45 protein-coding genes and 3 tRNA genes (2 of these 48 only partly in view) are annotated in these 57671 nt (G+C 40.2%); 37 read left to right on the top strand and 11 right to left on the bottom strand.

Annotation, left to right across the window (positions count from 1 at the left end):
- From DBR40_RS08010 to DBR40_RS07995, 4 genes are all read left to right on the top strand, one after another.
- Positions 1–429: the end of an OmpA family protein gene (locus DBR40_RS08010; RefSeq protein ID WP_124559221.1), read on the top strand. It extends 1533 nt beyond the left edge of the window; the window shows 429 of its 1962 coding nt (coding positions 1534–1962); its start codon lies off the left edge, out of view; its stop codon occupies positions 427–429.
- A 372-nt stretch (positions 430–801) separates the two neighbouring features.
- Positions 802–2112, top strand: a complete 1311-nt coding sequence (gene dinB, locus DBR40_RS08005; RefSeq protein ID WP_124559220.1) for a DNA polymerase IV — start codon at positions 802–804, stop codon at positions 2110–2112.
- 2 nt (positions 2113–2114) lie between these two features.
- Positions 2115–5132 (top strand): DNA polymerase III subunit alpha, encoded by a 3018-nt coding sequence (gene dnaE, locus DBR40_RS08000; protein WP_124559219.1) that lies wholly within the window; start codon positions 2115–2117, stop codon positions 5130–5132.
- 145 nt (positions 5133–5277) lie between these two features.
- Complete coding sequence (locus DBR40_RS07995; protein ID WP_124559218.1) at positions 5278–5781, top strand: YdeI/OmpD-associated family protein; 504 nt, start codon at positions 5278–5280, stop codon at positions 5779–5781.
- Positions 5782–5859: 78 nt separating this feature from the next.
- On the opposite strand, the gene DBR40_RS07990 is transcribed toward DBR40_RS07995, so the two are convergent.
- From DBR40_RS07990 to DBR40_RS07955, 8 genes are all read right to left on the bottom strand, one after another.
- A complete protein-coding gene (locus DBR40_RS07990) occupies positions 5860–6588 on the bottom strand; it encodes a polyprenol monophosphomannose synthase (RefSeq protein WP_124559217.1) in 729 nt (242 codons plus the stop codon).
- Positions 6589–6837: 249 nt separating this feature from the next.
- A complete protein-coding gene (locus tag DBR40_RS07985; protein WP_124559216.1) occupies positions 6838–8319 on the bottom strand; it encodes a peptide MFS transporter in 1482 nt (493 codons plus the stop codon).
- Positions 8320–8385: 66 nt separating this feature from the next.
- Positions 8386–9975 carry a peptide MFS transporter gene (locus tag DBR40_RS07980; protein WP_124559215.1) on the bottom strand — a complete coding sequence of 530 codons (1590 nt, stop codon included), beginning with the start codon at positions 9973–9975 and terminating at the stop codon, positions 8386–8388.
- A gap of 147 nt (positions 9976–10122) precedes the next feature.
- The gene (locus DBR40_RS07975; RefSeq protein ID WP_166211106.1) at positions 10123–11022 is read right to left on the bottom strand and encodes a hypothetical protein; all 900 of its coding nucleotides are present in this window, start codon (positions 11020–11022) and stop codon (positions 10123–10125) included.
- Between the two features lie 34 nt (positions 11023–11056).
- On the bottom strand, positions 11057–12235 hold the full coding sequence (locus tag DBR40_RS07970) for an acetyl-CoA C-acyltransferase (protein WP_124559214.1): 1179 nt from the start codon (positions 12233–12235) through the stop codon (positions 11057–11059).
- Positions 12236–12735: 500 nt separating this feature from the next.
- Positions 12736–12903, bottom strand: a complete 168-nt coding sequence (locus DBR40_RS07965; protein WP_086545783.1) for an Arc family DNA binding domain-containing protein — start codon at positions 12901–12903, stop codon at positions 12736–12738.
- A 2-nt stretch (positions 12904–12905) separates the two neighbouring features.
- Complete coding sequence (locus DBR40_RS07960; protein ID WP_124559213.1) at positions 12906–13427, bottom strand: hypothetical protein; 522 nt, start codon at positions 13425–13427, stop codon at positions 12906–12908.
- Between the two features lie 5 nt (positions 13428–13432).
- On the bottom strand, positions 13433–14290 hold the full coding sequence (locus DBR40_RS07955; RefSeq protein ID WP_124559212.1) for an SPFH domain-containing protein: 858 nt from the start codon (positions 14288–14290) through the stop codon (positions 13433–13435).
- Positions 14291–14481: 191 nt separating this feature from the next.
- On the opposite strand from DBR40_RS07955, the gene DBR40_RS07950 reads away from it, so the two are divergent.
- Both DBR40_RS07950 and DBR40_RS07945 read left to right on the top strand, forming a co-directional pair.
- Positions 14482–16488 (top strand): HD family phosphohydrolase, encoded by a 2007-nt coding sequence (locus tag DBR40_RS07950; RefSeq protein WP_124559451.1) that lies wholly within the window; start codon positions 14482–14484, stop codon positions 16486–16488.
- 81 nt (positions 16489–16569) lie between these two features.
- A tRNA-Ser gene (locus DBR40_RS07945) sits at positions 16570–16656 on the top strand.
- A gap of 384 nt (positions 16657–17040) precedes the next feature.
- On the opposite strand, the gene DBR40_RS07940 is transcribed toward DBR40_RS07945, so the two are convergent.
- A complete protein-coding gene (locus DBR40_RS07940; protein ID WP_124559211.1) occupies positions 17041–17937 on the bottom strand; it encodes a helix-turn-helix domain-containing protein in 897 nt (298 codons plus the stop codon).
- A 184-nt stretch (positions 17938–18121) separates the two neighbouring features.
- Here DBR40_RS07940 and DBR40_RS07935 point away from each other — a divergent pair, with 184 nt between their 5' ends.
- The 22 genes from DBR40_RS07935 (at position 18122) to DBR40_RS07830 (ending at position 40813) form a co-directional block, all read left to right on the top strand.
- Positions 18122–18973, top strand: coding sequence for an aldo/keto reductase (locus DBR40_RS07935; protein WP_124559210.1), 852 nt, complete (start codon positions 18122–18124; stop codon positions 18971–18973).
- 10 nt (positions 18974–18983) lie between these two features.
- Positions 18984–19967, top strand: coding sequence for an aldo/keto reductase (locus DBR40_RS07930; RefSeq protein WP_124559209.1), 984 nt, complete (start codon positions 18984–18986; stop codon positions 19965–19967).
- 44 nt (positions 19968–20011) lie between these two features.
- On the top strand, positions 20012–20485 hold the full coding sequence (locus tag DBR40_RS07925) for a nuclear transport factor 2 family protein (protein ID WP_124559208.1): 474 nt from the start codon (positions 20012–20014) through the stop codon (positions 20483–20485).
- Positions 20486–20551: 66 nt separating this feature from the next.
- A complete protein-coding gene (locus tag DBR40_RS07920; RefSeq protein ID WP_233603831.1) occupies positions 20552–21643 on the top strand; it encodes an alpha/beta hydrolase in 1092 nt (363 codons plus the stop codon).
- A 79-nt stretch (positions 21644–21722) separates the two neighbouring features.
- Positions 21723–22349 (top strand): flavodoxin, encoded by a 627-nt coding sequence (locus DBR40_RS07915; RefSeq protein WP_124559207.1) that lies wholly within the window; start codon positions 21723–21725, stop codon positions 22347–22349.
- Positions 22350–22364: 15 nt separating this feature from the next.
- Complete coding sequence (locus DBR40_RS07910; RefSeq protein ID WP_233603830.1) at positions 22365–23093, top strand: carboxymuconolactone decarboxylase family protein; 729 nt, start codon at positions 22365–22367, stop codon at positions 23091–23093.
- A gap of 16 nt (positions 23094–23109) precedes the next feature.
- Positions 23110–24171, top strand: a complete 1062-nt coding sequence (locus DBR40_RS07905; protein WP_124559206.1) for an alpha/beta hydrolase — start codon at positions 23110–23112, stop codon at positions 24169–24171.
- A gap of 2 nt (positions 24172–24173) precedes the next feature.
- Positions 24174–24665 (top strand): cupin domain-containing protein, encoded by a 492-nt coding sequence (locus DBR40_RS07900; RefSeq protein WP_124559205.1) that lies wholly within the window; start codon positions 24174–24176, stop codon positions 24663–24665.
- 511 nt (positions 24666–25176) lie between these two features.
- Positions 25177–25250 (top strand) — tRNA-Pro (locus tag DBR40_RS07895).
- A 53-nt stretch (positions 25251–25303) separates the two neighbouring features.
- Positions 25304–25377: transfer RNA gene (locus DBR40_RS07890), tRNA-Pro, on the top strand.
- A gap of 399 nt (positions 25378–25776) precedes the next feature.
- A complete protein-coding gene (locus tag DBR40_RS07885; RefSeq protein WP_124559204.1) occupies positions 25777–27105 on the top strand; it encodes a serine hydrolase domain-containing protein in 1329 nt (442 codons plus the stop codon).
- A 669-nt stretch (positions 27106–27774) separates the two neighbouring features.
- Positions 27775–28602, top strand: coding sequence for a hypothetical protein (locus DBR40_RS07880; protein WP_124559203.1), 828 nt, complete (start codon positions 27775–27777; stop codon positions 28600–28602).
- Positions 28603–28605: 3 nt separating this feature from the next.
- Positions 28606–29847 (top strand): hypothetical protein, encoded by a 1242-nt coding sequence (locus DBR40_RS07875; protein ID WP_124559202.1) that lies wholly within the window; start codon positions 28606–28608, stop codon positions 29845–29847.
- Positions 29848–29849: 2 nt separating this feature from the next.
- Positions 29850–30767 carry a glycosyltransferase family 2 protein gene (locus DBR40_RS07870; protein ID WP_124559201.1) on the top strand — a complete coding sequence of 306 codons (918 nt, stop codon included), beginning with the start codon at positions 29850–29852 and terminating at the stop codon, positions 30765–30767.
- A 9-nt stretch (positions 30768–30776) separates the two neighbouring features.
- On the top strand, positions 30777–31946 hold the full coding sequence (locus tag DBR40_RS07865; protein WP_124559200.1) for an AMP-binding protein: 1170 nt from the start codon (positions 30777–30779) through the stop codon (positions 31944–31946).
- A gap of 264 nt (positions 31947–32210) precedes the next feature.
- Positions 32211–32654, top strand: coding sequence for a pyridoxamine 5'-phosphate oxidase family protein (locus DBR40_RS07860; protein WP_124559199.1), 444 nt, complete (start codon positions 32211–32213; stop codon positions 32652–32654).
- A gap of 378 nt (positions 32655–33032) precedes the next feature.
- Entirely contained in the window at positions 33033–33710 is a 678-nt protein-coding gene (locus DBR40_RS07855; RefSeq protein ID WP_124559198.1) for a TolC family protein, read from the top strand.
- 6 nt (positions 33711–33716) lie between these two features.
- Entirely contained in the window at positions 33717–35870 is a 2154-nt protein-coding gene (locus DBR40_RS07850; RefSeq protein WP_124559197.1) for a GumC family protein, read from the top strand.
- Between the two features lie 9 nt (positions 35871–35879).
- Entirely contained in the window at positions 35880–37337 is a 1458-nt protein-coding gene (locus tag DBR40_RS07845) for an O-antigen ligase family protein (RefSeq protein ID WP_124559196.1), read from the top strand.
- Positions 37321–38520 (top strand): glycosyltransferase, encoded by a 1200-nt coding sequence (locus DBR40_RS07840; protein WP_124559195.1) that lies wholly within the window; start codon positions 37321–37323, stop codon positions 38518–38520. The genes DBR40_RS07845 and DBR40_RS07840 overlap by 17 nt, the downstream gene beginning before the upstream one ends.
- Before the next feature lie 91 nt (positions 38521–38611).
- Positions 38612–39835 (top strand): glycosyltransferase, encoded by a 1224-nt coding sequence (locus DBR40_RS07835; RefSeq protein ID WP_124559194.1) that lies wholly within the window; start codon positions 38612–38614, stop codon positions 39833–39835.
- A 51-nt stretch (positions 39836–39886) separates the two neighbouring features.
- Positions 39887–40813, top strand: a complete 927-nt coding sequence (locus DBR40_RS07830; RefSeq protein ID WP_124559193.1) for a glycosyltransferase family 2 protein — start codon at positions 39887–39889, stop codon at positions 40811–40813.
- On the opposite strand, the gene DBR40_RS07825 is transcribed toward DBR40_RS07830, so the two are convergent.
- Entirely contained in the window at positions 40805–41554 is a 750-nt protein-coding gene (locus tag DBR40_RS07825; RefSeq protein ID WP_124559192.1) for a glycosyltransferase family 2 protein, read from the bottom strand. The two genes, DBR40_RS07830 and DBR40_RS07825, sit on opposite strands and share 9 nt — an antisense overlap.
- A 110-nt stretch (positions 41555–41664) precedes the next feature.
- Here DBR40_RS07825 and DBR40_RS07820 point away from each other — a divergent pair, with 110 nt between their 5' ends.
- Entirely contained in the window at positions 41665–43191 is a 1527-nt protein-coding gene (locus DBR40_RS07820) for a lipopolysaccharide biosynthesis protein (protein ID WP_124559191.1), read from the top strand.
- Positions 43188–43922 (top strand): glycosyltransferase family 32 protein, encoded by a 735-nt coding sequence (locus DBR40_RS07815; RefSeq protein ID WP_124559190.1) that lies wholly within the window; start codon positions 43188–43190, stop codon positions 43920–43922. Before DBR40_RS07820 ends, DBR40_RS07815 begins: the two co-directional genes overlap by 4 nt.
- Before the next feature lie 51 nt (positions 43923–43973).
- Here DBR40_RS07815 and DBR40_RS07810 read toward each other — a convergent pair whose 3' ends face one another.
- Positions 43974–46238, bottom strand: a complete 2265-nt coding sequence (locus DBR40_RS07810) for an ATP-binding protein (protein WP_124559189.1) — start codon at positions 46236–46238, stop codon at positions 43974–43976.
- A gap of 446 nt (positions 46239–46684) precedes the next feature.
- Here DBR40_RS07810 and DBR40_RS07805 point away from each other — a divergent pair, with 446 nt between their 5' ends.
- The 7 genes from DBR40_RS07805 to DBR40_RS07775 form a co-directional block, all read left to right on the top strand.
- Positions 46685–47089 (top strand): response regulator transcription factor, encoded by a 405-nt coding sequence (locus DBR40_RS07805; RefSeq protein ID WP_175634355.1) that lies wholly within the window; start codon positions 46685–46687, stop codon positions 47087–47089.
- Positions 47089–47316, top strand: a complete 228-nt coding sequence (locus tag DBR40_RS07800) for a hypothetical protein (RefSeq protein ID WP_124559187.1) — start codon at positions 47089–47091, stop codon at positions 47314–47316. Before DBR40_RS07805 ends, DBR40_RS07800 begins: the two co-directional genes overlap by 1 nt.
- 24 nt (positions 47317–47340) lie before the next feature.
- Complete coding sequence (locus tag DBR40_RS07795; RefSeq protein WP_124559186.1) at positions 47341–48291, top strand: sugar transferase; 951 nt, start codon at positions 47341–47343, stop codon at positions 48289–48291.
- A 249-nt stretch (positions 48292–48540) separates the two neighbouring features.
- Positions 48541–52875, top strand: a complete 4335-nt coding sequence (locus DBR40_RS07790) for a PAS domain S-box protein (protein ID WP_124559185.1) — start codon at positions 48541–48543, stop codon at positions 52873–52875.
- Positions 52876–52959: 84 nt separating this feature from the next.
- The gene (locus DBR40_RS07785) at positions 52960–53286 is read left to right on the top strand and encodes a hypothetical protein (protein WP_124559184.1); all 327 of its coding nucleotides are present in this window, start codon (positions 52960–52962) and stop codon (positions 53284–53286) included.
- 38 nt (positions 53287–53324) lie between these two features.
- Positions 53325–55283, top strand: coding sequence for a hypothetical protein (locus DBR40_RS07780; RefSeq protein WP_124559183.1), 1959 nt, complete (start codon positions 53325–53327; stop codon positions 55281–55283).
- A 675-nt stretch (positions 55284–55958) separates the two neighbouring features.
- On the top strand, positions 55959–57671 hold the 5' portion of the coding sequence (locus tag DBR40_RS07775; RefSeq protein ID WP_199748300.1) for an alpha-galactosidase. The gene runs 492 nt beyond the window's last position; the window shows 1713 of its 2205 coding nt (coding positions 1–1713); the start codon lies at positions 55959–55961; its stop codon lies off the right edge, out of view.

The following is a 57671-nucleotide window of genomic DNA, read 5'->3' as shown; positions in this document are numbered from 1 at the left end:
CTGGCCACTATTGGCTTAACCACTTCAGCTGTGCTAAAAGAAGATTTGTATTTAGAAGCTGTGGTGATTAACAAAGCCATCCGCATTGAAAATATTTACTACGACTTCGATAAATGGAACATCCGTGCCGATGCCGCTGTAGAGTTGGATAAACTGGTGAAAATCATGACTGATAACCCAACCATCTGGATTGAGTTAGGTTCGCATACCGATAGCAGGGGTAAAGACAATTATAACCTCGATTTATCGCAAAAACGTGCCGAATCTGCTGTGCAGTACATCATATCAAGAGGTATTAATAAAAACCGCATTACGGCTAAAGGTTACGGCGAAACACAACTGCTAAACAAATGTGCCAACGGGGTAAATTGTACAGAAGAGGAACATCAGCTTAACCGAAGAACAGAATTTAAAATTGTAAAACAATAAGCATAGCTAAGGTTAACAATATATTTTATTTTTTAATGCCTCCGGTGTAAACCGGGGGCATTTTTTATGGCATTCCCGGACAGTCGCGATGTTACGTTGCCGCCTTGCTGATCCGATAACTATCGGATTTATTTCAGCCTCGCCATGGTCTGTGTCTTCACAGACTACTCTTCTCAGATTCAAACCTGCAAGGTTTGGTCAGGTCTACATGCCCTGAAATGTCTTGTATGAAAAAAAATGACTATATGTTGCAATAATTACTAAAAAATAAAACTAAAATTGTTAGTATTTTGTTTAAAACAATTCAATTTGTATTTTTATTAAAACTAAAAATATTAGTATTTTTGATCTATTCATCCCAGTATTATAGCAATGGAAAAAGAAAGGCAGATTATTCATATGGATCAAGATGCATTTTTTGTGTCGGTAGAAATTAGAAAAAACCCAAAACTATTGGGTAAACCCGTTATTATTGGCGGTGGTAGCGATAGGGGCGTGGTAGCTTCATGCAGTTACGAGGCCCGGCAATATGGTATCCATTCGGCAATGCCTGGCCGAACGGCAAAATTGCTTTGTCCGCAAGCTATTTTTTTAAGGGGAGATATGGAAGAATACTCACAAGCCTCGCATGAGATTACCCAAATCATCGCAGATAAAGTGCCCCTTTTTGAAAAGGCCAGTATCGACGAACATTATATCGATATGACGGGTATGGACCGCTTTTTTGGCTGCATGAAATTTGCTTCCGAACTCAGGCAAACCATTATAAGAGAAATGAAATTACCCATTTCCTTTGGTTTATCCGTTAACAAAACGGTGGCTAAAATTGCTACCAATGAGTCAAAACCAGATGGCGAACGGCAGGTTACTTTTCCAGAGTTAAGGCCTTTTCTCGATCCGCTGGCTATTCATAAAATTCCGGGCATTGGCCATGCTACCTATAAAAAGTTAAGCGAAATGGGGGTGCGGCAAATCCTTACCCTTACACAAATTCCGCAGCAGCTTATGTTTAAAATTTTGGGGCAACACGGGCTAAGTTTATGGCAAAAAGCAAATGGTATCGATCTGGCTCCTGTAGTGCCTTACCGCGAAAGGAAATCCATTGGTACACAGGCTACTTTCGAAAGCGATACCATGGATATCGCTAAACTGAAAGCCATTATTACCGGCATGGTAACAGGGTTAACCTTTCAACTGCGCAATCAGAAAAAACTTACTGCCTGTATTACCGTAACGGTGCGCTATACCAATTTCGAAACGGTTACCCAGCAGGAACGGATTCCCTATACCTCGCTCGATTCTTTTCTGATTAGTAAAGCCCATAGTCTTTTCGAAAAAGTTTATGCCAAAAGAATGCTTTTGCGTTTGATTGGCGTTAAACTTTCACATCTGGTAAGTGGTTACGAACAGATGGGCTTATATAACATCGCCGAAGAAGAATACAGTCTGTACCAGGCCATGGATAAGGTGCGTAACAGTTACGGGGCCGAGGCGGTAGTAAAAGCCTGTATTGTTACCCAGCCACCCCGCGATGAAAAAGGGAAAATAATAAAATACAACCCCCGTAAAAAGAAAGTACTGATCGAAAATACTGCTGATGAAGAACAGGAAGTAAAGAAACGTTCAAAAATCAGAAGTTTTATGAGCGAAAAAGGAACTACCGGTACCAACTTGTACGATTAGCCATGTTTTTGAATGTACATTCTTCATATAGCCTTAAATATGGTACACTGAGTATTGAACAGCTGATTGCCACTGCGCGCAGTCTGGGCATCCATCAAATGGTTCTTACGGATATCAACAATTCAACCGGGGCAATTGAGTTTATCCGCCAGTGCTATAAACAGGGCATTGCCAAAGAGTCCGACGAAATACATAAAGGCAATATTCCATACCAGATTAAGCCCGGAGCTGGTATTGAGTTTAGAACTGATAACAGGTTGTTGTACGTGGGTATAGCGAAAAATAAAGAAGGCATGCGCGAGTTGAATGAGTTTTTGAGCTACCACAACATCAACAATATTGCCCTCCCCGAAACCCCGCCCGAAATGAGGAATGTATATCTCATTTATCCTTTTCAGAAATCATTTAATCAGGCACTAAAAGAAAATGAATTTGTAGGGATACAAGGCAGGCAACTTAATTTTTTATACAAGCACCCGCTGCTAAGGCAGAAAGAAAAACTGGTGGTATGGCATCCGGTTACCGTAACCAATAAAATTACATACCGTTTGCACGAATATTTTAGGGCCATTGAACTGAACACACTGTTAAGTAAAGTCCTCGATGAGCAGAAATGCGATCCCGGCGAATTTTTAATGCCCGAAGCCGACCTCACCAGGCAGTTTGAACAGTATCCTTTTATTGTTCAAAATACCCATCAGTTACTAAACAGTTGCGATTTGAGTATTTACTTTGAAGATAACCCCACACCTTCTTCTAAAAATAAATTCTATTATACCAATGAAGGCTTTGAGGGCGATAAAAAGCTGTTACGCCAATTAGCAGAAAATGGGCTTAAAGATCGCTATGGCGAAAACAATGCAGAAGCCACTGCACGTTTGGAAAAAGAGCTACGGATTATTGAACTCAAAAATTTTTGTGCCTATTTCCTCATCACCTACGATATTGTTGATTATGCCATGAACACATGTGGCTTTTATCATGTAGGCCGGGGCTCTGGGGCCAATAGCATTGTAGCGTATTGCTTACGCATTACCGATGTAGATCCCATCGATCTCGATTTATACTTTGAACGTTTTCTGCACGAAAAAAGAACCAGTCCGCCTGATTTTGATATCGATTTTTCGTGGGATGAAAGAGAAACGATACAACGTTATATTTTTAAGCGATATCCCGAATGGCATGTAGCTTTTTTGGGTACTATGAGTACTTTCAAAGACCGTGCAATTATCCGCGAAATTGGTAAGGTAATGGGCTTGCCCAAAGAAGAGATCGATAGTTTTACCGACCCGACCAAAGAAAGGGAAAACCTGCTGAACGCCACCTATCAAAAATTGCTGGCTGTGCACCAATACATGAAAAATATGCCCAACCAGCGCTCTATACATGCCGGGGGGATTCTGATTTCAGAAGAACCCATTACCTATTATACTGCATTGGATATGCCGCCCAAGGGTTTTCCTACAGTACAATGGGATATGTACGAAGCCGAAGCAATCGGGTACGAGAAATTCGATATTCTAAGTCAGCGGGGCATTGGCCATATTCGCGAAGCTGTACAGTTAATTCAAAAGAATAAGGGAAAGCAGATCGATATACACGATTTCCCGACTTTTAAAAATGACGCCAAATTGAACGGAATCTTAAAAGAAGGGCAACCCGTAGGCTGTTTTTATATCGAATCGCCAGCTATGCGGCAGTTGCTCAAAAAATTAAAGTGTGATAATTACCTCACCTTAGTAGCTGCCAGTTCTATTATACGTCCGGGGGTAGCCAGTTCGGGCATGATGAAAGCCTATATAGAACGTTATCACGCACCCGATAAAGTAGTTTACCTTTGCGAGGTAATGAAGCAGCAACTGGCCGAAACTTATGGCGTAATGGTTTACCAGGAAGATGTAATTAAAGTATGCCATTACTTTGCTGGCCTCGATCTGGCCGATGCAGATGTGCTGCGCAAGGCCATGAGCGGCAAATACCGGTCGAAATTGGCTTTTGATGAATTGGTAAGCAAATTTTTTGCCTCGGCGCGTAAAGAAGGTCACTCAGAAGAATTGATTACAGAAGTGTGGCGACAGATTTCATCTTTTGCAGGTTACAGCTTTTCGAAGGCGCATTCGGCTTCCTTTGCCGTAGAAAGCTATCAGAGCCTGTACCTTAAAACGTATTACCCCATGGAATTTATGGTTGCCGTGCTTAATAATTATGGTGGTTTCTACAGCCGCTGGGTGTACGTTAACGAGCTGCAAAAAACAGGTGCGCACGTGCATTTACCTTGTGTAAACCACAGCGATGAAGTGGTGAATATACAGGGCGAAGATGCTTATATAGGCTTTATCGGTGTGCAGGGGCTGGAAGAGAAAAATATCAAGATTATTCCTGCCGAGCGTAGGACCAATGGACCTTATCTCGATCTGGAAGATTTTGTAAAGCGGAGCAATATTTCGTTAGAGCAGGCCATTATTCTAATCCGTTTGGGCTGCCTGCGCTTTACCGGCAAAGACCGTAAAACCCTGCTTTGGGATGTACACAATTACCTCGGCTTTAAACAAAAAAAAGTAAATGCGGCCGAGCTTTTTAAGCTGAGTTATAAAACCTATCAGTTGCCTGAGCTGATAGATTCGGAGCTCGAGAATGCTTATACAGAATTAGAATTACTTGGTTATCCGTTGAATTATAAAATGTTCGATTTTCTGAAAACAAGCTACCGTGGCGATGTAATGGCTGCCGATTTGCACAAATATTTAGGTAAAACCATCAGGATGGTGGGCAATTATGTATGCGAGAAAACGGTACATACCATTAAAAACACCAAAATGTGGTTCGGTACATTTTTAGATGCCGACGGCGAATTTTTCGATACTACCCATTTTCCTAATAATACTCCTATGTATCCTTTTAAAGGGAAAGGCTGTTACCTGATTTTGGGTAAGGTTGTCGAAGATTTTGGCTTTCAAAGCATCGAGGTGTTAAAGTTTGCCAAACTGGATATTCAGATGAATCCGGTAGCGATTGATTAAAAAATATTCATTATTCGATAACATTGTTAAAAATATGAGCCGAATAATATTTTGTACGCTTGCGCGCGTTTCTAACGCGTGCATAAATAGCCCAACGATTCCATCGTTTAAGCTTTTTCATCAACATAATTTTTATATTTAATCCATGATTCACTTCAAAGCAGAAATAGAGCGTTTCGAAAGCATGGGCGAAAAAACTGGCTGGAGTTATGTATTTATTCCGGAGGTTTTAGCCAATGAGATTAAAGCCGGTTGTAAAAAGAGCTTTAGGGTAAAAGGCAAAATAGATCAGCTCGAAGTTTCCGGCCTGGCTACCATACCGATGGGAGAGGGCGATTTTATCATTGCCTTAAATGGTCCATTGCGCAAAAAACTCAGAAAAGAAGCCGGAGCAGCTATCGAATTATTCTTAACAGAAGATAAAGACTTTAAAATTGAAATGCCCGAAGATCTCGAGATCTGTTTGTCAGAAGAGGAGCATCTGATCCAAAATTTTTTAAAACAACCTAAATCGCACCAAAACTATTACATCAACTGGATTAATCAGGCTAAAACAGAACCAACCCGTACTAAAAGGCTTGCGATGACGGTTAAAGCGATGGATAAAGGGCAGGATTTTGGAGCAATGATGAGGGAGAGTAAGTTGTGAGTTCGGATTTTTTAGTTTGGAAATAGTAAAGAATAAAAGAATTACGCTGATTCCCAATTCCAATCTCCCAACTTAGGGCTACCGATTATAATTCCTGAACCAGCTGTTCACCTTCATCTGGATTACACCTAAAAAGGCTTCCCTAAAAATACGTGTACTCATTTTAGAAGTGCCTTCAGTACGATCGGTAAAGATAATAGGCACCTCAACCACTTTGAATCCGAATTTAATGGCGGTAAATTTCATTTCAATCTGAAAGGCATAGCCCACAAACTTAATTTTATTTAGTGGAATGGTTTCCAACACTATTTTGCGGTAACATTTAAAACCAGCAGTAGCATCCTGAATGTTAATGCGGGTAATAAAACGAACATACATTGAAGCAAAGTACGACATTAAAACCCTGCCCATCGGCCAGTTTACCACGTTTACCCCCTTAACATACCGCGATCCTATAGCTACATCTGCACCATTTACGCAAGCTTCGCGCAGGCGCGCCAAGTCATCAGGGTTGTGCGAAAAATCAGCATCCATTTCAAAAATGTAATCGTAATTTTTTTGCAGTGCCCAGTTAAAACCATAAATGTATGCAGTGCCTAAACCTTGTTTGCCCGAACGTTCTTCGATAAACAAATGCCCCTGGTATTCATCCTGCAACGATTTTACAATATCAGCAGTTCCGTCTGGAGAGCCATCATCAATAATTAAAACATGAAAAGGTTGGGTTAAAGAAAATACCTTGCGGATAATCTTTTCGATGTTTTCCTTCTCGTTGTACGTTGGTATGATGACTAAACTATCTGGCACGTTCGTTGTGTTTTTTATGAATAAAAGCTTTGTATTTTATGCCCTGCGCTTATTTGCACACTGCCCTTTGCTTTCAAAAGGCGAAAGTAAAGATTTAATATGAATTCATCACGATTTTTCCTTGAATTGTGGATGCTTTACATCAACGACATTAAACAATTATTTTTTTACCATATAAGACATTTAAGGACACTTAAGATTTAAAACTTATATGAAACTCAAATGCCTTATATGGTTAATATTAAGCAATTATCTAACTTCCTGCATTAGCCTTTTAACCAACTGAGAAAAAAGGATTAAAGCTAAACCAGCTATTAAAGAGTACAATGCCAAAGCTTTATAGCCTTCAGTATATGCCATTAACTTGGTGGTTAACGAAGCATTATCGATACTCGACATTTCTGCGCCCAGTTTCCCTGCAGCCAACTGCCCAAAAGCACTCGATAAAAACCAAAGTCCCATCATCATACCAAACATCTTTTTAGGCGAAAGTTTGGTAATAATCGACATACCAATAGGACCTAAGCAAAGTTCGCCCAGCGTTAACAGTAAATATGCCAGTGTAAATACATTTAGCGAGCTAATGCCTTGTGCGTTTGCAAAGAAACGGGTAGCATAAAATATATAAAAACTCAGCGCCAGTAAAAGAAAACCAATACCAAATTTAACCACAGTATTGGGCTCTATTTTGCGTTTGTAAAGGCCTAACCACAAAATACCCACAATCGGACTAAACACAATAACAAAGAAAGAGTTTACACTGTTGTTTACCACATTGGGGTCGATATTAAAAAAGAGAATTTTATGATCGAGGTTATCTTTTGCAAACAACGAAAGCGAACCACCACTTTGCTCGGAAATGGCCATGAAAATGAAATAACAAAAGATAAATACAAAAGCTGCAAGCAATTTATACTGTGTCTTTTTATCTTTTATTTTAAAGGTTTCGTACAAAAAGTAAATCATAGCCACCACACCAATCGTGTACATGAAATAATCGGTAAAAGCTGTGTTTTTTACCATGATGTAAATTAGCGGGATACACAGGATAGAGCCGATGTAAACCGAAATTTCGAATGTTTTCTGTTTTGTTTTTTTAAGGTGCAATAATGGCGAGTTGCCAATAGGACCTAAATGTTTTTTAGTGAAAATAAAGGTGCCTAAGCCAAACATCATTACCACGGCCGCCGATAAAAAGCACAAATGCCAGCTGTAATATTTACCCAAATAAATACACATGGCACCACCTAATAAGCCGCCTACATTAATTCCTGCATAAAAAAGTCCGTATCCGGCATCCCTTCTGTTATCTTTTTCGTGGTAGAGTTCACCCACCATTGAAGATACATTGGGTTTGAAAAAACCTGTACCGATAATGGATAAGGTTATGCCAATATAAAACAGATCGTGGGGCGAAAAAGCCAGGACCAGGTTACCGATAATCATTAACGATCCACCCCAAAAAAGTGATTTCCTAAAGCCCAAAATCTTATCGGCAAAAATACCCCCAATAAAGGTAAACGCATATACAAAAGCTTGAATGGCACCATATTGCAGGTTCGATTTCTGATCGCTCAAACCTAGCTGATCCACCATGAAAAAGGCCAGTACGCCACGCATGCCGTAAAAACAGAAACGTTCCCACATTTCTACCAGCGATAGATGCCAGAGCTGTTTAGGATATTTTCCCTCAAAATTCTGGATATCTTCTATTGAAACTGTTTGTTCCATTGAAATTTGTTTAAAAATTAAAAGCCCGATCGGAACCGGGCTTTATATGAAATTTATTCTATTCTGTTAATGAACACCGTGCATCCACTTGCGTAATAAAGGGCTTAATGCAAACATAATTAACCCTGCAACAATAGGAATGATCGTAAATATTAAGAAGAAAATTGAAATAGAGTATTCTGAGCTTATCTTATCGATTAAACCTCCGGTAGTACCTGCTAACCAGTTACCGATAGCAGTACAGGTAAACCATACACCGAACATTAAACCCACCAGTTTAGCAGGAGCTAACTTACTAACGTACGATAAACCAACAGGCGAAACGCATAACTCTCCAACAGTATGAAAGAAATAAGCGAATATTAACCAGAACATACTTACCTGCGCTGATGTGGCTCCTTTTGCAATGTCCATACCACCATATGCCAATCCAGCAAAGCCTATACCGACGAAAATTAAGCCCAGACCAAATTTTACAGGGCCACTTGGATTAAATTTAGTTTCCCATACTTTAGATACAAATGGAGCAAGAGAAACAATAAAGAATGAGTTCAAAATCCCAAACCATGAAGCAGGAACTTCTGTATTTAAAGAGGTAAATTCCTTTTGTACTTTCCAGATGGCTAATCCCCAGATAATAATAAAGCTTATTGCTGTGAAAATTATTGTAGCAGGATATTTTTTTGCAATTTTTGCCGCCAGGCTTAATAAAACCACCGTTACAGCAATAAGTGGAAAAATAGTAAGTATTGCATCAACCCATTTAAAAGTTGTACCTGCACTTCCTGTTAAATTTCTAAGGGTATAATCTTTTGCGAAAATAGTCATTGAACCGCCTGCCTGCTCAAATACCATCCAAAAGAAGATAGTAAAAATCGAAAACACTGCAATTACAGCTAAGCGTTGATTACTTACATTTTTTGGTAAAACTTCATCAGTTGGATCGACTACTTTTTCCGTCTTATTTACGGCAGCACCTAAAACACCAAATATTTTTTGTCCGAAGTAAAATTGAAGCATTCCAAAAAACATAAATACTCCCGCTAGTCCAAAACCCCAGTGCCAGCCCACTTTTTCGCCTATATAACCGCACATTAACATACCTAAAAAGGCACCAGAGTTAATACCCATATAGAAAATGGTGTAAGCAGCATCTTTCTTATCACTTGTAGATGGATAAAGTTTACCAACTATAGAAGAAATATTTGGTTTGAATAATCCGTTTCCGGCGATTAATAAAAATAATCCTAAATAGAAGAAATTGGTATTTGCACCTTCTAAGGCCATTGATATATGACCGAGAGTCATAATTAAGGCTCCTAAAATAACTGCTTTTCTATATCCTGTCAATCTATCGGCAATTAAGCCGCCAATTATTGGGGTTAAATAAACTAAGCCTGTGTACCATGCATAAAGTTGTAAAGCCTCTGGTCTTGTCCATTGCCAGCCGCCTTTGCTCATTTCACTTACTAAGAATAAAACGAGTAAAGATCTCATTCCATAGTAACTAAATCTCTCCCACATTTCAGTAAAGAATAGTACAAAGAGGCCTACCGGGTGACTAAATAATTTTTCTTTTGATACGCTGTTACTCTCTAAATGGATATCAAGTTCCTTGTTATCGTCAATACTAATGGTTGCATTAGATTTTTGCATAAAACATTTGTTGGTTTTGGTTTATGAATTCAGAATTTGTGTGTTGTTTAAGCTAGTTTAGCAGGGCGCAATATAGTCAGCGGATGCCAAACTCACAAATTTTTAAATGATGTGTCAGATAATGAAGTTGTTAAGTTTTGTTAAAAATTAAAACTTTCTGATGGGCTTAACATTTTTCTTCGGATCTGCATAAAGTTCATCGTTCGAATTGGGGTCGTTGTTTAGCGTAAGTTCTTCCTGTAGCTTTAATTTGCCTCCAATGATTTTGAAGCCATCAAAAGTACCGTCCGATCCATAAAATTCAAACTTTCCTTTTATTTCTGGATCGAAGGAAGCCAGGTGATCGAACACAATCATCCCCGCTTTTACATCGGTTTTAAGCATCATTGCATTCGATTTGGCATACTCAAATATAACCCTGTTCTTTCCTTTCTGTTCTTTTCCATCAAAAACAGGAGCGCCAAAGTTTACGTTGTCTTTATCAAATGAAAGGATTTCTATTACCTTTTTAGTAGTGGTCTGCGTATTGCCTTTCCAGCCTAGCAGTACATAATAAGGTAAACGGTTTCCGCTAGTTACCGGTACAATTTCATAGTATCTTGCTCCAAACCATTTCTGATTATTGGTAACAATATTCGAATCATTCATATTCTCCGTTTGGTCGATGAGCGGATAAAGCTTTAAAGGACCATTTTTGGTATTCATCTGTATTGTACCATAATAGCGATAGCTGCCGTTTTCGAGATGTACATACCAGGTTAAAGTTCTGAAAGCGTGATCAGGAGATATGATTATCGAAACATTTTTTAACGAATCAAAAGAGAAAGTAAAAGAATTGGGCATTTTTAGGGCTTCAACTAAGAGTTTAACAAATTTACCGTTATTTTCGAGTTTCTCATTGTCGCTTAATGCAGTTGCCATAGCTGTTGAAATTTTGATCAGTGAATCCTGAAAAACGTTAAGTTTATTAGGTGCCTGTTGCGCCTTTGCGTTAAAGCCTAGCAGGCCAATAAACAACAGGACAGACAACTTTATGTTCTTCATCATGTTTGATCGTGAGTTTTTTACAGCTGTAAGTTTATTATGATATTTTTTCTATAACCAGTGCACTGGCGCCACCACCACCATTACAAATACCAGCAACACCGATTTTGCCATCGTTTTGTGCCAGTACCGAAAGTAGGGTTACCACAATCCGCGCGCCTGAGGCTCCCAGTGGGTGACCAAGCGACACTGCGCCACCATTAACATTTACCTTACTATCATTTAGCTCGAGGAGTTGATTATTGGCAATAGAAACTACAGAGAAAGCTTCGTTAATCTCAAAAAAATCTACAGCTTTAATATCAATATTGGCTTTGTGTAAAGCCAGTGGAATTGCTTTTGAAGGGGCAGTGGTAAACCATTCTGGTGCCTGTTGGGCATCAGCATAGCTTAGTATTCTGGCCAGGGGCTTTATACCCAGTGCTTTTGCCTTATCGGCACTCATTAAAACAAGGGCTGCAGCTCCATCGTTCAGGGTAGAGGCGTTTGCAGCAGTTACCGTTCCGTCTTTTTTGAAAACAGGTTTAAGTGCCGGTATTTTATCAAATTTAACTGCTATTGGCTCGTCGTCGGTATCTATTAAATTAATATCACCCTTGCGGTCTTTTACTTCAACGGCAACAATTTCGCTGGCAAATTTACCTGCAGTTTGTGCCGCTTGTGCTCTTTTGTACGAGTTGATGGCAAAATCATCCTGTGCCTCGCGGCTAATGTTACATTCCGTAGCGCAAAGCTCGGCTGCTGATCCCATATGGTAATCGTTGTAAACATCCCATAAGCCATCTTTTACCAATCCGTCAGTTATTTGCCCGTGACCTAGTCTATAACCATTCCTGGCTTTATCAAGATAGTAAGGAACATTGCTCATACTTTCCATTCCGCCGGCCACAATAATATCGTTATCGCCATTGGCAATACTTTGTGCCGCTAGCATAATGGCTTTAGTGCCTGATGCGCATACTTTATTAATGGTGGTTGCTGGTAAATCTGGTAAGCCGGCAAACTTGGCAGCTTGTGTAGCAGGCGCCTGACCTAAATTGGCCGATAAAACGTTGCCCATGTACACTTCCTGAATCTGTTCGGGTTTTAATGCTGCTTTTTCTATTGCCGCTTTAATAGCAAAACCACCTAACTGAGTGGCCGAAAATTGTGCTAATGAGCCTCCAAAACTACCGATAGGCGTTCTAACAGCCGATACGATTACAACTTCTTTCATGTAAACTAAATTTTTATGAATTTTTGGTTAGGCTGCTAAGTTAGTTAAACGTTAGATGTTTGCAAAACCTATGTGCCTTAAATAATAAAAGAAGTCAAGTTTAAACCAGCGCGGTGCATGTAAAACTAGACTTCTTTTGTATAAGAAATAGCTGTTAGCAAGTAAGCCTATGGGATTTCGAAAACCTCATAGGTTTGTTAAATAGGAAATATTTTTTTGAAAATGGATGCTCCGGTGTTCATGGCTGCTGGTAATCCTGCAAGTCCTTACTCATACTTTGCTCCAGGCTTTCCGTTCTATCAGGTTTAATGGCAGACTGCACGGTTTAAAACCTGCGAGGTTTGTTCTAAAATGGTAGGTTTTGCGTTAAGGATTGTAAGGGTTTAGTGCCGGTTTTTTACCGGTACCGGAGCGCAGCCTTGAAAAGCCTGACCCTTTCCCGATTTTTCATCGGGATCAGGGTAACGCTCAAATTATTTTATAGTTAGTAGTTAACAATTCTATTCCTCTTTCGCTTTGCCTTTCTTCCGCGATTTTATGGCCTGTGTAAGTAAAAACTCGATCTGCCCATTGGTACTCCGAAATTCATCTGCAGCCCAGGTTTCTACTTCTTTTAATAAAGCAGGACTAATCCTTAATACAAAAGCTTTTTTATCTTTCTCCGCCATCTTTATCGTATTGCCTGTATATTGTACCTGGTTTTTAAATTGATGAGGAACATTTCCATTTCATCTATCCTGTTCGAACTGAAGAGGAGTTTTTTACCGTTTTTAAACTCTAGCTGTAAGCCCCTGTTTTTATCGTTTAATAAATAAGCCTTATCTTTAAATTTAAACCAGAGGCGGGTTTTTATTCCATAACCACCATATTCGGCAAGTGCATCATATTTTCTGATATAAGCCTTTTCAATGTTCATCCAGCGGAAATGGCTTGGTTTAAAATGAAATGGGAAATATCGGAAAGAAACGCCTTCAGCATTTATTTTGAGGGTTAGCTTATTCTGCTGGATTAAAAAAATAATTAAAAACGGAAGGAGGATAGCAAAAAGCGGTGCGAAATACATTTTTTTAAATTCCTGTAAGGCTACGCCATCCTTGTAATAAATCAAGATTAGCAATGTTGGTAATAACGTTGCTGCTGTTATCAGGTATAGCCACCAGATTTTTAAACCGTGTTTCTCCTCAAATTCCATTGTTCCTAATTGTATAAAGTGCCTGTATTTACAACGGGTTGCACATGGCGGTCACCACAAAGTACCACCAGTAAATTACTTACCATGGCCGCCTTACGCTCTTCGTCAAGCTCAACAATACCTTTTTGCGATAATTTTTCTAATGCCATTTCTACCATACCTACAGCTCCTTCAACAATTAATTTACGGGCTGCAATAACTGCAGTAGCCTGCTGGCGTTGTAACATGGCACTGGCAATTTCGGGCGCATAGGCCAGGTGCGAAATACGGGCTTCCAGTACTTCGATACCTGCCCTTGACAGGCGTTCGTTAAGCTCATTTTCTAAAAGCTCGCTAACTTTTTCTGCGCCATCTTTTAAGGTAATGGTGCTTTCTTCACCCTCTGCATGATCGTAAGGGAAAATGTTTGCCAAATGCCTTACTGCAGCTTCGCTCTGGATATTTACATATTGCATGTAATTCTCTACTGAAAAAATAGCTTTGGCCGTTTCGTTTACTTTCCAAACTACAACAGCAGCTATTTCAATCGGGTTACCCAATTTATCGTTTACTTTTAACTGTTGTCCGTTGAGGTTGTTGGCGCGCAACGAAACCTTTCTTTTGCTGGTTAATGGGTTTACCCAAAAAAAACCGTCGGTTTTTACCGTGCCTACATATTTACCAAAAAGGGTTAATACTTTCGATTCGTTGGGGTTATTGATAATCAATCCCGGTAAAACCAGAAAGAAATTGAAAGCCAGGATGCCACCTCCCCAAATAAAATTTTCGTTAACAAAACAGAAAATAGCTGCACCTAAAAGTGCTAAAAATAAGGCGAATGTTAAATAGCCTGATGGCGGATTAATGATTTTTTCTTGATACATGATTGATATTAATTTGATATCATAAAGTAAAATATAAAAACTGGTAATTGCAAACAAAATCAGTAAAATGTATATTGAGATAAAAATGTTAATTTTGAACATATAATAATTACATCGTTTTGGCCAAAATCAAGAGAAATTCCCGCAAAATCCTTTACCGTAAGTATTCATCCAATCTGAAATATGTGATGATGATATTTACTGTTTTTATCATCACGCTATTCTTGCCCAAACAGCCAAGATTCAGGTATGAGTTTGAAAAAAATGCCGTATGGAAAAATAAAGACCTGATCTCGCCTTTCAGTTTTGCCATTTTAAAAACGAGTCCACAGGTAAGTGCCGATAAGAAGAATGCCCTGAAGGATATTTTGCCGGTTTATCAATTGGATAAAGAGATTACAGCCAATGCACTTGATGAGTTTTCGAACGAGTTTGATATTAAGTGGAAATCGAAACAACTCGATGAAAAAGATAAAGAAACGTATAAAAATTCGGCCTACAAACTGCTTCAAACCATTTACCAAAAGGGGATTATTGGTTTAAATGTGAAACATCAGGCGGGTGGAAAAAATTACGATTTTTCACTTATTGAAAACAATGTGGCTCAGGAACGCAATACGCAAGATGTTTTTACAGCCGAAACAGCCCTGAACTTTTTTAAAAATAATTTTAAAGCGCCTAATCCTGTAATGGGTGATTTGGTAGCCAATCTGGCTATCGATCATATTGCACCTAATATTGTATTTGATGAGCGTTTAACCAAAACGATACAGGACAATACCATCAACAACATTTCGACCACTAAGGGAATGGTGCAGAAAGGGGAGTTGATAGTAGCTAAAAATGACGTAATAGACGAGGAGATTTACCAGAAACTCGAATCGTATAAGGCCACTTACGATGCACAGACTAAAACAATAGGCAGCAGGGCCCTGGTTTATTTGGGGCAGGTAGTGCTGGTAGGTTTTATCCTCACTATATTAATGTCGTTCCTGTTTCTTTTCCGTAAAGATATTTTTGCTGATAACCGCCAGCTGTCGTTAATCCTGATTGTAACCACCGGTATGTTGCTGGCGCTTACCTGGGCCATAAAAATAGAAATCCCCAGCCTTTACTATATACCGTTCTGCGTAGTGCCTATTATTATCCGGATTCTTTTTGATACGCGCTTGGCACTTTACCTGCATATGCTGGTAATTTTAATAGCCGGTTTTTTTGTGGCCAACAGCTTCGAATTTGTGTTTTATCAGGTTACGGCGGGTATGGTAGCTATTTTCAGTATCAAAAACTTTGTTAAGCGCGAACGGTTTCTGGTTTCGGCTTTGTTTATTTTGTTGGCTTACTTTGTGGCTTTTGTAGGTATTGCTTTGTTGCGTGAAGGCTCTTTCCGCGAAATTGAATGGATTAACTTTATTCCTTTTGTATTTAGTGTACTATTGTCGCTGCTGGCTTATCCTTTAATTTACCTGTTCGAGCGTATTTTTGGCATTACTTCTGATGTAGCCCTGATCGAACTCACCAATACCAATAATAAACTGCTTAGGGAGCTTGCTTTTAAAGCGCCTGGTACCTTTCAGCACTCATTACAGGTGGCTAACCTCGCCGAGGCTGCAATATTTAAAATAGGAGGGAACTCGGTATTGGTAAGGGCTGGCGCCTTGTACCACGATATTGGTAAGGTTGATAATCCGCAATATTTTATCGAGAACCAGAATACAGCGGTTAGTCCGCACGATAAGCTGCCTTATGAGCAAAGTGCACAGATTATTATTCAGCATGTACATAAAGGAATTGAGATTTTAAGGAAGAACCAGATTCCAGAAGCGATTATTGATTTTATCAGAACGCATCATGGAAATACCCGGGTCGATTATTTTTATCAGTCGTTTTTAAAAAATTCGCCTGAAAAATTTGTCGACGAAAACATTTTTCGCTACCCCGGACCGATTCCTTTTAGCAAAGAAACTGGTGTGTTAATGTTGGCAGATTCGGTCGAAGCTGCCTCAAGAAGTCTGAAAAATCCCGATGCGCAGAACATAAATGACCTGGTTGAACGGATAATTAACTACAAATTGGAGCAAAATCAGCTTGATGATTGCGATTTAACGTTAAAAGATATTGAAACTATCAAATTGATATTCAAGACGATGCTGATGAGTATCTATCATGTTCGCATAGATTATCAACAATTATCATAATTTTTTTTTGCAGAATAACTTGTTTTACTATATTTGCAGACCTCAAAACAACGCCGGTAGGGCGAAAAACAGAGGTTGAAAGGTGAGGTGCCTGAGAGGCCGAAAGGAACAGTTTGCTAAACTGTCGTACTGGTAACGGTACCGCGGGTTCGAATCCCGCCCTCACCGCTAGAAAAAATAAAAACCCTGCAACGCAGGGTTTTTTTATGGATTTTTATTTTTTTAACTTACTGAAAATCAGATATTTGCTTATTTGTGTTTCTTCTGCATCCTCTGAAAAAACCTTAAAATCAAATCGCCTGAAAAAGGCATTTTTCAACTTGTAAATATTAAGATATTGTTTTAGAGTTGGTTAAGGTGTGTTTTGGTTTTGTCCGTTCCAATCTGATAAGAAAATATGGGTGTCTTTCCGTGATAGCTCACGGAGACCAGATCACAGAAGTTGCCTGGTTTAAGTGTTACCTCAATAATATTTGGATAGAATTGAAATACACGGTACACTAATGAAGATTCTTGTCAAACTATAGTTCAGACCGAGGTACCAAAACAATATTAATTCAGCGTTCTAAATTCGTTTGGAGTTAATCCTACACGCTGTTTAAACAATCGGTTTAAGTGCTGAGGATATTTAAAGCCTAGTTCGTAGGCAATTTCACTTACTGTTCTTCTAGTGCCGTATATCTTGTTTTTGGCAATTTCAATAATTTTGTTTTGAATGTATTCCTGTGCAGTAGAACCTGTTTCTTTTTTGATAAGATCACCAAAGTATTTTGCAGAAAAATGCAATTGATCAGCGCAATAAGCCACAGAAGGGAATCCCAGGGCATATGGCTTGTCTGACGCAAAATAATTGTTCAACAGGTTTTCGAATTTTTCTATTACTCCTCTATTAACCGTTTCACGGGTAATGAACTGTCTGTCATAGAATCGGTCGCAATGATTAAAAAGCAGTTCTATGTTCGAAGCAATTACTTTCTTGCTGTGTTTGTCTATTGATTGGTGCAGTTCGGTGTCGATTTTTGAAAAAAGGTCCAATACCAGATCCCTTTCTTTTGGAGAAAGGTGAAGCGCCTCACTTGTGTTATAACTGAAAAAACTGTATTCGGTAATGGCCTTTCCTAACGAGGTTCCCAGAAGCATATCCGGATGAAAAACCAAGCCATGACCTGCCGGCTGATAATAATCTACCTTATTCTCTACATCAATCATTTGTCCCGGAGAAATGAACACAAGCGTGCCTTCCTGATAATCATAGTACTGGCGTCCATATTTCAGGTCGCCACATTTCACATCTTTTAAAAAGACACAATACAGATCGAAATACATTTTGGAGCCCGTCCGTTTATTTGCCTTTGAAAAATCAAGGACACTTACCAGCGGATGGCTGGTTTGGTGGTTGTTAAATGCATTGTATTCGGCAATTGACCTGAAGTGAAATTCCTTTTCCATAACCTTTTGTTTTACAGATCAAAAATAAACATTAATAGTTGCTTTCTCTGGTGTGCTTTATTAGAACGGGAATATTGGTAGTAAAAGCAGGAATCTGTCTACACGCTATAGTGCTTTTGGATCGGATATTTGTTGCTGTATTAAAATTGCTTTGATAGACATGGCTGTTTTAAAATGTCAAAAGATGGAAACAGTAAAATTAAATAATGGAATAGAAATGCCCATGCTTGGATTTGGAGTATTTCAGGTAACCGATCTGGCCGAATGTGAAAGAAGTGTGATAGATGCAATAGAGACAGGCTACCGCTTAATTGATACGGCTGCTTCTTATATGAACGAAGAGGCCGTTGGCAGAGCTATCAAACATAGCGGAATTAATAGGGGAGAGTTGTTTGTTACCACAAAACTATGGATTCAGCCAAATGGTTACGAAGGAACGAAAAAGGTTTTTAACAGATCGCTTGAAAAGTTGCAGCTCGATTATCTGGACTTGTATCTGATTCACCAACCTTTCGGCGATGTATATGGAGAGTGGCGTGCTATGGAAGAGCTTTATCAGCAGGGTAAAGTACGTGCAATTGGTGTAAGCAATTTTCAGCCCGACAGGTTGATCGACCTGATTATTCATAACCAGATAGTTCCGGCAGTTAACCAGATCGAAACACATCCTTTTCACCAGCAGTTGAACACGCAGGAATTTCTGTCCAGGCAGCATGTACAGATCGAGTCGTGGGGACCATTTGCAGAAGGAAAAAACAATATCTTTAATGATGAGTTATTGGTTGCTATCTCGAGGGAGCATGGAAAGTCTGTTGCTCAGGTAGTGCTTCGCTGGTTAGTGCAACGCGGTGTTGTGGCTATCCCGAAAACCGTAAACAAAAGCCGCATGGCAGAGAATTTCGATATTTTCGATTTTAAGCTCAGCGCTGATGATATGGTTGCTATTCAGGCTTTAGATACGAAGGCTAGTAGCTTCTTCGATCATCGCGACCCGGCTATGGTAAAATGGTTGGGAGAAAGAAAGTTGAACGATTAACCTAAAAAAAATGGAAAAAAGAATATTAGGAAATGGTGGACTGGAAGTGTCTGCGTTAGGTTTAGGTTGCATGGGCTTAACTTTTGGCTATGGTCCGGCAGCAGATGAAAAAGATGCGATTAGCCTCATCAGACGCGCTTATGAACTGGGAATTACTTTTTTTGATACGGCAGAAGCTTACAGTCAAGGCGGTAACGAAACCCTTTTAGGCAAAGCTGTTGCTCCTTTCAGGGATCAGATTGTAATTGCCACCAAGTTTGGTTTTCTGGATGGCGATGCGTCTAAAGGTGTCTATAGTCGTCCTGAAAGGATTAGGCAGGTTGCTGAAAATTCTTTAAGGTATTTAAATACCGATTATATTGATCTTTTCTATCAGCATAGGGTTGATCCGAATGTACCGATGGAAGATGTAGCAGGAACGATACAGGATTTGATCAAAGAAGGAAAGATCAGGCATTGGGGATTGTCTGAGGCAGGTGTAGAAAGTATCAGCAAGGCACACGCAGTACAGCCTCTGGCGGCGTTGCAGAGCGAGTATTCTTTGTTTTTCAGAGAGCCAGAGAAAGAGATCATTCCGCTATTAGAAGAGCTCGGAATAGGTTTTGTTCCCTTTAGTCCGCTTGGGAAAGGATTTCTGACAGGTGCAATCGATGAAAACACCAGGTTTGATGCCTCAGATTTTAGAAATGTTGTACCTCGTTTCTCACCGGAGAACCGCAAAGCCAATCAGGTGTTGGTGAATGTTGTTCGTCAGATAGCTGAAAAAAATAATGCTACTCCAGCACAAATATCTTTAGCCTGGCTATTGGCACAAAAGCCCTGGATTGCCCCAATACCCGGAACAACAAAAATGAATAGGCTGGAAGAAAACGTTGGCGGTGCTGAAGTCAACCTCTCAGAAAATGAACTGGCAATTATTCGCGAAGCAGTTTCGGTAATTGATGTGCAGGGAGAGCGTTATCCCGCTGATCTACAGAAACGTGTTGGGCGTTAACTGATAATATTGAAATCAATTTATACTCACTTAAATTAAACTACATGAGAAAAACGATTATCGAGGCATTATTGCTGGTCCTTACCTCAGCATGCTCCTACTCGCAAACACAGGGTCGTAGACAAACCACACCAACCAAGGCTGAGCAGGAAATTTTAGACCTTTCCAGAAAGAAATGGGATTGGATGGCAGATAAAAATACAGATTCTCTGGCTGTCCTGTTTGATGATAAATCTGTATTTGTCCACATGGGCGGAAGCTGGGGAAAAGCTCAGGAAGTGAACGTTATTAAATCCGGTGGTATTCATTATAAAAAGGCCGATATCCATTCTGCTGGTGCTAATATCATTGGCAATACAGCTATTTTATTGAACAACATTACTTTACTGGCAGTGGTTGGCGGAAATGAGGTTACCAATCCCTTTATTGTGACAGAGGTTTATATTAAAGAAAATAACAGATGGAAGCTAGGATCTCTTTCTTTTACCAAGGTTAACACCCCAGGTGGGCCACGTTAAATCTGAGGAGAACCTATGAAACGATAGTAAAACCGGCTTGCTTGATTAGCCCGATATAAATATAACATGATGAAGATAAGGATAGACATAATTTTAGCAGCAGCTTTGCTATCGCTTAGCTCAATTACCGTAAGAGGCCAGCGGCAGAAGTCCACAAAGCCTTTAGTTATTGCCGGGCAGGGAAGCTTTGCAATTGGCGGAAAAACGAATTTGACTCAAGGCGTCTTCGATGTTAAAAATGCCCTCAAACCAGATGGGCAGACTTTTCATGGCGACCATGCCTATGTATTTTATCAGCGTCCTGTCAAAGCACATAAATATCCACTGGTTTTCTTGCACGGTGCCGGGCAATCAAAAAAGACCTGGGAAACTACTCCAGATGGGCGTGAAGGCTTTCAGACTTTATTCTTAAGACGTGGATTCGGAGTTTATCTCCTGGATCAACCTCGCCGGGGTGAAGCAGGAAAAAGCATGGTTGCAGCCAATGTTGCACCAACTGCTGATGAACAATTCTGGTTTACACAGTTCAGGATTGGTAATTATCCCGAATATTTTCCTGGGGTACAATTTCCCAGAGATTCTGCATCTCTTGAGCAATTCTACAGGCAAATGACCCCGAATACCGGCCCGTTTGATGCTACTGTAGTGAGTGAAGCTGTTTCAGCACTGTTCGATAAAATTGGCAGCAGTATTCTGATAACCCATTCTCAGGGTGGCGGTCCGGGTTGGCTAACAGGAATCAAAAATGATAAGGTAAAAGCTATAGTTGCCTATGAGCCGTACAGCGGTTTTTTGTTCCCTGCCGGAGAACTGCCTGCGCCAATTTCATCTGCGGGGCTTTTTGGAGCGTTGAAAGGGACTGAAATTCCGCTTGCTGATTTTAAAAAGCTGACGAGGATGCCGATTGTGATTTACTATGGAGATAACATTGCCGATTCTCCGACATCTGTATGGAACAAGGATCACTGGCGTTCGGGCCTTGAAATAGCCAGACTTTGGGCAAAGACGATCAATAAACATGGCGGTGATGCTGAGGTAGTTCACCTGCCTGAAATCGGAATCAAGGGCAATACCCACTTTCCTTTTTCTGACCTGAACAACATTGCCGTGGCTGATGTTTTATCAAACTGGCTAAAGAAAAAAGGATTGGATAGGTAATACAGGTAGTTTTTTCGGTAATCTGTCTACTTTATTGCTTTTCATCTTGCCGAAATTTGTAATCAGAAACTAAGTGCAGATGAAAAGAACAGGAAAATACTTTATAATGCTAAGCGTGCTAATCAGTCTGATGACAGCATGTTTAAAGGCACAGAATCATACGGGTAATAAGCCGGTATTTACAGATCAGAAGATTCTGATTGTTTACCTGTCGCGGACCGGAAACACCAAAGCTGTTGCACACATGATTCAAAAGTATACAGGAGGCAGGCTGATGGCAATCGAACTGGAAAAACCTTACCCGGAAAACTACCGGCAAACAGTAGATCAGGTGGCGCGCGAAAATGAATCCGGCTTTTTGCCTCCATTAAGCACAAAAGTTGATAGCATTGAAAGCTATGATGTAATATTTGTAGGTTTCCCCACCTGGGGCATGCAGCTGCCTCCGCCTATGAAAAGTTTTCTCAATAGTTACAAGCTAAAAGGCAAACAGATTATTCCTTTTAATACTAATGGAGGTTATGGTATAGGCAGTAGCTTTGAAAAAATAAAAGCGCTTTGTCCTGATAGCAAAGTGATGGATGGATTTACCGTAACTGGTGGATCTGAACGGGATGGGAAGTTACTGATGATTGTTGGTGCCAAAGCCGTTGAGGTTGAAGCTGAAGTAATCAAATGGTTAAGTCGGATTGGCTTTACAAAATGAGGAAATAAAAAAAATATGATGAAAAGATTCGTTTATAAAGTTCCGGTGTTGGTAATGCTGTTCATGAGTACAGTGGTTTATTCAAAAAACAGTGTTAAAGATACAACGCTCAGTATGAAGCAACAAAGCCTGATTAGCATTGCTTCAGTTGCAGCAAAGGGTGATCTTGCCAAACTGGAGTTAGCGTTAAATTCAGGACTGGATAATGGCCTGACTATTAACCAGGCTAGAGAAGTATTGGTTCATTTGTATGCTTATTGCGGTTTCCCAAGAAGTTTGAGAGGTCTTCAAACACTCATTACTGTAGTCGATCGGCGTAAAAACAAGGGAATTGTTGATCAGCAAGGACCAGAGGCATCGAGAATTGAAAGTGCAGAAACCAAATATGAAAGAGGGAGAAAGAATCTGGAGCAGCTTAGAGGAGTGCCGGAAAAGGAAACAAAAACCGGATATGCGGCGTTTGCGCCAGAGATTGAAGTGTTTCTAAAAGAACATCTCTTTGCTGATCTGTTTGAACGTGATGTGTTGACTTTTGCCGAAAGAGAACTGGTTACAGTTTCTGTGCTGGCAAGCATCGGTGGAGTTGAGCCAATGTTAAAGTCACATCTGGGCATCTGTCTGAACCTCGGAATCACGAGTGGCCAATTGCAGCAGTTTGTTGATCTTATTAAACTTAGCGTTGGTAAGAAGGAAGCGAAAGGAGCTGGGGCTGTTCTGCAAGAAGTACTGGAAATAAAAAAGTAAAACTGAAATGAAGATAATGAAAAACAAAACAACGATAGCTGCGCTATTGATATCATCTTTTGCTGCAACGGAGTTGAATGGACAAACAATGGCAAAAGTGCAGGAGAAAAATCCGTTTACTTTGGTGTATGCTGGTGCTATTTCTAAAAATGAAAAAGGAAAGGTGAACATTTATCCGGTAAAATATAAACTTAATGGTATCGAAATTGCCGCTAATGTGTATACTCCAGCTGGGTTTAATACATCAAAACATTACGCAGCGGTAGTGGTAGCGCATCCTAATGGCGGAATAAAAGAGCAAACCGCAGGACTTTATGCACAGCGTTTGGCAGAAGCAGGTTATGTTACGATTGCTGCTGATGCTGCTTACCAGGGAGCGAGTGGTGGACTGCCACGTCATATTGATAAACCAGCAAGCCGTATAGAAGATATACGTGGCATGGCAGATTACATCAGCCAATACGCTGGAGTTGATGCCAACCGTTTAGGAGTATTGGGTATATGTGGAGGAGGAGGATACGCACTAAAAGCATCCCAATCCGACAAACGCTTTAAGGCTGTAGCTACCTTAAGTATGTTCAACTCAGGCGAGGTGAGAAGAAATGGCTTTCAAAATTCGCAAATTGCAACCATTCAAGAGCGCTTAAAGCAAGCATCTGATGCCCGTGCCCAGGAATCAGCAGGAGGTAAGATTATTTATGCGGGCGTTTCCAGCGTCAGCGATGAAGAAATTGCAAAAACCAAAACAGATCTTTACCGGGAGGGATTTGAGTATTATTACCGTACACATGCCCATCCAAACTCAACTTTCCTATATACCATGAGCAGCCTGCTAGATTTGATGACCTGGGATGCTTCTACTGGCATGGATCTCATCAATCAGCCTCTGTTGATGATAGCGGGAAGTAAAGCGGATACAAAATATATGACCGACGAGGTATTTGTAAAAGCAACAAATGCCAAGAATAAAGAGTTGTTTGTTCTTGATGGTGCCACGCATATTCAAACCTACTGGAAACCTGAATATGTATCACTGGCATTGAGTAAACTTGTGCAATTTTATCAGACCAATTTATGAGAATGAAAACGATAAAACAGGCCGGATTATGGATTGTTTTTCCGTTATGCTTATTTTCCTGCACTCAGGATAGTAAAATTTCGCAGAACGTGAAAACCGAAGATGCTGTTGTTTTTGCAAAGGGCAAGCGGGTAACAAATGATAATTTTTCAGGAACAGTGTACCTGCAGCCATTAATAGAAAGCGATAGCTTAAATCAGAACAATGTTGGTAATGTGACCTTTGAGCCGGGTGCCCGATCAAAATGGCATGCTCACCCAGCAGGGCAGATCTTGTTGGTAACCAGTGGGGTGGGGTATTATCAGGAGAAAGGTAATCAGAAGATTATTTTAAGAAAAGGAGATGTGATCAAGTGTCCACCTAATATTCCTCATTGGCATGGAGCGAGTGCCGATACTGCATTTTGCCAGGTTGCAATTACCGGGCGTGAGAAAGGGCCTACCGTTTGGTTGGAGGCTGTTAGTGATAGTGTTTATCTGGCAGGTGCTAAGTAATGGTGTTTTTACACTATAAAAATTCTAGTTAACTATGTAGTAAACTGATTTGTAAAAGTTGCTTTCTTGCTGAAGAAGCCATGGTTCAAATGATAAGGGAAAAGCTATCTGTTTATTGAAAAGATGTACGATGGGGTTAGATAAAGGAAGGTTTTCAATTTCAACTAATGTAATGTCTTATCATAAATAAAATACTTTTTTTGAGCTGAGGGCTTCATATTTGCAACAATAATTCTTTAATATGAAATGTATGTGTGCCAATTGCTGGCTAGTGAAGGTTTTTAATGAAAAATAATCTCGTTGACAATTAGGTGATTATAGGAGAGATTTTAAAAAGTACTGTGCATCCTATTGCAAACATCAGATTTATCTATACCTTTGCCGCTGTTAAAACGGATTAGTTCTTTTAATAAATAGATTGAAAAAAAGAGGTAAAAAAAATGGAAATACCCAATAAAATCCATATCTTTGCCATCCCTTAGGAATAAGGTTAAAAAGAAGATACCAAGTTCGGGATGTAGCGTAGCCCGGTATCGCGCCTGCTTTGGGAGCAGGAGGTCGTAGGTTCGAATCCTGCCATCCCGACAAAAAGTTCAATCCACTTTTAAAACAGGATTAAAAAAGATCGATACCAAGTTCGGGATGTAGCGTAGCCCGGTATCGCGCCTGCTTTGGGAGCAGGAGGTCGTAGGTTCGAATCCTGCCATCCCGACGAAACAAGGATTCAAAATCCTATAAAAAACCTCTAATCAATTGATTTAGAGGTTTTTTTATTTTTATCTCATATCATTTAGGGCTAAAATCATCTTGTTTAAGGAAGTTAAAATCATGATATACTAATGGCTTTAGAATCCAAAATTGCAAACCTTATGCTGATGCGTTTTAAATTGTACTGATTTGCTGCAAGTCGAAATCTAAATTACCTTTTTAAGAACTTTGGCCAAGTGTTGATATGTCAAAGACTGCGAGGCTGTTTTAAAAATGAATAGGCTAGATTCAACCAGATTGGATATGTTGGAGTTAATCTTTAATTTATCATCAAGACCCGAATGCAGGCTTATTTAAATCAATAGTTATTGCGTATATTCAGCCCCGATTAACGCGAATATCAATGAGATCAATTGCCACACTATTACTATGCCTGCTAATACTCAATACGCGGGCCCAACAGATTAATACCGCAAAACTTGATAGTTTTTTTAATGCTTTGGGAGTCAATCAAAAGGCTATGGGCAGTTTCGCCGTCTCTAAAAACGGAAAACTGGTCTATCAACGCTCACTGGGATTTCGAACAGTTAAACGGGATACGTTACGTGCCGATTCACTTACCTGCTACCGCATAGGGTCTATCACCAAGGTTTTTACAGCAACTATGATCTTCCAACTTATTGAGGAAGGTAAGTTATCTCCTGATACCAAGTTAGCAGTTTTTTATCCAAAACTGCCCAATGCGCCGGAAATCAATATAGCACAGCTCCTTTCCCATAGCAGCGGCCTGATGGATTATGTTAATGATGTATCTGGTAAATCCTGGATCACCAGGGCGCATGCTCAATCGGAATTATTAGATACCATTGTAAAAAGAGCTCCACATTTCATTCCAGGTTCCAAACAACAATATTGTAATTCGGGTTACCTGTTGCTGGCCGGTATTATCGAAAAAATTACAGGTAAATCCTATTCCAAAGCCCTTGAAAGTCGTATTAGCAAAAGAATAGGGCTGAAACAAACCCAATCTGGCATAATCAACAATACAGGAGCTGCAGAGGCAAGTTCTTACGGCATGAGAAATCAATGGACGCAGATTACCGACATCTATTTCCCGAACGTAATTGGTGTAGGCGATATTCTTTCAACGCCAGCAGATATGCTGAAATTCCTTAACGCCCTATCTTCAGGCAAGCTTGTCAGCGAAAAAAGTTTTGCCAAAATGAGTAACTTCAATCAGGGTGATCTATTTGGCATGGGACTCATTAAAGTACCTTTTTACAACCAGATAGGCTTTGGGCACAACGGAGCCACATATGGAACATTTAGTATGCTTTGCAACTTTCCTTCGAGTGGAATCAGCGTCGCCTTATCACTCAATGGCCAGGGTTACAGCCTCAACGAAATTACCATCGCGATGCTTTCTATCTGTAACGATATGTCCTTTGAAATACCAACTTTCAAAGATGTTGAGTTATCTCCTGAACAACTCAAAGCTTGTTTGGGCATATATTCTAACAAAACATTGCCGTTTAAAATCACCATAACCGAAAACGGGGGTAAGCTTCAGGCCCAGGCCACCGGACAATCACACTTTCCCTTACAGCCCACCTCAGCCAATACTTTCAGATTTGATGCAGCTGGCATTAAGATCGTTTTTAGTCCTGAGCTAAGCCAAATGACTTTTAGTCAGGGTGGCAAATCATTTCTTTTTAATAAAGATATTAATTAGTGGATATAATTGTTTAGATGCAAGAACTCTGTTGCTTTGTTTGTCATTAATTAAGTATTTCTTTCCGATAAATTCAGGATGTTGTTAGAGATTTGTTTTTTCAGGATATAGAGAATGGCAATAACAATAACCCTAATGATCTATTTTGTATTTTTTTAGATAAACACAGAAAAATATAAGATACAAAAAGGTTAATACGGTTAAAATGGCTGGCACCTGCAGGAAAAAAAAGACTGTGAGTAAGAGTCGTTTCTTTATCTGCTAATTAAATATTTTATTTTGTATTTTTTAACATACTTAACTTTAAGTATATTTATGTGTTGTGTAAAGATGTTTTTTATAATTGGAGATAAAGTTCGTATCTATGTAATAAAAATATCTGTTTAATTCTTTAGAAATCTAAAAACGCTCATATCCATGCAAACGCTCTTTAATTGTAATAAATCTTATTGTTTTTTATTGTGTTTTAATCTTTAATGCACTGTTTGTAAGTGCTTTGTAAGCTTATTTTAGCTGAGCGTATCTGCCAGCTTAATTGCTATGTTTTATAACTTCTGGTGCTCGTAAAGGACCAGATTTCTTGCAAAACCTTTGATATTTATCAAACAAATTTGGAATATATACGTAATTAGTTATTTACATTTTTAATAAAAACCAAACGTAACAATTGTGAAAAATTTACTATCAATCATTGTCCCCGTGCTTGAAGGAATGGAAGAATCGCCGTTAAAGCACCAACTTTTAACTTATTTCCCACAGCAGGCTGATTACTTTACATCCATAGAGGAAAGTTTTACAAAGCTCACGGCCATTCAACAGGATCGGGATCAGCTTAAACCTTTTTTTCATAGCTGGAGCCAAACCAACAATAGTGCAGTTACAGTAGCAGGATTAAGTAATCGAATGACCATGCTGATCCACAAAAACATGCCTGTAGCCAATGAGTCAGAGTTATTCAAATCTGTAGCTAATCTGAACAGGATCGTTGATGAGGATCTGGCTGTTGTTGGAAAAGTATTGCATTCAGACCTGTTTTATACCATGGCAACAAATACCTGTGGCGATGATGGTTGGTTGTTAAGGCAGTATCTCGATCCAAGTGCCCGCGCCTTTAAATATTGGAAAGATCAAAACTCGCTACGCAATAAAGATCTAATGATCGGACTTTTAACCACATTGGTACACGAAATTTATACGCACGGCGAAGTGGAGTTTATACTGCCTAAGTTTACACGTTGGCTGGAAGATGATTTTGGTTTTGATAAAGACACCTTAAAACACACTTTGGCCTGGATAGCGGTACATTGCGGACCTACAGAAAAAAATCATTTCTTTTATGCTGTAAATTCAATTAATCATTATGTAAAGGCTATGGATGTTAATCTGGCTGATTACGACCTGAAAGAAATCGTTTCTGATTATTTAAGTAAAAAAGCATTGGTAATGGAAAATATCAGTGCCATCCTGGAGCCGGTTATGGCTGAGGAAATGGAATAAATTATGAAGGGAGAACTTGTTGAAACGCATACCATTTGTAGTAAAGATTTCCTGAACGAATCGCTGATGAAATATTTGGGAGAGATCCCCTGTAATGGCGCCGATTCTTTTTCGCCGGTACCCGTTGCCGTGGATCAGCAGGAGATTGTCAGGATGGAGAAATTATGTAAGGTTTTAAATAAAGCCTTAACTGCAGTGGTAAATGCTTATTTTGATGACGAAAGGATACAAGCCATATATAACTTTGATGAAGGCTTGAACAGTATTTTACGCATTGCAAAAGATCTGCCATACAAGGTTGGAATGTATCGGCCTGACTTTTTACAGGCTGAAAATGGTGATATCAAAATTTGTGAAATAGGTGCGCGGTACCCGATTAACGGATGGATGATAAGTTATTACCTTAACCGGATTATTGGAGATACTAAACCTACAACCCCGTCCTTATTAGCGGCAGTTCCGGCACAGCAGGATTTTGTTGAAACCATTTTTAGCCGTTTTAATCCTAGTGAGCCTGTTGTACTTCTACACGAAAAGGAAAAAGGTACAGAGGTGTTTTACCTGTTCAATGAATTTGGTAAACTCGGTTTGGATTATGTTGATGCAAGCCCTGCAGAGCTCACTTGTCAAAACGGTGTGGTTATGTTGCATGGTAAACCCGTTAATCAGTTTATATTGGAAATGGACCGGGAAGAATTACGCAATTTCGATCCTGAAGTACTGAAGCTGATCATCAGCGAGGCAAATTATTTTAATGATGTGCGCACACTGACCCTGGTTCACGATAAACGGATTCTGGCTGTTTTGTTTGATGAAGAGATAATGAGCGATTACCTTGCGACAGACGAATACCAGTTTTTACAGACATTTTTAATCCCCACTTTTGCTTTGCATGCACCCCTAAAACGGGAAGAAATAATGCTTTCGGCAGATAACTGGGTGTTAAAACGAAACAGCGGCGGGCGTGGAATTGATATGTATGTAAAAAATGAATGCGATGCTACGTTCTGGACAACGGTTGTAATCGAACAATGGCCTGATTATATGGTACAAGCGTATGTAAATCAACGCTGGTTTAAGCATGGTAAAGATTCGAACGAAACTTTGATTAACCTTGTTGGCATGTTATTGTGTTATAATAACCGGTCTTTTGGTCCAGGTCTGTTCCGTGGTTCGGCCGAGAGCGTGGTGAACGTTCATCAGGGGCGCGGTGTAATTTTTCCGGCAATGATGTTTCAGTCTTAGGTATGACGCACGCTATTATTATCCCATTATTCAATAAGGCAGATTTTATTGCCAAAACACTTCATTCGCTCATCCGGCAAAGCAAACTGCCGGATGAGTTGATTATTGTTGATGACCTCAGTACCGATAACAGCCTGTCGGTTGTTCGCAGTTTTTTGCAGGAAAATGAAGCTGCTTTTGGTCATTGCAGCATTCAGTTAATTGAGCTAAGCGAAAACAAAGGTCCTGGAAATGCGCGTAATGTTGGCTTTGCGGCATCAAGTGCCGAGCTGATTAGTTTTCTGGATGCTGATGATGAATATCATCCGCGCCTGTTGCAGCTCGCAGCCGATGCATTTAGCAGCCATCAGCTCGATTTTATGGTGCTCAATATTGTTTTTATGCCTGGTGGTGAAATATACCCTGAATTGGAGCTATTAAAAAAATATCTCAAACCTATCGCCAGTGATCTATATCTGATTAATAACCCTTTACTTGCTGTTAGCTCACCTCATTTTATTATGGGAGTTGGCAGTAATGTAATTACTAAGAGAAAATGGATCGCCGCCTACCAATACAGTACTGAAGCGCATTTAAACGAAGGGATTGATTTTTGGTACCGGGTATTAAAAGGGATATTAAGCCATGTACCTGGTAAAATTGCTTTGCAAACAGGTGGCTACCTTTATGTTAACGAAGTGCCAGGTAGCTTATCTCGTAAAAAATATAGCCATTTTCTGCAAATTGAAGTGCCGCCGGTAATATCGCGCTATAGAAGAAGTGAAGATAAGCATGACCGGCTGTTAATGGGTATGATTGGCAGGCGCTGGTATAAACATGCCTTGCAAAATTTACCAACTCATACACAGAAAATACGTTTTGTATGGCATTACCGTAATTTTATTCCACAATACCTTAGTTATCTACTGCTCAAAAGGTAAAAAGTAAATATGATTGATACTGTTCTCAATACCTACTATCAGATTGTACGTGAGTCTGATCTTTTTAAAAACTATTATTCCCCTTATCCGGATTATATTGAAGCTCCACTGGTAGGCAAAAAAGAACTGATAGACCAGTTAAAGCATAATTTTGATTTGCATGCTCAAAAGGAAGGAGTTTATCTGGTGCGCTCAGGTGGCTCTACCCAAAAACCATTGGTATTTCCGGTTGATATTGCAGAAAACCTGGAACAGCGTGCAGTGCTGGCTACTGCCTTAAAGCAGGCAGGTATATTTGTGCCCAAAACAATTGCACTCAATATGTTTGGCTATATGGATATGTATCGTACAGCCGCCATTATGGACGATCTGCTTGAGCGATGCCAAGCCACTACACTGGTGGCGGGCGCAAGTTTGCCTTACCAGGATGCTTACCATATGGCGCAGAATTTTAGCCCTGATTTGTTGTTGGGTACACCATCCAAGTTGTTTCTTTTTGCCCAGTACCTTAAAAAGCACCAGCTCCGTTTATCGATAAATAACCTTTTGTTTGGAGGAGAATTTTTGCCGCCATCACACCTGCAGATTTTTAAAGAAATATTTGGAACCAGGCAGTTGTACTCATTATATGGGGCAGCAGAAACAGGAATATGGGCCTGGTGCGATTATAATCAATCGATACCATTATTTAGGGTAATTGAAGGTTTAATAATAGAAGTAAACCAGCCCGATGCACAAGGATACGGGATTTTGCTTGTGAGCAACCTGTTTCGTAAGCGGTTTCCGATTTTTAGATATAATACTGGCGATATAGGGCGATGGGTTGAAATTGAGGGCCAATCTTATTTGGAGCTTAAGGGGAGAGCGGCTAAATCTTTTATGTTTAACGAGTGTAATTATGAACTCGACGATTTCGCTGTGGTTTTGGCCGGTTTAGAGCGGTATCAGATACAGATTATCCCGGAGGAAGGGCATACCACGATCAAGTTTCTGCTGGTAATAGCGCTAAGCAAGGCGGAAGAAGAAAATTTCATTGATCAGAAAAAACGACAACTTTACGCGGTATTTGGTTATCAGGTAAAAGGCCTGGTCGTTTTAGTAGGTGCAGATCTTCAGCTTTATACCGATGAAACAACAGGTAAAACACCTTTAATTATCGACTATAGAAATCATAGCTAAAAATCGCTAACTTAAATTTGCGAAAATTTACACTTTTAAAGTAAGCGACCTGGAATCGATTTACTGGTGGTTATGAGTTATAATACTAAAATTAGTTTCTGCTAAGCGGATAACACAATAAAAATGACTTCGGTCATTTTATTTCTCAGCTGTTAATATGAAATTTGTTTACAGGCACTCAAGCTAGTTTGCATGTGAATGAGGGGCTGAAGCAAAGCAGTTATTTGTTTCAGGATAAAATGATATCAATTAAAAAGCAATATTATGTTAGGAGATTTAAATAAGGGGGAAATGATTTCTCTGCTCGAAAGCCAGGTAACAGGCAGGTTAGGCTGTCATAGCGACGGGGAAACTTATGTTGTGCCTATCAACTACGTTTACCGCAACAATGCCATTTACGCCCATTCGGGGCCAGGAAAAAAGATAGATATGTTGCGTCGTAATCCACAGGTGTGTTTTCAGGTTGATCAGATCAAAGATATTTTTAGCTGGAAGAGTGTGGTGTTATGGGGGACTTTTGAAGAGCTGAACGGAGAGGAGAGACAACAGGCTATGCAGGGGATTATACACCGCATTATGCCGCTAACTTACCGCCCCTCGCAGGAATCTTCACATGGAATTAGTAGTGACGTGCATCAGGAGATCATTGTATATAAGATCAGTATTAAAGAAGGCACAGGTAGGTTTGAAGAACACGACGAACTGTAGTGAATATTCTTTTCGGTCGGTCATATACTTTTGGTGAAATTACAAGAGATTTGCCAAAAGTATAACTACATCTGATTAATAGACCTGCCTTTCGGGTGCTTGTAGGATAGGTATTCGGGCTATTATATTAAACCTTATTTTAAGAATTGATTCGGTAAAACTCCCAAACCAGATTTTGAATTTCAAAACAATGTGTTGAATGCAAATGCATTAACTAACCTGGGGCCTTTTGTAGTGGGATATCCCGGGTTTAATACGATGATAATCGGTAAAAAAAAATGACGGTTTTTAGGAAAACAACATTCTATTTAATTAGATTTGAAATGTATCCTAAAAAATACTACCCTTTTAATAGGGGAATGTTAAATCCCACAATCAATGACCCGGTTTGTCCTATTCTTTGTTATTATTCTTTTTTCTATTAATGTTGCTAAAGCCCAGGAGAGCTTTATTGGCGATATCAACTACCAGTTATTGGAAAAATATGTTGATCTGGCCCTGAAGAATTATCCGAAGCGAAAAATGTATAAAGCCAGCGAACTCAGCGCAAAGGCAAAAATAGGTGTTGCCAAAGCAACCTATCTCGATGCATTTACAGCATCCTATAACTACAGTCCCAATAATGCGGCCAGATACAATACCACTAATCCTTATACCCTAAACGGGATACAGTTCGGGATCTATTTTAATATTGGTATTTTATTCAGAACACCAGCGCTGGTACGGCAGGCTAAAGAGGAGCACAACGAGAAATTTTATCAGGCTCAGGAATACGATATCCTGCTAAAGTCTGAAGTTAAAAAAACGTATTTTGAATACCTTCGGGAAGTTGCAGATCTGCGGGTTAAAGCACAAACCTATATCGACAACAAAGCGGCTAGCGACGGCCTTCGGTATAAATTCGAAAAGGGAGAGGCGAGTTTAGACGATTATACCAAAGCCAAAACCTTAACCTCCTATGCTAACTCTGAAAGACTACTTGCAGAGCTTAATCTTTTAAAAGCAAAAGAAGAGCTGGAAGCTCTGATTGGCGAAGAATTGAAAAACGTGAAATAAGACAAAATGAATATACAGAAATCCTTAGATACAGTAAACAGATATAGGTGGATTATCATCACTATATTCATTTTGACAATCATTGCAGGTTTTTTCGTGCTAAGAAACCTTCCAAAAGATTATAAATCGGAAGCAAAACTTTCAACCGGTTTGCTTGATCCATCAAGGCAGTTAGCGCCCGACCGCGCCAGTTATACAGGACCTGATATTATAATCAAGCTTAATCAGCAGTTTTCTACCATCATGGACATCATGAGGATGCCCAAAAATATCAGCCTGCTTTCTTACCGGTTGATTTTGCATGATCTTAAAGATCAAAAAGGTACGTTCAAGCCATGGAGTGCTGAGGTGAAGGTTTTAACTGATGCACAAAGGCAGGAAGCTATTGGCCTTTTTGAAGAACGATTAGGCAAAAAACAAGTACTCACTCCGCTGGATAACGGTAAGATTAAACTCTATCAGATCGTTACTTCAATGGGCTATGATGAGAAGAGCCTCAACAAAAAACTGGATATTAACCACGAACAGAACAGCGATTTTATTTCGGTGGCTTTTACTTCCAACAATACCCTGCTTTCGGTTTTTGTTGTAAATACCCTCTCAAATGATTTTATTAATAATTACAGTTTGGAGCAGATCTTGAATAAGAACACAGCTATTGTGGTTTTGGATTCGCTGTTGAAAAAGAAAGAGGCTGTAATGAATAACAGGATAAAGCAGGTTAAGGACTATAAGATCCGCAACGGCGTGCTCAACCTGGATAAACAGTCGCAGATTGTTTATCAGCAGATTACCGATAATGAGAACAAGAGAAACCAGGCCCTGATCGATAAACAGGCTGCGCAGGCTGCATTAAAAAGTGTTAATGAAAAATTGGCAAGCAGAACTAGCGATAAGTACCTTGGAGCCGAAGTGATTGAGGATAACAGGGCCATTATCAGCATAAAAAATAAAATTCTGGCAGCAGAAGATAACTATTTGCGCAATGGGTATAAACCGGCTGATAAAAAAATAGTAGATTCATTACAACTCTTGTTGAGTGCCAGACTGATCCGATCAAACGACCAATACGTAAGCGATCCGCTTATTGCTAAACAAAGTCTGGTTCAGCGTCGTATTTCGCTGGGGGTAGAGATTGAAAAAGCGACAGCGGGGATAGGTGACATTGATAGGGAACTTGCCAAACTGAATGCAAAATTTACCGGAATGGTTCCTTTTGATGCGGGGGTTCAAAATTATGAACAAAAAGCCGATGTAGCGACGAGGGAATACCTGGAAATACTGGCGCGGTATAACCAAACGAGCCTGGATAAGAATATTGGGTTGCGCCTGCAATTGGTACAAGAAGGGATCCCAACACTTCCCGAATCATCAAAAAAACTGATATATATGGCCATGAGCGCTATTGCCAGTTTAGCAATCTGTTTTTGTACGCTGTTTTTGATATCTGTTTTAGATCGTTCGGTTAATAATGGAGCAGAACTAAAATCGGCCTTAATTGCAAAGGTTATCAGTGAGTTGGATTACATCAGACCTGATAACGATAATATAGCTAAAATATGGGGAACTCCGCATGCAGAAAGCGAGTACACGGTATTTAAGAACCAGCTGAGGACGCTACGTTTTGAGCTCGATAATATGCTTTTTAGTAACAGTCAAAAAGTACTGGGGATAACAGGTGTCGGTTCGGCGTCTGCCCAGGCATTTACAGTATTAAATTTAGCATACGCATTTGCGCAGATGAATAAAAAAGTTTTATTGATTGGAAATCAGGAATTTATTCCGGCGCTGCAAAAGCTGAAAATACCTGCAGATCAGCCAATAAGAGCAGTACTGCAGGGAGCTGATATTAATGAAAACAAGCCTTTTGCTTTCATCAATAATGACCTAGATGGACAGTCGCTACTCGAAATAAGAGACAGGGAAGCTCTTTCTGGAATTTTTGGTTCGATCAGCAGTCGTTTCGATTTAACCATTGTTGCACTTGATCCTCTGACCGATGGTGCTGAGAACCGGGAATGGATCTCTTTTATAGCACTATACACCGCAATATTTGTAGCCGGATCAGCATTACATGATAAACAGAAAGCGGCACTTGCCCCGTTAAATGCTGATGAAAAGTTTGCTGGCTGGATTGTTAGCGGGGTAAAACAAAAATAAGCAGCTACTATGCTTAAAAAGTTAAATGAGTACATTTTTGACCATAAAAAAAAGATTATATTTTTTATCGTCTCCCTGTGCCTTTCAGTTCTGGTGGTAGCTTCTACCTATTCATTTGGGATTTTGGGACCATTGCTGGTATTGGCTATCGCCGCATTAGGCACTTTCATAGTTGCCCTATTTCGCAATCCCCGCACAGGATTTTGGGTATATTTAACCTATTGCTTTATCCTGGGTTTTTTGGTAAAGTCGTTTTTAAATATTCCGGTTGGTCTTGCCCTCGACGGGATATTGGTACTTACCTGGGCCAGCATGCTGGTTAATATGAAGAAATTCGATTGGGATAAACTGAAAAATGAGCATGTTGTAATTGCGCTTATTTGGTTTGTTATTAGCTTTTTACAGGTCTTAAATCCGAATGGTGGCAGCCTCGCAGCCTGGTTTAACGAATTGAGGTTTGCAGCGTTGAGCTGGCTGCTAATAGCACCCTTTGTATTTTTGTTATTTAACAGAATGGTTGATCTGAACAGGTTTATCATCTCAGTCTTAGGGCTTTCGCTTGTTGCTACGCTATATGGAATGAAACAGCTTTATCTGGGCGTTTCCCCGGGCGAACAGACCTGGTTAAACGCTGGTAATTCAGGTACACATATTATCAACGGCAAACTCCGCGTATTTTCCATGTATTCGGATGCGGGACAGTTTGGTGCCTCTCAGGCAATTATGGCCGTAGTTGCATTAACGTTGGCCGCCGGACCTTTCAGTTTTACAAAAAAAGTAATTTTTGCCCTCTTTGGGGTTGCTTTTCTTTATGGCATGGCTATATCGGGTACCAGAGGTGCTTTATTTGCACTTGCTGCCGGGCTTTTTTCAGCCCTTTTTTTAAGCAGGAGTTTTAAGGTGTTAATTGTTGGGGTAGTTTGTTGTGCTGCGGGTTTTGGCGTGTTAAAGTATACCACTATTGGCGATCATATTTTTCAGGTTAACCGCTTAAGGAGTGCATTGAACCCGAAGGATGCTTCATTGGCCGTTAGGCTGGATAATCAACATAAACTAAAGAGCCTGCTCGAAGATTTGCCCTTTGGCGCAGGTCTTGGTATGAGCGGTATGAACGGAACGACCTACAATGCCGATAAGCCCATAGCCAATATACCACCCGATAGTTATTGGGTAAAAGTGTGGGTAATGTACGGTGTAGTAGGATTGCTTATCTGGTTTGCCCTTACCAGTTATATTATTGGCAAGTGTGGTGGGATTGCCTGGAAAATCCGCGATCCAAAGTTAAGAGTGAAAATGATTGCCCTTACCGCAGGTACTGTGGCCTGTTTTATCTGCAGTTATGGCAATGAGGTAATGAACGGAATGCCCTCATCAGTAATTTTGTTTATGTCGTGGTCATTTATCTTTATAGCGCCGGGGCTTGATGAACAGCAAATGCAACTAAAATCGGATGGAACTGATATATAAAACTATACACCTGCTGTTGTGGATTCTGGCTGCTTATCTGTCATTTAATTGCCTCTACCTGGCATTTTTTGCATTCGCAGGGCTTTTTCCTTTGCCGGGCACACAAAAACATGCTACTGACTATAAAAAAATAGCAGTGCTGTTTCCAACCTATCATGCCGATGAGGTAATAATAGAAAGCGCCAGGGCAGCACTTGCACATGATTATGAAGGGGAATTTGAAATTGTAGCGATAGCCGACGGATTAATGCCCGAAACGATTGAGCAGCTCAAAGCAATGGGAGTTGAGGTAATTGAGGTGTTTTTTGAGAAAAGCACCAAAGGTAAAGCCCTGCTGTATGCCATTGAAAAGCTTAAAAACCGCGGATTTGATATCGCTGTAGTGCTTGATGTTGATAATTTAATGGGGCCAGCATGCTTGCAGGCTATAAATAGTTCGTTTCATCAAGGGGCTAAAGTTGTTCAGTTGCACCGTACAGCGAAAAACCTAAATACCAGTTTTGCTTTTCTGGATGCCTGCAACGAAGAGGTGAATAATCACATATATCGAAAGGGCCAAGCAGTGTTGGGACTTTCACCTGCGCTTATCGGATCGGGAATGGCCTTTGATTACAGCTATTTTTATACGCTTTTAAAAAATGTAGGTGATACCGTTGGTGAAGATAAAAAAATGGACTTCCTTATTGCCAGCGACAAGGTAAAAGTTAGCTATTTGAATGATATTTTTGTTTACGACGAAAAAGTGAGCAGTGCCAGTGTATTTACCACCCAGAGAACCAGGTGGATTGCTTCGCAGATTGAGTTTTTGCGAACATATACCATGGTAGGTATTAGGGAGCTGTTTAAAGGCAATGTAGAATTCTTTAATAAAACGGTACAAACTATGTTAATGCCACGCATATTATTGCTGGGATTATTGTTTATCATGGCGTTTCAATCTTTTTTTAACCCTTTGGGGCCGGGAAAAGGATTATGGCTAACTTTATTCATGAGTATATGCTTAACCCTGCTGATTTCAGTCCCGGGACGTTTTTACAGGGATAAGAGGCTTTATCTTGCCATCTGGCAGATACCAAGGGCAATGATTGGAATGGTTATCGCGCTGTTTAGCATCGGTAAGGTTAAAAAATCAAATTTAGCTACGCCTCATCAAAATACAGGTACAGGGGGAAATAAAACTTAAGTTATGCCGATATTATTACTGATTATTACCGGTGCAATTGCTGGCATTTTCGGATTTATTAAAGGAATAAAAACACCAAAACCATAATTCAATGGCTATTTTAAATAACAGGGACATTATCATTGTGGGGCAACAACCCTGGGATATTCCCATTGGTAGCAATTGTAAGGATTTGGCGCTCGAGTTTAGTAAAAACAACCGCGTATTATATGTTAATGCACCATTAGATCGAAAAACGAGCTTGTTGCAGCGCAATACAGAAGGCGTAAAAAAAAGACTACGTGTTATTGCCGGCAGGGAAGAAGCTTTAACTGAAGTATCAGCCAATCTGTGGATTTATAATCCCCAGGTTATCATAGAATCAGTAAACTGGATCAGGTTCAAAGGCCTGTTCAGATGGTTAAATAAAATCAACAATGCCCGGTTTGCCAAATCAATCCGCGATGCTGCTGAACACTTGGGCCTTAAAAATTTCGTCCTGTTTAACGATAACGATATTTTTCGAAGCTTTCATTTAAAAGAGCTTTTGAAGCCTGCTGTAAGCGTTTATTATTCAAGAGATAATGTTGTAGCCACACCGTACTGGATGCGGCATGGTACTTACATGGAACCCGAATTGATTGCAAAAAGTGACCTTTGCGTAGCCAATTCGGTTTATCTGGCAAGCTATTGCAGAAAATATAATCCGAATTCTTTTTACGTTGGGCAGGGTTGCGATTTGGCGCTTTTCAGTAATGGCGAGGCACTCGAGATACCCTCAGATCTTTCTGCTATCAAAAAGCCGGTTTTAGGCTATGTTGGGGCATTGTTATCGATAAGGCTAGATGAAAAGATACTATTGCATTTGGCAAAAGAAAGGCCTGACTGGAATATGGTATTGGTAGGGCCACAGGATGAAGATTTTAGTAGGAGCGAGCTCCATAAGCTAAGCAATGTGTTTTTTCTGGGACCTAAAAAGCCCGAAACGCTGGCTGCATATATCAAGGGCTTCGATGTTTGCCTCAACCCTCAGGTAATCAATCCGCTTACCATCGGTAATTACCCACGTAAAATTGATGAGTATCTGGCCATGGGTAAACCTACATTGGCTACCAGAACTGAAGCGATGGATATCTTTGCTGATCATGTTTACCTGGCATCGACGAAGGATGAATACCTGCAGCTAGCCGAAAAAGCGTTAGCGGAGGATAGTCCGGCACTGGAGCGCGAGCGGATTAACTTTGCCGGCACGCATACCTGGGAGGCCAATGCCAGGGATATCTATAAGGCCATAAATGCTGTTGAAGGTGGTTTGCTGAAATCCAGAGATGCATAATATTGAATCTGCTCACATTGTTCATTAAAATTTTAAATATTTACGTCAGATATGCCATTGACCTCAATTATCACCGTTAATTTCCATCAAACGGCAGTAACTATTGCTTTACTGCAGTCTATCAGCAGGTCATACCATGCAGCAAATGTTGAAGTTATACTGGTGGATAATGGTGCAGATCAAGATCAGTCGGATATATTTACACCCTATTTTAAAAATATCCAATACATCCGTTCGGTAGAAAACCTCGGTTTCGCAGGCGGAAATAACCTGGGGATCAGGCAAGCCAAGGGTGATTATATCCTGCTGTTGAACAACGATACCGAAATACCGGCAGGTTGTCTGGAAACGATGCAAACCGAACTGGAGGCCAATGAGAAAATAGGACTGCTATCGCCCTTATTGCTTTATTTCGATCAGCAGGATTTGGTTCAGTACGCTGGTTTTACGCCCTTAAATTATGTCACAGGAAGAAATGCCTATATTGGCCAGTTTGAACGTAACCATGGGCAGTTCGGTCAAAGCTATAGCACGGCGTTTTGCCATGGGGCAGCTGTGATGTGCCGCAGAGAAGATCTGTTGAATGCCGGGTTAATGGATGAAAATTATTTTCTCTATTATGAAGAACTCGACTGGTGCGAGAAATTCAAACGGATAGACAAAGAGATCTGGTTTACCGGAAAAACCCATGTTTACCATAAGGAATCTGTTAGTGTGGGAAAGGAAAGCCCACTTAAGGTATATTTTATGACCAGGAACAGGATGCTGTTTATCAGAAAAAATACTGGCTGGATTACTACTTTGCTGTTCTCAATGTATTTTTGTCTTATCGCCTGTCCAAAAGCAGTGTTGGCTTATCTTGCCAGGGGGAGGTGGGATTTAGCGAAACAGGTGCTCAGTGGGCTTTGGTGGAATTTTACACATAAAAAGCATAGCAAAAACCTGGGACTGGCATTACCCGGTAAAAGCTCATCTTAATCTTTTCAGGCTGGCAGAAACAGCATATCTCCCAAGTAGGATTGCCGATCTGAGAAAACCTATGCCTTCGCTTTCCCTGAATATTTTCCAGGTATAACCAATTGCTTTGAGTTTGTTCGATGAAACCGAATTTTGTCTTACCCGGTAATAGGCGAGAGGTTGGTTAATGCCATAGCCCTGACCACACTGTTTTAGCAGTTTGAGTAAAAAGATCCAGTCTTCGTGGCCTGCCCGGCTAAACTTTAAGTCGCCAATAGCACTTTTTAACATCATAGAAGTCGAAAATATAACCACATTGTGCGCGAGCAACGCGTTATAATCTACCGTATGGGGAACCGGAACCTGACCTGAAATTACTTTACCCTGTTCGTTAATGCGCTTGTAGGCACAGAATGTAAGGGGCAGGAGTTCCTTTTCCATGTAGCTTACCTGACGACTAAGTTTATCTTTAAGCCAGATATCATCACTATCCAAAAACGTAATGTATTTGCCTTTCGCTTCTGCCATACCTATATTTCGTGCATTCGAAACTCCTCCGTTCTCTTTTAGGGCTATCAGCCGGATACCATTGTGCCTGTTGGCAAACGCTTCAACGATCTGGCAGGTATCATCACTTGAGCGGTCATCTACAACAATTAATTCCCAGTTAGTATAGCTCTGCGAAATTACTGCATCGAGTGTTTCCGTTATAAAGGCAGCTGAATTATAGCAGGGGGTAACAATTGATACAAGTGGCTCCAATCTCTTTAGGTTATGTCTTTTCGTTTGACAAAATAGCTAAAATTTTGTGATAATGCGTTTGGGCACCGATGATATTCAAATAAAACCATTACTTTAGGGCTGCTATTGATATGGATAGAAGACGTTTTGTTGTTAACCTGGTCTCCAATTTTTTTAGTGCACTTTCGGGTGTAGGGATTTCCTTCTTTCTTACGCCTTATATCGTGGCACACCTGGGTAAAGAGGCTTATGGTTTCTTCCCGCTCTCCAATAACTTTGTGATGTACGCTGGGATTATCACCACTGCCTTAAACTCCATGTCGAGCCGGTATATCACCATCAGCCTCGAGAAAAAAGATATCAAAGAAGTGAATGTTTATTTCAATTCCATCTTGTTTGGCAACATGCTGATATCGCTCGGTTTCATTATATTGAGCGCGTTATTTTGTCTGTTTATTAACAATATACTCGATATTCCGCCTGGCCTTTTTGATGATGTGCGCTTACTGTTTGTATTTATTTTCTTCAGCCTGGTGATTAATGTCTCTTCAGCTGTTTTTTCGGTTGCGGCATTTGCCGTCAACAGATTCGATAAGCTTGCCTATATCAATATTATATCCAACGTGGTGAAACTTGGCGCAGTTGCATTCCTGTTTTATCTTTTTAAGCCTAAAATTTATTTTCTGGGACTGGTAACGGTGTTAACAGCAATTTACATGTGTTTTGCAAATTACAGGCTTACCAAAAGGCTTCTCCCTGAAGTGGTGATTGACAGATCATTTTTCTCGTGGGGTGCACTTTCGCTGATTGCAGGTTTCGGCATGTGGAATTCTATAATTGCCTTGTCGAACGTAATCAATACCCAATTAGATTTATTAATTGCAAACCACTTTTTTGGTGCTTCAGGTATGGGGTTTCTTTCGTTAACCAAGTTTATACCCAATGCAATTTATATCCTGCTGGGAATTGTTGTGCCCATATTTCTACCCGAAATGCTAAAAGCCTATGCTCAGGAAGATATGGGGAAACTAAAAAGTACACTTAACTTGTCGTTTAAGGCTATTTTTATAGTTGTACTATTGCCCCTGGCTGTGTTTTTTGTTTATGGCGGCGACTTTTTTAGGCTATGGCTGCCTACCCAGGATTCCAGTGCACTTCACCTCCTTTCTGTGATAACTTTGTTACCCTTCATTGTTCATGGCACGGTAGAAACGGTGCATCATGTTTTTATCATCACCAATAAACTGAGGATTGCATCCATCTGGGGCATTTTTATTGCCGTGCTGAATTTTGTACTGGTAATATTACTTTGTCTGTACAGCAACCTTGGTATATATGCCATTCCGGTTGCGGCAGCAATAAGCGGAGTGTTTAGTCACCTTACTTTCACGCCCATTTATGCCGCACATTGCCTGAAAGAGAAAAGGAGTTACTTCTTTTTTAAGATTGTGAGGGGATTAGCGGGCTTTACATTGCTGATTGCAATAACTTATGGTTGGAGAAGTATGGGTTTGATTACGGTTACATCGTGGCTTACCTTTATCCTGAATTGCCTGCTAATCGGGCTCATTTTGCTTGTAATTACCTTGTTTATGCAGTTTGATCGGGCTACACTAGCAGAAGGTTATAAGAAGATCCTAAATAAAGTGAAGTTATGATACCTAAAATAATCCACTACTGCTGGTTTGGTAAAGGAGAGAAGCCCGAGCTTGTGTCCAATTGTTTGGCATCGTGGAAAAAATACCTTCCCGATTATCGCATTGTAGAGTGGAATGAGGAGAATTTTGATGTAAATAGTTACCAGTATAGTGCAGAGGCTTACCGCGAGCGTAAATTTGCTTTTGTTTCAGATATTTGTCGCTTATATGCCCTGAAAAATATGGGGGGCATTTACTTCGATACAGATGTTGAGTTTTTAAAGCCGTTGGATGATAGTATGCTTGGCAATACAGCCTTTACAGGGTTTGAAGATAACCTTTTGCTTTCATCAGCAATTATGGGAAGCACGAAGGATAGCAGCTGGGTAAATGATTTATTGGCTTATTATGACAACAGGAGTTTTTATCTGCAAAATGGAAAGCCAGATACCATGCCGAATACCGAAAGCATAACAGCGTTTATGAAAGCAGAAAAGGGATTGCAGTTAAATAACACTTTTCAGCAGCTTGATGGTTATTGTACTATTTATCCCAGTGAGTTTTTTAGTCCCAAAAGCTGGAAAACCCTGAAGCTAAAAATTACAGCAAATACCTATTGTATTCATCATTTTGCAGCCTCGTGGATTTCCGGTTCGGATTATAGCCTAATCGGTAAACTATCCAACCGCCTGTTTGGGAAAAGGGTATCTGATTCGCTGTCCAAAATATATAGAAAGCTCCGGGGGCGCTGAAATCCCCAAAGGCTTGTTTTATTTCCTCAATCTATCCTTGCCAAAGCTGGTTTATTGGCTGTTTCTGATGGCAATTTCTTCACTGAGTTCTGTCATCACCTGGTTAAGCACATCGTTTACCTCAGCAATCATTTTGGCTAATTTAGGAGCAGAGGTATTACCCTCGTTCACTGCTTCAATTTCCCTTATAGTACGCTGAAGTGGTGAAATGGCCAGATGATCGATGGTAGACTTGAGTTTGTGGGCCAGTTTAGATAACTGTTCATGGTCACCATCGGCGCTGGCCTGATTGAGTTGCTTTAAAGTATCGGGTATCTGCCCGCAAAACATTTCGATCATTTTGGTCACAAAATCCTCGCGTCCCTTACTAATTACACGTAGCCCGTCTAAGCTGTACAATGGTAAGTCAATATCAGGAGCAACAACAGGGTTTGCAGTTTTTTGAATCCAGTTATCGATCACGCCAATCAGCAGCTCTTCATTTATAGGTTTGGTAATGTAGTCGTTCATTCCGGCGGCCAAACATTTCTCCCTTTCACCTTCAATGGCCGAGGCGGTCAGTGCAATGATTATTCCGGTATAGCCACGCGCCCTTAGGGCTTTGGTTGTATCATAGCCATTAAGTACAGGCATCTGTATATCCATTAAAATGATATCATAGGGCTCTTCGTTCAGCATGTCAAGGGCTATTTCGCCATTTTCGGCAATCATTACCTGTGGACCATAGCCCAGTAAAACGGTGCTAGCCACCAGCCTGTTCATTTCGTTGTCATCTACAATCAGGATTTTACGTCCTGCAAATAAATCTTCATTGTGCGTTACCTTTGTTTCTGTAGGTACATCGGTGGTTTTACCCTTTTCGAGTTTGATAACAAAGGAAATTTCTGAGCCCTGACCTTTCTGGCTTTTTACATTGAAATAACCGCCCATTTGTGCAACCAGCTTTTGCGAAATGCTCATGCCCAAACCTGTGCCGCCGTATTTGCGTGTTACAGATTCATATTCCTGACTAAAGTTATCGAACAGTCGACTTAAAAATTCAGGATCCATTCCAATCCCGGTATCTTTCACCAAAACTTCAATTTCCTGGTAAGTGTCGCTATCTTCTCTTACAATCGCAGTTAACAGCACTGAACCTTTTTCGGTAAATTTAATGGCATTGGTCATTAAGTTCAATACCACCTGAGTTATCCGGTAAGGGTCGCCAATTAGTACCGACGATATTTCGATATCTATTGGCGCAAGGTAATTGATTTCCAGTCCGCGTTTTATAGCCTTGTGGGTAACCACCTGCATTACCTCACTAAATACCATTGGTAAGCTAAAACCAATGTGCTCCAGGTTGAGTTTTCCTGCATCAATTTTAGAGAGGTCTAAAATATCATCAATAATGACTAAAAGGCTTTTTGAAGCCATTTGTACAGTTTGGATATAGTAATCCTGTTCTTCAGTTAGCGTGGTTTTAGAAAGCAGGTTGGCCATGCTGATAATGGCATTCATCGGGGTTCTGATTTCGTGGCTCATATTGGCCAGAAACATGGCCTTAATAGCGGCTGTGCGTTCTGCATCTTTTTTCGCCGTAATCAGTTCCTGCTCAAAACTTTTGTGCTCACTTACATCAAAACAGATGCTTGCCCAGCCAATATTTTCGTCCCTTTCGTTGTAATTTATAGCACGGCCAGCCAACCATAACTTTTTATTGCCCTCTGCATCAATAAATACAATCTCATGTAATTCAGCATCTGTTTCTTCCAATTCCTCACCGGTATAATCCTTAGAGAAAAAATCGTTGCTAAAAAATACATCAGGCATTTGGTGGTGCATTCCGGCCAGATCATAGCCAGACATGGTACAGAACCGCTTATTGGCATACCTTATCCTGCCTTCAGAGTCCATCTCTATAAAACCAAAACCCATATTTCCGAGAATCCTGTCGAAATGGTGGATATTTGGCAATGATAGCGTATTTGCCGTGGTATTGTTTTTCCCATTTATCTCGCCAGCATCATTTTGGTTATAGCTTTCGCCAGCAAAAAATAACAGTTGCTGGCCTGCAGACTTTTCCCAGCTGCCTTTTATTTTACCTCCTGTGTGTCTGAGGCTGGTGAAGAGGGATTCGCCGATACGAGGTAGCCCCATGTCATTCGATCCCGGAAATTCAAAATAATCAAACAGGTTTCCATTCTGGCAATCTGCGCAAATATCTTTCAGTTTGTCGCCAATATGTAGTATCTTCATATCGCTATCCACCAGGATAAAATAAGGGAAAAGCCTGCTCAATTGAGCGGGATCAAGGGATAAGGAAAAGCTGTTCATCAAGATAGATTTTATAACTGGCTAAATTTATAAAAAAATAATCCGCTAATACAGAACCCGAACGAATTTCGTATCCAAAAGCCCGATTCTTGTGGTTAATAACCCGGCTACGCCATGGTAAGGCTATCCGTACAGGAGTTAACTGCTTTCTGATACAGGAATTTTATTCGCTTTTATAAGATATATTGCTCGTTCACAGCGTGTTATTTATTCTTTCAACGTTAGGGAAAATAATAGGGATTAATGTGATTTTTTTTTATAATTGTACAACGACATTGATATCATCAAATACAGACTACTGTTATTTAAATTTCAGTTTTTAGTTTTGAATGTAAAACTGGCAATAGTGATAGTAGAGAAAACCGTTTTCGTCTAGAATTGTTTAACTACTTGTCTTTTCTAAACCGATTTTATTGAAAATCAATCCGTTGCAATAAGTCCCTATCATGACCCAAACCAACAACCCCAAAACTCGTTTACTCCTTGTTGAGGATGACGAGTTTATGCAAGCAATACTTGAGGAGATCCTCACAGCCAACTACCAGATAGATATAAGACCCGACGGATTGAGTGCATTAACTTTTTTGCAAAGTGGAAATATTCCCGACCTGATTATATCCGACCTGAATACGCCGAATATGAATGGGCTGGAATTAATTGAACAGCTAAAAGTGAGTGATTTTTTTCATTCGCTACCGATTATGATCCTATCGGGTGAGGAAAGTTCCGATAAACGGATTAAGTGTCTTGATGCAGGGGCAGATGACTTTGTAATTAAGCCTTTTAATCCGGCTGAGCTTGAAGCGAGGATAAAAATGGTATTAAGACGCGCAGGTAAAAATCTTTCGTAATGGAGAATGTTGGAAGGCCCGATCTGACAAATAAACCAATCATTGCCCTGGTGGGGGTTGAAACTGATTTTTCGCACGTTGATTTCGATGCCTGTAATTTTGGCGACATGCAAATCGCCCGTTTTGAAAATGGATTAAGGCTTGTACACGAATGGACAGAAAAGCAGCTCAATATTGCAGCTGTTATTTCCAATAGCGAAATTCTGTCGAACGGGGGGCTTTCTTAGCTCGAAACGCTAAAAAAAAGGCAGATGCCTGCAATCCCTTTTTTTCTAGTTGTAAGGTACTTTAATCCTAATTTGAGGATATTGGCCTTAACGGCTGGCGTTTCTGATGTTTTCAGATTGCCCATTGAAAAAGAACGCCTTGAAAAACGACTTGTATTCCTGGTCAATAACTGGGCTTCACTTAACCGTGAAGTAAAAATAGCCAGCAGGCCGGTTTATCATATTGGATTTGCCAAGCGACTGTTTGATGTGTTTTTTGCCGGATTAGCCCTGGTTTTACTGTTCCCTTTATTGTTACTGGTAGCCATTTCAATATGGATAGAATCTAAAGGACCTGTATTCTATTATTCATTAAGGAGTGGAACAGGGTTTAAAGTATTTCGTTTTTATAAATTCAGGTCAATGTATGTTAATGCTGACCAAAAAGTTAAAGACCTGAAACATTTGAATCAGTACGATGTTGATCAGGAAAAAAAAGAAGTACGCAAAGCAGATGTTGCACTCTGCAGCTCCTGTACAGCATTAGGGAAATGCCAATATCCGGTTTATGGAGATGGAGCCCAGTGGTGTGAGAAAGATGATGTGTATTTGAGCGCTCAAAAAAGCGGATCAGCGTTTTTTAAAATCGCTAACGATCCGAGGGTAACCCGGGTTGGTAATTTTATCCGCAATACGAGTATAGATGAGTTGCCGCAACTTTGGAACGTAATAAAGGGCGACATGAGTATAGTGGGCAACAGACCATTGCCTATTTATGAAGCCGAGAAACTAACTACAGACAAGTATGTGCTGAGGTTTGCTGCCCCGGCCGGAATAACGGGCTTATGGCAGGTCGAAAAACGCGGCAGGGGAGAAATGAGCGAGGAAGAAAGGCTAATACTCGATAATACCTATGCATTAAAACAAAGTTTCTGGAACGATATCAGGCTTATTTTAAAAACCATACCGGCACTATTTCAGAAGGAAAATGTATAACCGAAAAGCATTGCATGATGTGAACAGAAATGACGATCAACTATCCGATAGCAAAAAAGTTAAAATTGGCCTGTAAAAAGGAAATCGAATATAGTATACCTGCTATTTTTTTCTCATCTTTAAGCAGTAACCACCATTTATAAACCCTGGGGGCACTAGCACCCGCAAATGCGTTGGTACAGTTTGCCTCTGACTGGAAAAGTAGATTAGCTCAGCTGATTTACAGCCATTGAACAAAACATTATTGGAATGCAAGAAGATCTAACCGCACGTTTAAGGAAATCCTACAGTTATGAAATAATAGGGAAGGACAGGGAAAATGATTTTGATAGGATTACCGAGATGGCTGCTTTGATCTGTAATAGCAAAATTTCGCTGATTTCCTTTTCGGATGGCACTAAGCTATGGTGTAAAGCAGTTAAGGGCCTTAGTGTTAAAGAGCTGTCTGCTGTTTTGCCATTGAGCACCTATTCTTTGGCTTCGGCCGAGATTTTTATAACCGCAGATATGTTCAATGATGAACGTTTTAAGGAGCACCCAGAGATAGGTAGTGGAGAAAAAATAAGGTTTTACTCAGCTTACCCGCTAACAGATAATAATGGTGTCGTTCTGGGATCATTATCTGTGATGGATACGGTGCCCCAAAAAATCACAACAACCCAGCAAAAACTACTTTCGCTACTGGTCGAAGAAATCAGTTCCCTCATTCAGGAAAGGGTAAAAAAGGCTGAAGATAAAAACATAGGCCTACTCTTCGAACATTCCGACGATCTTATCTGTATCCTGGATAAAGATTTAAGATTTAAGCGGATGAACAGCAGCTTCAACACTAAACTGGGCTGGACAGAGCAGGATTTAAAACAGAAAACCTTGCTTGATATTGTTCCGGCAGATGGAATTGAGCAAGCCGGCAGAATCTGGGAAAATTTTAAAAACCATGCTCAGCAGGAAGACCCTACTCATCAGATAGCCATAAAGGATGGAGGATTTAGGATGATTGAGTGGACGGCCACAGCTGAAGAAAGGGATGGAGTTATATTCGCAATTGGTAGGGATGTAACTGCTGAGATGGAAAAGAACCATGCCTTAAGAGTAAGCGAACAGAAATTAAAGGCATTTTTTGAAAGTTCTCAGGGACTAATGTGTACACATGATATAGAAGGAAACCTGATCTCGTTAAATCCTGCCGGAGCCAGGTCGCTAGGCTACCGGAGGTCAGAATTAATTAAAAAAAGTCTTTTCGATATCATTCCAGCCGAAAGGCACCCAAATTTACGCCAGTACCTGCAAGATATAATTGAGCGGGGCCATTCAACGGGGTATATGATCATTAAGCGTAAATCGGGTGAGGAGCGCTTATGGCTTTATTCGAATATACTGCAAAAAGACCTTCAGGGCGAACCTTATATTGTTGGGAATGCGGTAGATATTACTGACCAGAAAAAACTGGAAGCCGATCTGATTCATATCAGAGATTTGCTCGAAGAAACCAGCGGTTTGGCAAGAATTGGCGGTTGGGAGCTGAACGTTAAGGATCAACAGCTCCATTGGTCAAAAATAACCCGCGAAATTCATGGCGTACCTGAGGACTTTATCCCCACAGTAGACAATGCTATTGCTTTTTATCAGCCTGGTCCAAACAGAGACAGGATATTGCACGCTATTGATGAATGCCTGCACGGCGGAAAGGAATACGATCAGGAACTTCAGATCACCGATTTTAATGGCTGTGATATCTGGGTAAGGGCTATTGGCAAAGCTGAAATGGTAAACGGTGTTCCCGTAAGGATATATGGTACCATGCAGGATATTGATGAACAGAAACGTGCACAACTTGCCGTTATAGAATCTAAAAAGCTGTTGGATGAAGTACTCTCAGCGGCTACCGGTGTGAGTATTATTGCAACCGATCTGGAGGGGATAATTACCGTATTTAATGAAGGCTCTGAACGGATGCTGGGATATACAGCCGAAGAAATGGTGGGAAAACAAACGCCCGTCATGTTCCACGATGAGCAGGAGGTTTCGGAGATTTGTGCCGATTTTAGCTCCGCTACTAACAATGAAGTAACCGGATTCGGTTTTTACGCACAGTGTGCAGATAGTCCTGAAAGGGAAAGGATTTTTACTTTTATTACAAAAGATGCTAAAAGGGTAAGGGTATCATTATCCATTACTTCTATAAAAGGCAATAACGGCAATACGATAGGGTATTTGGGAATATCTGTCGATATTACGCATAAAGAAGCAATCCAACAGGAGTTAGCACTGGAAAAAGCATTATTACTTGCTTTTATTGAGAATGCGCCAGCATCAGTAGCCATGGTTGATAATAATATGCAGTTTTTGATTGCGAGCCGGACATGGATAAAAGCTTACACCAGCATTGAAGGCAATATTAAAGGCTACTCTTATTACGAGGTATTTCCAGAATTGTCTCAGGAGCGAAAAGACGTACATCAGGAGGTTTTAAAAGGGAGAACGATCAAAAAAGATGAAGACATTTACATTGATCCGGTAAGTAACGACTCACAGCACATTGCCTGGGAGATGACCCCCTGGTACAAAGCCGATAAATCTATTGGCGGAATGATGATTTTTACGCACGATATCTCTGCAGCTGTGCAGCACCGCCAGGAACTGACCGCGGCGCGGTTGCGTGCTGATATTGCCAATTTTGCAAAATCCGAATTCCTGGCGAATATGAGCCATGAGATCCGAACGCCTCTTAATGGTGTAATCGGCTTTACCGATCTGGTATTGAAAACACAGCTAAATGGTACCCAGCAGCAGTACCTTAAAATTGTACATCAGTCGGCCAATGCCTTATTGGGAATTATTAACGACATACTTGATTTTTCAAAAATTGAGGCTGGCAAGTTTGAACTCGATGTAGACAGGTGCGATCTTTATGAACTAGCCTGGCAGGCAAGCGATATCACCAATTATCAGATTCACACTAAAAACCTGGAGATGCTGTTGAATCTTCACCCGGATTTGCCAAGGTTCATTTGGGCAGATGCCATACGCTTGAAACAGGTATTGATCAATTTGCTGGGAAACGCCGCAAAATTTACAAAAGAAGGTGAAATTGAGCTTAAAATAGAATCGCTGAAAAGCGAAGATAATAACCATTGGTTCAGGTTCTCCGTGCGCGATACCGGTATTGGAATTGCAAAGACCAAACAGGCGAAAATCTTCGAGGCTTTTTCACAGGAAGATTCATCAACTACAAAGAAATACGGGGGCACAGGTCTGGGCTTAACCATCTCTAATAAGCTATTAAATATGATGGATAGCCGACTTAATCTGGAGAGCGAGCCGGGTGTGGGAAGTACCTTCTATTTCGATGTAAACCTACGCGCAGAACAAGGTGGCCTGATTGAATGGATGGGTATGGAGAGTATCAGTAAGGTGCTGATTGTTGATGATAACGATAACAACAGGGATATATTAACAGATATGCTCGCCCTGAAAAATATCGAATCCGATCATGCTAAAAATGGTTTTGAGGCACTTCAATTGCTGGCAGCAGGCGAAACTTACGATGCTGTATTGCTCGACTACCACATGCAGTATATGGATGGACTGGAAACTGCAGCCAAAATCAGGGAAAACTTCTCTTCAGATGCTGGAGAGATTCCGCTGATCCTCTTACATAGCTCATCAGATGATGGAAAGATAATCAAGGCCTGTAATGATCTTCATATTGATAACAGGTTGCTTAAACCGATCAAAATGAACGACCTTTATCTGGCCCTGACAAGGATCAGAACAAGGGAAGTGGCTTATCAGAATCGGCAGTATGTTGCATCAACCACTCAAAGGGAAAACCTGATTTACAGATTTTTGATTGTTGAGGATAACGCCGTAAACAGGTTCCTCACACGTTCTCTGTTAGAAGAGTTATGTCCAGGAAGCATGGTAATTGAAGCAGAAAACGGAGTTTTGGGTGCGGAGTTCTGTCAACATCAAACATTTGATCTGATTTTTATGGATATTCAAATGCCAGAAATGAATGGATATGAATGTGCACGTAAAATAAGGTCGCAAGAGGTTGATACAAGAGTACCAATTATTGCCTTAACTGCCGCAAATGTGATGGGCGAAAGAGAGAAAAGTATCGCAGCAGGCATGGACGATTTTATAACCAAACCTGTTTTAGAAGAACATATAGCCACTATACTCGATAAATGGCTGGTACGGCCGGCCGATCCCGTTTCCTATGAAGCTGATGAAGAGAACATAAACAGGCCTCATTTTAATATCAGTAAACTTGATTTATATTTTAAGGGCGATAGTGTAAAGCTGCGTAAGATTATTGGGATAACCATTGATCAGCTGCATACGGCCCTCAAAGAGTTAGACCGTGAAATTGGACCCGAAGATTGTGAGATAGTGATTTCTCTGGCACACAGACTTTACGGCATGTCGAGCTCTGCTGGCCTTGAAAACCTGGCCTGGATGAGTGGGAAACTCCAAAATATCCCTTGTTCCGATGTTGCCGCTTTCTCGAAGGTGGTTGGAGAATTAAGATTAGGCATTAAGTCTGTGCTTCCGATTTTAGAGGTCTATGTTCAGTAATTGTAGTTAAATGATGAAAAATTAATTGCTGCTTAACCAAATCCATCTATTTTCAATATGAGAATAATGTGCTAAATTGAGACCATGAAATTAACGCTTTCAACGCTTATATCCTATGATTGGGAGGTTGAGCGCTATGCCAATTTGAATCAGATGTTAGCAAACCGCAAAACGGAAAGTGCGAAACTTGAAAACTACAGCAAAGAGTATCTTAGAATTAGAAAACAACTTATTAAGCAATTTGGTAAGGCTGATAAAGCTGATGAGCAGCCTAAATTCCTTAATGATGAAGGAACTAAATACCTTAACCAGGATACGCTTTGGGAGAGTGAAGAGGTTCATGCCAACCTGAATATGATCTTTTGCGCATCAACCCAACGCATCAGGCTTACCTTGTACTGGAAAAAATAATACCGGTAATTTTATACTCAATTGTAAAACAACCTGCCATGAATACTTATAGTGATAATTTACATGCCACAGTCCTGGCCACACTGCAAAACCTGAATGCTAAAGAAAAAGAACTTAGCTTGGAGGAAAGCACTGTGCAATTTACTTTTCAGGAAGCTAAATTTGCTGCTATTGCGGCAGAAGAAAGACTCGAAGCAGCAAATAAGTATTTAGCGGCAAAAACTTCTATGCACTTTCAGGTATTGAAAGTGATGGAAATCTGCAATACTCTGGTAAATGTTGTAGGCCAGGCTAACCAATATGTAATACAATCTGTATTCGGTACAGCACAAGCTGCAGCTAATATTCAGGTTTCTACCAATGCTATTGTACGTTTGGCAAGCGATATGGGAAGTGTTTTTAGCCTAGTAAATGCTGCCGACTATGGCACTGATATCTTTTTAGTAGTAAAAGAAGTTTACACATTAATGAACGAGGTAGCGGCTGATGCTGAACATGCTTCGCAAACTGCAATGGAAGCGGCTATGTTAATAGCGGAGGTTTCTTCATCTTCAGTATTAGAAAAGGCAGCTACAGTTAAGCGACTGATAGAGGGTGTTTTAAATAATTCAAAAGCGAATTTAGATAGTTCATTTGCCGATATCCTTAAAACAAGCAATTCGCTTACCGATGCAATAGCTGTTGAAAAAGAAAATGAGGGAAGGCTGGAAATTGCAACTACAGCGCATGCTGCTGCCAGGTCTGTCTATAAACTCATCAATAGTAAACTCAATCTTGATCTTAAGGTAAGCAACGGAGAGCACGCACTTAGCTTTAAAGTTAAGTTTAATCCGATTACAAGTCCTTTCGATATAGAAAAGCCCATTGGGATGCCATACTATCCCGTAGAGCGTTACTATGTTATTGTAGTTAAAGACAGTAACAAACAAAATTTTTCTGAATTAAATGCCCAAATGCTTTTAGCAGAGAATGAACCTTTAATTGAGGTGCCAGCCCTAAAAAAAGAACAATTGACTAACCTGGTTGAAGTTTTGGTTAACGATATCAAAGGTTTAAAAGATGCTGATAACGATCTGATTATCGCGGGGGTAGCCTACGTGGTTTTTGTAATGGCCATTTTTGATGCCGCTTATAAGAAAAAAATCATTTCTTTTAGTGATTATCTGTCTGCACCATCTCAGGCATTTACTTTGAGCAATAAATCGGATGCTTACGTAATTCCTAAAAATGAAAAAGCAGCTAAAAATAGCAAGTTTAACATCGACAGGTTGAAGTTTCAGATAACGCAGACTCAGCAATTAGTAAATATAAGTGAGCACACGGTTAATTCATTGACGAGTAAAAACAGTGATTTGCAGCTATCGCTTGATAGCTGGACAAATAAGAATGCCCTGGCTAAAGATGATAATATTGTGGTCGAGCAATTGGAGCAGGTTGTTGCTGAACTAAAAAATAATGCTGAGGTCGCGTTTGATGAAATATCACAGGCCAATACGCAGGTCAATGCTTTATTTCGCAGCATATGTACCGTACAGGATAAACTTATTTTTACTTCTAGTCTGCTTGAAAAACTCATTAATCTGATAGCGCGTAAAAAAGCTGTTAATCCCTTAATATCCGATGATTTGGTAAGCCTGATTGCTACGGCCGGTAAAGATGCAAATAATGCGGTAGCCTTGGTTTTGATCGCCATTCAGAGTACTATTGCGGCACAAAAAACAGAAATGGAGGCCGAATCCATACTAAAGTTAGTGACACACCATGTATCTGCACTAAAAAAATTAATCAACCATGTAGGCGAAAACAATGAGCAAGCTTCACTAAGCGAGCTTTTGCACATGGAGTATGACAATACGAATAAGAAAATTAAGCATTTTTATAAATCAAAAACGGCTGCAGCACTGCAGTTAAGCGAGGCTACAAGAGTATTGAATGAAGCGCAAACCAAACTCAGCTCGTTACAGTCAGGTATGCAGGCACTAGCTACTCTGATGTAATAAAAACTGCGAAATTAAGAACAGGTATTTTCTTAAAAAATCAATTTTATCAAATTCATTTCAGGTTCAAAGTAACTTCATTTTTGAGCAAGGCAACGTTTGTCCAAAAAATGGCTTAGCGGCTATTAAAATCACCTTCTGTGGCAAAAAAAGCATCGGTATTGAGCAATTTATGCCAACTTTTATCGCGCCAGAAATATTTAATTTGACCTTTTAATAAGCAGGCAATTACATCTCATTTAAATGCTTTTAGCTTAATGCACCATTTGCTGGTAAACGCTGTGTTTTAAAAGAAACTAAAATTCTAGCCATCTATGCTAATATCGCTCAATGATTTGATGAAATAATTAAACATTCAAACAAATAAAAAAACGCTATTTGACCAACCAAATATTTTACAATGATTACGAGCCAAAATGAAATACATGTTGCTGTTTTCTATGAGGTGCTTTTTAAAAAGTATGACCGCGCACCGTACAATTTGGCTTACTATGTCTCGGAGAATCAGGATGCTATCAAGTTCTCCCGTCCTGATATATTTGGAATAAACCTTTTATCGAAAATAATAATAAACATTCATCATCTTATTTTAAGCTGTTAAAAACAAGCTTACTAAATAGTTATTTATCTTTTATATTTTAGACATACTAAACAAATAGTAAACAACCAAACACAATGAAACTTAGAAAATTACAGGTTCTATTACTTACTCCCCTGATTTTTTGCGTTACGCCCAGGGCATTTACGCAAACTATCCCCGTTCAGGATTGGCTAATTAAGCCAGTTATGGCAAAAGCCCAGGTTACCAAAAGTGCCGATGGGAAAGATATTGTTTTACAAAACGGACTTTTAAAACGCGTATTCAGGCTTTCGCCCAATTTGGCATGTATTGATTATACCAATTTAAACACCGGGCAGCAATTGTTGCGATCGGTAAGAGAAGAAGCCCGCTTAACCATTAACGGTAAAACCTATAACATAGGCGGACTTACCGGCCAAACAGAAAAAGCCTATTTACTACCTGAGTGGGTTGATGGATTTAAAGCCGGTACAACCGATTTTAAATACGTAGCTTACGATGTTAAGCCCATTACACCCCACATAAAATGGAGCAGTAACCGCTTTTGGGCGCTGGCTGGTAAACCGGCAACAGGCAAAACCGTTTCGTTTTTATACAGGCCACAGGCTGAAGAGCTTAACGGCTTGGAAGTGAATGTGGTTTACGAAATTTACGATGGCATTCCTTTAATGGTGAAATCGTTAAAAGTAGAGAATAAAGGAAGCAAGCAGTTTAAAATCGATCAGGTGGTGAACGAGGTTTTAGGCATGGTAGAAGAAGAGAGTTCGGTAGAAGGGAGTTTCGAAATCATGAAGAAACCCAGCGGAATTTATTTTGAAACCAATTACGCATTTAATAACTCCATGAACTATGCCAACAGTGATCAAACCACGCACTGGAAACCTGATTCAACCTATACCTCTCAGGTGCATTACCGTTACCAAACCCCTGTGCTTTTAGAAATTTATCCCGAAAAAGCCAAAGGAATTGAATTAAAGGCAGGAGCAACCCTTAACTCGGTTCGCACACACGAACTGCTGATGAACAAAGACGACAGGGAAAGTCGCGGCCTGGCTGTCCGAAAAATGTACCGTACCATAGCACCATGGACCTCGGCCAATCCGATATTTATGCATTTGGTGGCCAGGAATGAAAACCAGGTGCGTACCGCCATCGATCAATGTGCAGCCACAGGTTACGAAGCGCTGATTATTAGTTTTGGCAGTAATTTAAATATGGAAGATACCTCGCAGGTAAACCTTAAAAGATGGAAAACACTTGCCGATTATGCCCACAGTAAAAATATTAAGATTGGTGGTTATTCTTTATTCAGCTCACGTAGTATTAGTCCCGATAACGATGTAGTTGACCCTAAAACAGGTAAACCTGGTGGTGCATTTTTTGGTCATGCGCCCTGTTTTGGTAGCAAATGGGGGCTTTGGTACCGCGATAACATCAAGAATTTCTATACCCAAACCGGTTTCGATATCTGGGAAAACGACGGGCCATATCCGGGCGATGTATGCGCCTCAACCACGCACCCGGGGCATACTGGTTTAGATGATTCGCAATGGAAACAAATGGAAATTCAGAAAGAATTATATACCTGGCTTAACGAAAAGGGTGTTTACATTAATGCACCTGACTGGTACTTTTTAGATGGTACCCATAAAATTGCCCTGGGCTACAGAGAGGTGAATTTTTCGTTGCCAAGAGACCATCAGAAAGTGCTTAACCGCCAGAATATTTACGATGCAACCTGGATAAAAACGCCTTCAATGGGTTGGGGCTTTGTACCGCTAACCCAATACCAAGGTGGTGGTAGTGCT

Origin of the sequence: Pedobacter sp. KBW01 (genome assembly GCF_003852395.1) — a bacterium.
GTDB lineage: Bacteria > Bacteroidota > Bacteroidia > Sphingobacteriales > Sphingobacteriaceae > Pedobacter.
The sequence above is the reverse complement of the archived record's forward strand: the minus strand, read 5'-3'. Positions and strand labels throughout refer to the sequence as shown.

What these genes read in the sequence shown, in the direction of transcription:
- DBR40_RS07870 (WP_124559201.1), top strand. Translation starts at nt 29,850, where the DNA reads ATGACGCACGCTATTATTATCCCATTATTCAATAAGGCAGATTTTATT.
- DBR40_RS07800 (WP_124559187.1), top strand. Translation starts at nt 47,089, where the DNA reads ATGGAGAATGTTGGAAGGCCCGATCTGACAAATAAACCAATCATTGCC.
- DBR40_RS07940 (WP_124559211.1), bottom strand. Translation starts at nt 17,937, where the DNA reads ATGGAAAAGGAATTTCACTTCAGGTCAATTGCCGAATACAATGCATTT.
- DBR40_RS07915 (WP_124559207.1), top strand. Translation starts at nt 21,723, where the DNA reads ATGAAAAGAACAGGAAAATACTTTATAATGCTAAGCGTGCTAATCAGT.
- DBR40_RS07985 (WP_124559216.1), bottom strand. Translation starts at nt 8,319, where the DNA reads ATGGAACAAACAGTTTCAATAGAAGATATCCAGAATTTTGAGGGAAAA.
- DBR40_RS07850 (WP_124559197.1), top strand. Translation starts at nt 33,717, where the DNA reads ATGAATATACAGAAATCCTTAGATACAGTAAACAGATATAGGTGGATT.
- DBR40_RS07830 (WP_124559193.1), top strand. Translation starts at nt 39,887, where the DNA reads ATGCCATTGACCTCAATTATCACCGTTAATTTCCATCAAACGGCAGTA.
- DBR40_RS07935 (WP_124559210.1), top strand. Translation starts at nt 18,122, where the DNA reads ATGGAAACAGTAAAATTAAATAATGGAATAGAAATGCCCATGCTTGGA.
- DBR40_RS07960 (WP_124559213.1), bottom strand. Translation starts at nt 13,427, where the DNA reads ATGGAATTTGAGGAGAAACACGGTTTAAAAATCTGGTGGCTATACCTG.
- DBR40_RS07865 (WP_124559200.1), top strand. Translation starts at nt 30,777, where the DNA reads ATGATTGATACTGTTCTCAATACCTACTATCAGATTGTACGTGAGTCT.
- DBR40_RS07780 (WP_124559183.1), top strand. Translation starts at nt 53,325, where the DNA reads ATGAATACTTATAGTGATAATTTACATGCCACAGTCCTGGCCACACTG.
- dinB (WP_124559220.1), top strand. Translation starts at nt 802, where the DNA reads ATGGAAAAAGAAAGGCAGATTATTCATATGGATCAAGATGCATTTTTT.
- DBR40_RS07855 (WP_124559198.1), top strand. Translation starts at nt 33,033, where the DNA reads ATGACCCGGTTTGTCCTATTCTTTGTTATTATTCTTTTTTCTATTAAT.
- DBR40_RS07965 (WP_086545783.1), bottom strand. Translation starts at nt 12,903, where the DNA reads ATGGCGGAGAAAGATAAAAAAGCTTTTGTATTAAGGATTAGTCCTGCT.
- DBR40_RS07995 (WP_124559218.1), top strand. Translation starts at nt 5,278, where the DNA reads ATGATTCACTTCAAAGCAGAAATAGAGCGTTTCGAAAGCATGGGCGAA.
- DBR40_RS07790 (WP_124559185.1), top strand. Translation starts at nt 48,541, where the DNA reads ATGCAAGAAGATCTAACCGCACGTTTAAGGAAATCCTACAGTTATGAA.
- DBR40_RS07910 (WP_233603830.1), top strand. Translation starts at nt 22,365, where the DNA reads ATGATGAAAAGATTCGTTTATAAAGTTCCGGTGTTGGTAATGCTGTTC.
- DBR40_RS07840 (WP_124559195.1), top strand. Translation starts at nt 37,321, where the DNA reads ATGGAACTGATATATAAAACTATACACCTGCTGTTGTGGATTCTGGCT.
- DBR40_RS07810 (WP_124559189.1), bottom strand. Translation starts at nt 46,238, where the DNA reads ATGAACAGCTTTTCCTTATCCCTTGATCCCGCTCAATTGAGCAGGCTT.
- DBR40_RS07785 (WP_124559184.1), top strand. Translation starts at nt 52,960, where the DNA reads ATGAAATTAACGCTTTCAACGCTTATATCCTATGATTGGGAGGTTGAG.
- DBR40_RS07955 (WP_124559212.1), bottom strand. Translation starts at nt 14,290, where the DNA reads ATGTATCAAGAAAAAATCATTAATCCGCCATCAGGCTATTTAACATTC.
- dnaE (WP_124559219.1), top strand. Translation starts at nt 2,115, where the DNA reads ATGTTTTTGAATGTACATTCTTCATATAGCCTTAAATATGGTACACTG.
- DBR40_RS07980 (WP_124559215.1), bottom strand. Translation starts at nt 9,975, where the DNA reads ATGCAAAAATCTAATGCAACCATTAGTATTGACGATAACAAGGAACTT.
- DBR40_RS07900 (WP_124559205.1), top strand. Translation starts at nt 24,174, where the DNA reads ATGAAAACGATAAAACAGGCCGGATTATGGATTGTTTTTCCGTTATGC.
- DBR40_RS07860 (WP_124559199.1), top strand. Translation starts at nt 32,211, where the DNA reads ATGTTAGGAGATTTAAATAAGGGGGAAATGATTTCTCTGCTCGAAAGC.
- DBR40_RS07970 (WP_124559214.1), bottom strand. Translation starts at nt 12,235, where the DNA reads ATGAAAGAAGTTGTAATCGTATCGGCTGTTAGAACGCCTATCGGTAGT.
- DBR40_RS07820 (WP_124559191.1), top strand. Translation starts at nt 41,665, where the DNA reads ATGGATAGAAGACGTTTTGTTGTTAACCTGGTCTCCAATTTTTTTAGT.
- DBR40_RS07795 (WP_124559186.1), top strand. Translation starts at nt 47,341, where the DNA reads ATGCCTGCAATCCCTTTTTTTCTAGTTGTAAGGTACTTTAATCCTAAT.
- DBR40_RS07875 (WP_124559202.1), top strand. Translation starts at nt 28,606, where the DNA reads ATGAAGGGAGAACTTGTTGAAACGCATACCATTTGTAGTAAAGATTTC.
- DBR40_RS07950 (WP_124559451.1), top strand. Translation starts at nt 14,482, where the DNA reads ATGATATTTACTGTTTTTATCATCACGCTATTCTTGCCCAAACAGCCA.
- DBR40_RS07885 (WP_124559204.1), top strand. Translation starts at nt 25,777, where the DNA reads ATGAGATCAATTGCCACACTATTACTATGCCTGCTAATACTCAATACG.
- DBR40_RS07975 (WP_166211106.1), bottom strand. Translation starts at nt 11,022, where the DNA reads ATGATGAAGAACATAAAGTTGTCTGTCCTGTTGTTTATTGGCCTGCTA.
- DBR40_RS07905 (WP_124559206.1), top strand. Translation starts at nt 23,110, where the DNA reads ATGAAAAACAAAACAACGATAGCTGCGCTATTGATATCATCTTTTGCT.
- DBR40_RS07925 (WP_124559208.1), top strand. Translation starts at nt 20,012, where the DNA reads ATGAGAAAAACGATTATCGAGGCATTATTGCTGGTCCTTACCTCAGCA.
- DBR40_RS07815 (WP_124559190.1), top strand. Translation starts at nt 43,188, where the DNA reads ATGATACCTAAAATAATCCACTACTGCTGGTTTGGTAAAGGAGAGAAG.
- DBR40_RS07930 (WP_124559209.1), top strand. Translation starts at nt 18,984, where the DNA reads ATGGAAAAAAGAATATTAGGAAATGGTGGACTGGAAGTGTCTGCGTTA.
- DBR40_RS07920 (WP_233603831.1), top strand. Translation starts at nt 20,552, where the DNA reads ATGATGAAGATAAGGATAGACATAATTTTAGCAGCAGCTTTGCTATCG.
- DBR40_RS07805 (WP_175634355.1), top strand. Translation starts at nt 46,685, where the DNA reads ATGACCCAAACCAACAACCCCAAAACTCGTTTACTCCTTGTTGAGGAT.
- DBR40_RS07845 (WP_124559196.1), top strand. Translation starts at nt 35,880, where the DNA reads ATGCTTAAAAAGTTAAATGAGTACATTTTTGACCATAAAAAAAAGATT.
- DBR40_RS07835 (WP_124559194.1), top strand. Translation starts at nt 38,612, where the DNA reads ATGGCTATTTTAAATAACAGGGACATTATCATTGTGGGGCAACAACCC.